We start from the raw sequence: 57,671 nt of genomic DNA on the forward strand, positions 1-57,671 counted from the left end.
TGGATCTGCGTCGCTTACTCTGCACCAGTTGCAGCAGCCACCGCAGTATTCTTGATCTACCCAATTGGACAAGGTTCGTTCTCTGACGGTATGCCCTTGGGTATCTCCGGTACATTCAACTTCATGATCGTGTTCCAAGCCGAGCACAACATCCTGATGCACCCGTTCCACATGTTGGGAGTTGCTGGTGTCTTCGGTGGTTCTTTGTTCTCCGCCATGCACGGTTCCTTGGTAACATCTTCCTTGGTTCGTGAAACAACCGAAACCGAATCGCAAAACTACGGTTACAAATTCGGTCAAGAAGAAGAAACCTACAACATCGTTGCAGCCCACGGCTACTTCGGTCGTTTGATTTTCCAATACGCTTCTTTCAACAACAGCCGTTCTTTGCACTTCTTGTTAGGTGCATGGCCAGTAGTCGGCATCTGGTTTACCGCTTTGGGTATCTCCACGATGGCTTTCAACTTGAACGGTTTCAACTTCAACCAATCGATTATCGACTCTCAAGGTCGTGTCATCAATACTTGGGCTGATGTCATCAACCGCGCTAACTTGGGTATGGAAGTAATGCACGAGCGCAACGCTCACAACTTCCCGCTTGATTTGGCTGCTAGTGAAGTCACTCCCGTAGCTTTGGTTGCTCCTTCTATCAATGGCTAAGTTTTAGTTTTTGATTAACAAAAAGCGCTCCTAGAAATAGGGGCGCTTTTTGTTTGGGGAAAAATATTTTTACTGCGTTATATCGAGTCCCTCGCTTCTGGTAATTCCTGTTAGGCTGGATTGAGATCGGCTTCTGCTTGGAGACTCACTCATGATAAATTCAAGTTTCTTTAAACATCACAATACATTCATAATTTTCTAAATCGAGAAATCGGTCAACTTGCAAAGTTCCTATTTGTTCAAATCCCTGTTTTTGGTGAAACATTAGGGAACGAGTATTAGCTATTGGCTGGGAAACAATAAACAGCGAAATAAATGAATTTGGAAAAACTTGATAAATTTCTTTATACATAAATTGAGCAACACCTCTACCCATCCAATTTAACTTGGTTGCTACTCTTTCGAGATAAAAATGCCGATCGCTGGTGACTCTTTTCTTAAAAAAATCATCTTTCCAGATAATTTTATCCAAGATTTCATCAGATATTTTGGGTTGTGATATAGCCACAAATCCCAGAGTTTCCCCATCGGTTTTAGCGGCAACAAAATATCTGCATGAATTATTTAAGCTTTGGACAATCTCATCTTCAGTAATTTGTGTTAGCAAAAAGCCGCGATCGATCGACGTATTTTGACCGCGCGCATGAGAATTGTGAATATTGACGATCGCCTGTATGTCCTCTCGATCGGTTTCTCTAAAAGTTAGATATTCCATTGCATAGTGTGTAGGAACGCTGTCATACATTTGCGATTTTAACGCTCAGGTTTATCTATTCTAACAGCTAGATATAGATCGCATACCAGATTTAGTTTTGTAAATATTTTAGGGGCGATCGCCTTCGGACAATATCATGACTGTAGGTATCTCTGCACTTGTGGGCGATCGCAAATAACTTCCAGGTAGCGTGGCAACTGCTACAATGTTTCTCAACAAATCGAAGAACTCAAGGCCATAACCTGTTTCTAGTCCCTCGACGAGTGCTATTGATTTACCAGTCCTCGCAGTTCCTTAATGTCGATGTGGATTCCTTGACGTTTCAGATATTGGCTCAAGTTAATCTGGATGAATAAATCTTTGAGTTCTTCAGCAATCTCTGCCGGGGGATTGCCAGATAACGCAGTTGCAATTAGACGTTCTGCCATTCGTAATTCGCCACATTCAATCGCTAAAGATGCTGCGCTGCGGTGAAGCACAGAACGAGTGGGTTCAGCATCAAGGGCGCTAGCGATTAAGGCTGCGGCCTGAGTTTCTTGTTCAAAGGCTTGGCGCGTCAATTGTGCAGCCAACTCCAACGCACCTCTTAAGCGGGCGACTGCCGCTGCTTCGGCTAAATCCATTGCTTGTTTGTGGAGCGATTGAATCTGGCTCATTGGAGTACGGTTCCTTCAGGATTTTGCTTGGCACTAATAATAGAAATCGGTCGGCCCAAGTCTACTACAATGATATACGCTGGCAAGCCTTGTGCGTCTGAGGCGCGGGTTTGTTCAGTTTTCAGCTTGACTCTAGTATTGATTTGACTTTGATTGCCTTTGCGAATTCCAGAAACCTCTAGCCGATCCATTCGCTCAAATGGTAGTGTGGTAGCTGAATTTTGACTTCCTAACCAATAGTCAAATCCAGTTCCTTTGCGAGAGCGTTCAATGACTGTGAGATTTGTTAATTGCAGAATTAACAATAGTCCGGACACTTTTTATATGGCCCAATGGCTTATTCCATAGGACTTTGAGGCGAGCGTGGATAATTAAATCAATGTCACCTCTACCCCAGACGCGGCATTTAATTCGACTTTTTTATGATGCTTGCCCTGTAAGACTTGTAGTATCGTTCCAAAAACTGTCCGGAGTATTGAATTAACAGGAATGCAATTCCATAAGCAGCCTGCTCGGTAGTATATTCTTCGTCATTCCAACATCGTCGGGTTTGATCGGTGACTGGCTGCCAATCTAACTTGAATGTGGCAGAAAATTCTCCCTCAACTTTAAGTGTTACTCCTGGTTGGTGAGCTTCATCGGTTAGACAAATCGCACCTGCTTCTGCGATCGCGGCTCCAAAGGCAGGTGTAATCGCAGGGAGTCCCTGGCTAAGGCTTTGTAAGTTTAAGATTTGAATCTGGCTCAAAGCGACGTTGCTCTATGGAAAGTAGATGTTCAATTTTACTCTCAGTTGGGACAATTTGAGTCGATCGCCACTATTTTTAGACGATCGCCTTCCTCGACTTGGGGTCATCATCGCGATTGTACTATTTCCTCTACTTACGCAGCAAAACTATTAACCAGTCTAACTGTAGGTCTGTCTGCACTTGTGGGCGATCGCAAATAACTTCCAGGTAGTGTCGCAACCGCTACAGTGTTTCCCAACAGATCGAAAAACTCAATGCTATAACCTGTTTCTAGTCCTTCAACGTGATGCTGTTCTACAACTGTACCGATATCGCCGGCATAAAGTCCTTCTTCTGGAAGGTTGCACAGCAAGATGACATCTGAATAAAGTTGATAGTTCATAATTCTTCTGATTCGGGAAACTGTTGCTCGTATTGGGCTAGAATTTCTCGAACTGTTTCGGCCGCGATGTCTGATAGGTCTGATTTAGAATAGATAGTCACCAAAACGATCGAATCGCTAGTTTTGAGGTAATAAATAGCACGGTAGCCCGCGCTTTTGCCTTTTTGAATGTCGCTGTTCTTAATTCTAACTTTGAAAATTTCGTACTCCATTCCCGGAATGCGATCGCCCGGAAGTTCCCCCGCTTGAAGTTGTTCGATTACAGGCTGAATGTCGTTGCGAATGTTGCGATAGCGTTTGCCTAAAGTTCGCAAGTCTCTTTGAAATCGGGGGGTGAGTTCAATTTGGATCACTTGTGGATCAATTGTCATCGATGCCATCCCACAGTTGAGACAAGGGGAGAGTTTGTCCGGTAATTGCCTCATGGAAGCCTTGCTGAATCCCTTCGATGACAGTTTCAGTGGGGTCATCATCGGGATCGATATCAGTGTCTTCGGGTACTAAAACAATAATCCGAACGTGGCTGTGGCTGGCAAGAGCAAGGGGTCGATCGATACAAAGCATCCCTCGATCGTCAATTTTTCCGGTGGTTTCAATCGCTTTCATAGTGTGCCTTCTTTCTGTAGTTCATGTGGTTAATTTAATCTAATGCTTGCGGTAATAATGATTGTAGCCGCTCGACCTTATTTCAAAGGGCAATCACTGATTCACTAATGTTATGTTGCAGTAGGTTGAGCTATCCGAATAGCTGCTGTTTTTTGTGCTTGATTGTAAGGATTGTCTACGTAATAAACCTCTACTTTCTGTTGTGCTTCTAGTTCTTTAACTAGCCTATAGGTGGATGGTACGCTGTAACTCTTACCAGAAAGATGTATTGTTACGAATCTGGAGAGACTGACAAATGCGTTAGGTCGATTCGAGTAATATCCCTCTTGCTCTCTTAACTCTGTGAGAAGTTCACCTTCTGTGATCTCTGTAAAACTTTCTTGAGTAGGGAAACTTTCTTGTATAGCTTCCACCTCTTCTGGACGCAACGTTACCTCATCAACGCTCTTGATTGCCGTATCGATAATCTCAAGTAGTTCCTTAGCTAACTGTTTACCTTTCTCAAGATCGCTATTTGTAAATAAGTTATTGTGTGCTACTTTATGTCTAATTTTTTCAAGTTCCTCCCACTTCTGTTGAAAATTTTTATTCTTGAAAGAGTCTTTAAAAAATCTTTGATAATTGGTTTGGATTTCCTGCTTTAGTTTTCTAATTGCTTCGGGGGTTTCTTCAATCTCAGAGATTTTGGAAATTATGTCTTCTTTACTTGTGAACCCTGTTGAATGAAAGTATATAAGTTTTCCTACATCACTAAAATCAATCAGATAAATCTTGTTATCAATATACTCTGCAAATTCTTTTTCGTTGTTTTTTCTGTCTTTAACCTTCTGTTTGAGATCGTTGGTAGCTGTGTCATCCCACCACTTAGGACTCATTCGTGTCGTCATGAATTTAACAATGTACGCTCGAAGAAGATTTTCAACTTTATATATCAGTGGATAAATTTCACAGGCAATCTGTTCGGAAACTTGATCTATTAAGACATATAGGTGGTTAAATTTTTGTTGCTGTAGAAACTCTACAATTAGCTTCCGTTTTGGCTCCAACCAATCAGAGTTTCCAGTTACCGTCACTAAAAATGCCTGACTGGGTTCTGCATACTTACTGAATTCTTCATCAATTCCTGTGTTAGCTTTGACTCCCTTGACTTCAAGAGTATTAGTGTTCTCAGTTATTCGCAAGTTTGTCTCGTCAAATGACGGCGTTTTCCATAATAAACTCTTCGAGCGAAGTGAATAGAGAAGCTCACACTCTGATAAAATGCTAGATTGTTCAGGTCTATTGAGCGCTAGAATCTCGAACTTTAGGTTGTTATCCATAAGATATATTATGTGGGATATGCTTGAGTTAAGTTACTGAAATCTATCTGCAACTAGCTTACTGATAATGGTCTAGTATCTACTGATTGCCCTTCCTTTTCTCTGCGGGCGAACAAGAGGCTTGCGCCCCTTGTTTTATTAGTAGCATTCTACCACAGAACCCTAAGTGCCACCAATCAGAGCGACATCGCGAGTAATCAGTAAGGTACATCAGGCAAAAACCTGAAAATACCCCCTAAAATCTTGATGTCTAACGCACCCTACATAGCCTTTAAGCATTGTCAGCGATCGCGTGGATTCGTTGAGTCGCATAGTCTCTGTGACCATTGAGGTGGGTGATCGCCTCCCCGCGATTGTACAACGTACCAAATAGGTCGAAAATTCCAAAACCTTGATGTTTGATTTGATATGAAATCGGTTGCCCGGTCGTTACTAAACGCGCCCAATGCTCGCAATTCCAGCCTTGAACACCATAGTTCCATTGCTCGTGAAACGCCGGGACAGAAGCAATTAAATTGGTCAGAATTGCCGATCGATCGAGATAGGGAACTTTCAGGGCATCATGAAAATTATCCCCTAGCTTCTCGATCGCCAAGCGTCCTCGATCTGATGGACTGCCCGATCGCTCCGGCCCCCAACCGATCGCAGACGCATCCGATAGAGCAACGCTGTAATGCCAATGCAAAACGCTATCAAACCGTTGCACTAGGCGACCACATCGACTCGATCGCGGTTGCCAACTTTTAAGAATTTCTTCAATGAGCGCATTATCAGTATTACTGATATTTTGTAACATTGGTAGTTTGTAGTTAATAATTGGTAATCTATCGCTCGTGAGGAATAGGTAATTGCTGATTGATAACAGCCATTACCCATTCCTCATGCTAAACCCTAGCTGCCGCCAATCCGGGCGACATCGCGAGCGTTTTCTTCAAACGCAGCCGTCAGCGCATCATCACCGCTCAAACCCGATGCGATCGCCCTTTCAATAGCCTGCAACACCCGCTTATAATCCCTTGGCATCACCTTCACAAACACCGGCACCATCTCATCCCACGCAGCCAGAACCTTCGATGCCTTCGCACTTCCAGTCAAATCAAAGTGAGTCTGAATTAACTGCCGCAAATCGCTAATTTCCTCAACATCCTCCAGTTTTTCCAAATCCACCATCGACATATTGCAGCGAGTAGCAAAATCCCCCGCCTCATCCAAAATGTAAGCAACACCGCCACTCATACCCGCTGCAAAATTGCGCCCGGTTTCACCCAAAACTACAACTTTGCCGCCAGTCATGTACTCGCAACCGTGATCGCCCACACCTTCAACTACCGCATTCACGCCGGAGTTACGCACCCCAAAACGTTCGCCCGCCATCCCTCGGATGAAAACCTCGCCGGCTGTCGCGCCGTAAAGCACTACGTTACCGACAATCACGTTTTCTTCCGCGACAAAGGTAGAAGCTGGCGACGGATACAAGATAATCTTGCCGCCGCTGAGCCCCTTGCCCAAATAGTCGTTAGCTTCGCCTTCGAGTTCCAGGGTGACTCCCTTGGGTACGAATGCGCCAAAGCTTTGCCCAGCGCTGCCTTGGAAGTGCAGGTGCACCGTGTCATCGGGCAAACCTTCCCAGTGGCGTTTGGTGATTTCGTTGCCTAGAATTGTGCCGACAACGCGGTTGACATTGGTAATCGGCAGTTTGGCGTGGACTTTTTCGCCATTTTCGATCGCACCTTTGCACAAATCCAGCAGTACACTCATGTCGATCGACTTTTCCAAACCGTGATCCTGCGCCATCTGACAATAGCGCCCGACATCCGCGCCAACTTCCGGCTGATAAAGGATTTTCGAGAAATCCAAACCCTTAGCCTTCCAGTGTTCCACCGCTTGCTGAGGTTCCAAAACATCAGTGCGGCCAACCATTTCATTCAGCGTGCGGAAGCCCAACTGCGCCATAATTTCCCGGACTTCCTGCGCGACGAAAGTCATAAAGTTTACCGTGTGATCGGGGTCGCCGGTAAAGTTTTTCCGCAGCAGCGGGTCTTGGGTCGCCACGCCCACCGGGCAAGTGTTCTGGTGGCAAACGCGCATCATGATGCAGCCCAATGTCACCAGCGGCGCGGTCGCAAAACCGAATTCCTCAGCGCCAAGGAGTGCAGCAATTACTACATCGCGACCGGTTTTCATTTGACCGTCAGTTTCCACGACAATCCGGCTGCGGAGATTGTTGAGTACCAAAGTTTGGTGAGTTTCCGCCAGTCCCAATTCCCAAGGTAATCCCGCGTGTTTGATCGAAGTTTGTGGCGAAGCGCCGGTTCCGCCGTCGTAGCCGGAAATCAAGACGACATCGGCGTGGGCTTTCGCAACCCCGGCCGCGATCGTCCCGACTCCAACTTCCGACACGAGTTTCACGCTAATCCGCGCTTCCCGGTTGGAATTTTTCAAGTCGTGAATCAATTCGGCCAAATCTTCGATCGAATAAATGTCGTGGTGAGGAGGAGGCGAAATCAAACCCACACCCGGAGTCGAGTTCCGTACTTTCGCAATCCACGGGTATACTTTTTTACCGGGCAACTGTCCGCCTTCACCGGGTTTCGCGCCTTGCGCCATCTTGATTTGCAGTTCCCGCGCTTGGGAAAGGTACAAGCTGGTAACGCCGAAACGCCCGGAAGCAACTTGTTTGATCGCGCTGTTTTTCGAGTCGCCGCGATCGTTCGTCCAAGTGTAGCGATCGGGATCTTCGCCACCTTCACCAGTGTTCGATTTGCCACCCATGCGGTTCATCGCTACTGCTAGCGATTCGTGGGCTTCTTTAGAAATCGAACCGTAACTCATCGCCCCAGTTTTAAAGCGTTTGAGAATAGATTCGATCGGCTCAACTTCCTCAATGGGTATCGATTCCCGCTGCTTGAATTGCAACAAACCGCGCAAGGTAAAATGCTGCTGGTTTTGTTCATTAACCAGCCCAGAATACTGTTTGAAAAGCGTATAACTGCCCTCGCGCACTGACTTTTGCAGCGCGTGAATTGTCTGCGGGCTAAACAAATGCGCTTCGCCTTCTTTCCGCCACTGATATTCGCCGCCGACATCGAGAGTATGTCCGCTGGCTGGGCGATCGGGGAAAGCGTGGGTATGGCGCAAAATTGCTTCTTGGGCGATGACTTCGAGGTCTACGCCTTCAATCCGCGAGGCTGTCCAAGCAAAGTATTTATCGACTACGGATTTGTTTAAGCCGATCGCCTCAAAAATCTGCGCGCCGCGATAACTTTGAATTGTCGAAATCCCAATTTTCGAGGCAACTTTCGTCACCCCTTTAGTTGCGGCTTTGATGTAGTTTTTGCAAGCTGTTTTGTACTCGACATTTAGCAGCAATCCTTCGCGGATCGAATCGGCGATCGTCTCAAAGGCCAAATACGGATTAATCGCGCCGCAACCATATCCAATAAGTGTCGCAAAGTGATGCACTTCGCGCGGTTCGCCGGATTCGAGCACGAGTCCCGCCCGCGTGCGCGTACCTTTACGGATCAAGTGGTGGTGCAGGCCCGCAACTGCCAGCAGCGCTGGAATTGGGGCTTTGTCTGGACTGATACCCCGATCGCTCAAAATGAGGATATTCACCCCGGAGGCGATCGCGCTGTCTGCTGCTGCAAAAACCTCTTCTAAGGCTTGTTCTAGACCTTTCACCCCGCTTTTGGGGTCAAACAAAATCGGCACGGTCAGCGACTTGAAATTGCCCTCATTTACGTGTTTGAGCTTAGCTAATTCTTCATTGCTGAGAATTGGCGTTTTCAGTTCGATTAAATGGCAGCTTTCCGGTTCCGGTTTGAGCAAATTGCGTTCAGCGCCGATCGTAGTTTCGGCAGAAGTTACAATTTCTTCGCGGATAGAATCGATCGGCGGATTGGTAACTTGAGCAAACAACTGCTGGAAGTATTCGTAAAGCAGTTTTGGGCGGTTGGAAAGCACGGCCAGGGGCGTATCCGCACCCATTGCGCCGACAGCTTCCACGCCATCTTTCGCCATCGGCGCTAACAGCAACCGCAGTTCTTCAAAGGTGTAGCCAAAGGCCATTTGCCGCTGCAATAATGTTTCGGGGTCGGATTCTGCCACTTCCGGCGCATCTTTGAGTTTGGCGATTTCGACCATGTGCTGGTCGATCCACTGGCGGTACGGGTGTTCTGTGGCGATTTTGGTCTTAATTTCCTCGTCAGACACGATGCGGCCTTCCTCGGTATTTACCAGGAACATCCGCCCCGGTTGCAAGCGACCTTTTGATACAATTCGTTCTGGGGCGATCGGCAAAACTCCCGCTTCCGATGCCATAATTACCAAGTCGTCTTTGGTAACGCAGTAGCGGGAAGGGCGCAAACCGTTGCGATCGAGCACGGCCCCGATCGAAGTACCATCAGTAAAGGCGATCGAAGCTGGGCCGTCCCAAGGTTCCATCAAGCAAGAATGGTATTCGTAGAAAGCCTTTTTCTCGTCACTCATGGACTCGTGGGCTGTCCAAGGTTCGGGAATCATCATCATTACAGCGTGCGGCAAAGAACGCCCCGCCAAAGTCAGCAATTCCAAAGCATTGTCAAAAATCGTCGAGTCGCTGCCTTCGATATTGATTAAATTGGGGATTTTCTTTAAGTCATCGCCAAATAGTTCTGACTCGAACAGCGATTGCCGCGCGTGCATCCAGTTAATGTTGCCGCGCATCGTGTTAATTTCGCCGTTGTGAGCGATGTAGCGGTAAGGGTGCGATCGTTCCCAACTTGGAAAAGTATTCGTGCTGAAGCGCGAGTGAACCAGGGCTAGAGCGCTTTCCATGTCGGGGTCGTGCAGGTCGGGATAGTAATCGCCGACTTGCACGGGCATTAACATACCCTTGTAGACGATCGTCCGACACGAGAGAGTGGAATTGTACCAGTAGGGGTCTGTGTTAGTCCTGCGGATGGCATTGTGAGCCCGTTTGCGGATGACGTACAGTTTCCGCTCGAAAGCCGCCTCGTCAATACCTGCAGCCCGCCGGAGGAACACTTGCTGCATGAAGGGTTCGCTAGATTTGGCGGTGTCGCCGAGGGACGAGTTGTTCGTGGGAACATCGCGCCAACCCAGCACTTCCTGGCCTTCTTCTGCGGCGATTTCCTCAAAAATGCGTTTGCCGTTTTCCCGTTCAGTTCGATTTGGCGACGAGTAAATCGCGCCAACGCCGTACTCGCCGGCTTCGGGAAGTTCGATGTTTAGGGCCGCGGTTACTTTCTTGAGAAACTTGTGGGGCACCTGCATCAAAATCCCCGCCCCGTCTCCGGTGTTGGGTTCGCAGCCGCACGCGCCTCGGTGGTCGAGGTTCAAGAGGATTGTCAGTGCCTGCTCGACAATTTCGTGGGATTTGTTACCCTTCATGTGTACGATGAATCCGACTCCGCAAGCGTCGTGCTCGAACTGCGGATCGTACAGACCTTGCTTTTGTGGCAGTCCGTTGCTGTTCATTTGGATGCTCCTGTCAAAGTGGCGAAAAGATGTTGATCTAGAGTAGATGGTGGGATGCCGATCGCTCTAGTATCATGTATTATATGTGGATCTACTCAATTGGGTAGATGCACCAAAAAATCGAAGCTTATTCGATCGAGCGTAAAAAAATAGTTAAAGCCGATAAATTAACTATGGAACCCGGAGGTTAAAGATTTATGCTTAAAGACTCTTCAATTATATGAATTATTAAACCGCAGAGGCCGCAGAGAGCGCAGAGGAAGAGAAGAGAGATGAGTAATTCCGATACCAACTCACATCTTGCACCCTTGTTAATAAGCTTTTCAAGGGCGGGCAAGATGCCCAGCCGACAAAATTTACTCTCTGTGGAACAGGCATCTTGCCTGTTATTGAGAAAGGAGTTTATAACATTTTTAATGCGACTGTACCCTCAGCGTCTGGGTGACATTCTCCACCAACATTTTGCCTTCTCATCCGCGATGAACCTTTCTGAAAAATTGCAAAAAGTCGAGCAACTCAAAGCCTGGTTGGATAGCTTTCGTCCGCTTTCTCCCACGCTGGTTGCAGAATTGAAAAAACTCTACGATGTTCGGTTTACCTATCATTCTAATGCGATCGAGGGAAACACCTTAACGCAGCGCGAAACCGCATTAGTCTTAGAAACTGGCATCACTGTCGGTGGCAAAACTTTGCGCGAACATCTAGAAGTGATCGGACATCGAGATGCGATCGACTACATTGAAATGCTAACGCGATCGGACACCGCGATCGGGGAATGGGAAATTAAACAAATTCACAACTTAATTATAAGGGCGATCCTCTTCGAGGGCTTCGCTAACGCCCCGGAGGAAGCTGGACGCTATCGGCAGTTAGATGTCAAAGCCGCCGGTACTGAATATCTCTATCCGCCTCATTATTTACTTTCGGGTTTGATGCCGGAATTTATCGAATGGCTCAACAGTGATAAAATCAAATCGTTACATCCGCTAGAGTATGCAGCCGAAGCACATCTTCGCTTTGTGTCGATTCATCCATTTCGGGATGGTAACGGACGGACGGGACGGCTATTGATGAATCTCCTGCTGTTGCGGGCGGGATATCCCATTGTGATTATCTCTAACCAGGTGCGTGCTGCCTACATCGATGCGATCGCAGAAGCACAGCAGCATGGTTCTGGGATTCATCCCCTCCTCGATCTTATTGTAGATGCAGCCCGATACTCGCTGATCGAAACCTTGCAAATCATCGCAACCGCCAGCGATAGCCAAAGTCAAGGGCTGCCTTTCTATCAAGAGATGCTAGGAGTTTTGCAGCAGCAGTCTCAAGAGCTGGATTAGGATTCACCTTTAATCAATATTCAAGAACCAGCGCCCTTTCTATGAAGATTTGATGTAGATTGGGGCGATCGATCTAATAACAGGTGACAACAGCTATGTTGGTTTTGCTATGGTTGTTAAGGCAGGTCGATCGGGCTGAGCACAACTCTTGCAAAACTCTACAGTCGGCTAACCATTCCCCGCAGGTGGGCTTAGATTTTAACTATAGATTAGTTAATCTCAAAAAACAACGTCGTTTACCAAAGGATTCAGCAAGCAATCCTTAAGGAGTGAAAATCATGGTTCAGATTCAAGAAATTTCTCAAGTATCTACCCTGCACACACCTGCAGCACCCAACGGAATAGCCGCTACAGAATTGCGGCCTTGGGGCTCATTTACGACTCTAGAAGAAGGCCCAGGATATAAAATTAAGCGGATCGAAGTTAAGTCTGGACACCGCCTCAGCCTGCAAATGCACCACCACCGCAGCGAACACTGGATTGTGGTTTCAGGTACTGCAAAAGTTACTTGTGGCGAAACTGAACAAGTTCTGTTTACAAATCAGTCTACCTACGTTCCTCAGTGCATTTCTCACCGCCTGGAAAATCCGGGAGTTATCCCTCTGGTTTTAATTGAGGTGCAGAATGGCGAATATCTCGGAGAAGATGATATTATCCGCTTTCAAGACGATTATGCCCGTACAGAAAAGGCTAAGTAACTCAAGTTGCTAAAGATATAGGGGTAAGGTGCGCGGCGCGGCGCACCCTACATTCTCCGGGTAAAGTGCACGCCTAGGCGCACTCTAAATTCTCAAAATTCAACATTACTCCCAAATTACCAATTACCAATTACCAATTACTCATAATGATTCATCTGAGCAAAACAGCAGCAACAGAAGTCACGCGCCTCAAGTCGAAGCATCCAAACCCCAATGCTTTATTTCGTCTGGGCGTGGAATCGAGCGGCTGCTCCGGTTTGTCTTATACAATGGCATTTGACGACGCGCCAGCCCCAGAAGACGCTGTATGCGAGTCGGAGGGAATTTCCGTTGCGATCGACCCCCAGCACTTAAAATATCTCAATGAGCTCACCTTGGATTATTCAGAAGACTTGATGGGCGGAGGTTTCCGATTTCACAATCCCAATGCCGCCCAAAGCTGTAGCTGCGGCAACTCCTTTTCTGCTAAGGAATAACCAACCTGTAGGGTGCGTCAGTTGCAGATAATTCTTCAATTCTAAAATCTAAAATAGATTGACGCACCTGACAAAATAAGCAATAACCAATATTATTTAGAGTGCGTCAGTTGCAGATAATTATAAAATCTAAAATCTAAAATCTAAAATCTAAAATCTAAAATCGTATGATGACACTCAAAGACTTAGAAAAAGTCCAAAAAACCTTCAAAGAAGCCGGTCAAGACTACCAAGTTGAACTAGAAAGCGGGAGAATTATCATTGTGGGCCCGTCAGATATTGTATCTAGCGAAATAGGTGTAATTTTCAGTTGGCTGCTCGCCAATTGGGTTTATCCCCGCCGTTTGGGTCGAGTTTTTGACTCCGCAGGCGGCTTTATTTTACCTGATGCTAACCTTACAGCACCTGATGTTTCTTTTGTCCGCGCCGCACGTCTCAGGCAAAGTCCCCGTTATTTCGGAGAATTAGTCCCAGACTTGGTAGTAGAAATTAAATCACAGAGCGATCGCATTAAACCGCTAGAAAAAAAGATTCAGAATTTCCTAGAACTCGGAGCGCAAGTAGGAATTTTGATCGATCCAGATGAAGAAACTGTAACAGTTTATCGTCAGGAAGGTGAACCGATTGTGTTGGGAAATGAAGATATTTTGACTGTCCCCGAACTTTTCCCTGGTTGGGAATTGCCAATTGCTGAACTGTGGCCGCCAATTTTTACTGAAGCAGAAACTCAAACTGAAGCCTAATAAAGTTTATGCAGATTTTACATAGCCAGAAATGCGAAAAACCTCTCTTCTCTTCCTCTGTGTCCTCTGCGCTCTCTGCGGTTAAATAATTCCTATGCAACCGTAAACGAGATCAGTGCAATGGAAAAGCTTTCAATCAAGCTGGCGTACCGAGAATAATCCACTGCATTAACTGCTCCCACTCTGGAGATTGAGCTAACAAATCTGCATCGAATTCATTTCCCGCATCCTGCGAAAACTCGGCGAAAGCTTCCGCCCAATTAATTACCGTTTCCACAGGCAAATAAGGCGTATAATTCCAAGAACGCTGCAAAAACTCTACCATCTCAACAGAATGACCGGTGCGGTACAAATACCAAGCAATCCAAACTAAGGTACTGTACTTGATTTGCTTTTCCAACAAACGTATTTTATCCGGCAACTCGGGGCGGACAAAAAAATTGTCCATGACTGCCGCGAGGGATCTAGCCTGCGGTAAACCTTTGTACATGGCGCTTTGTTCGTGCTGGCGGTAGCAAACAGTTACTTGCTGCAACCACTCTGTTTCGCATCCCATTAAGGCTAAACGCAGCACTAAATCTGTATCTTCCGCTGGGGGAAATCGAGGATCAAATCCGCCGGCGCGCTCTAACCACTGACGGCGAAATACCATGGCGCTGGGTAATACTGGTTTCCACCGCAGCCACATTTCTAAGTCTAATTTAGGGACATTTTGCCAGGGTTTGACATCTTTTAGCGGTTCGCCTATACTATTAACTAGACGCCAGCCGCTGTGAACTATTCCTAGATTTGGTCGCGCTGCAAATACAGCCATTTGTGCTGCTAATTTGTCGGGGAAAAAGTAGTCGTCAGCATCGAGAAAGGCGATAAATTCTCCTCGCGCTAGCTCGATGCCGTGATTTCTGGCAATCGAAACTCCTCGATTTTGTTGGTAAATGTAGCGAATTTGATGGCCATATTTCTCTAAAACTAATCTAGTGTCATCTTTGGAACCGTCGTCTACGACAATAATTTCCCAGTTAGCATAGGTTTGGTGCAGAACGCTATCTACGGCTTGGCCGACGTAAGCAGCACAGTTGTAAGCCGGAATTACTACGCTCACCTGCGGGGTGCGATCGCTGGTAACATTACTCATAATTAATTATCTTAAATTCGATTGCGTCTTTATTTTACAATAATCGTAGGGTGCGTCAGTTCCTGACGCACCCAGCAAGGGGTTATTGTGTTCATTAATTTTGGTTCAAGAATTTGCCAGGGTAAGTTGTCGTGGATTAAGTATATCTTGGGGGCGAATTGCTGAAGGGTAGCGATCGCCTTTTACCTTCAAATACTTGTCAACTATTTGCAAAACCTGTTCGGGATTGGCTGGCTTCCTCAAAAAATCGGAAGCACCTGTCAATTTCGCTCGCGTGCGGTCAATTATACTGTCTTGACCGGTCAAAAACACGATCGGAGTTTCCCGAAAAGCAGGTGTCTTTCGCAAAAAATTGCACAAAGCAAAGCCACTTGTCTTCGGCATCACCACGTCCATAAAAATTAAAGCAGGCTTTTGTTTGGCGAGGAGGCCCACTCCCTGCATGGGGTCTTGAATTTTTAGGACTCGATACCCCTGGGGCAATAAAATTTGCTCTAAAAATTCGCATACTGCCGGACTGTCATCGATACAGGCAATCAAAGGGCGACCCGGCCCTGCGATCGCCGCGGCAAGACGCCACTGTTCTATAGGCGACGGCAAGTCTGGTACGGTTCGGAAATTTACTAAACCCTGCTTGATGTAATTAACTAAAGCGCGAGTTGCCACTGTCACGCACTGCTTTTTCTTAAATGCAATATCCCAAAGAGTATTCTCGCCGTTGAATACGTTACCCAAAGCGATCAAAGAATTAGAACTAAATCGATTTTGCTGCAACTGGGCCGATGCTTTTAAAAGTGGTGCTTGTTCTGGATCTACCAGCCACAAACCCATTGCTTTCCACTTCTGCCAAATTTCTTCTGTACAACACAGAATTTTCTCTACTTCTGTTAAAGACAGCAGCAAAGAAGAGGTAATGGTAGAAAAATATTTCTGGGACGGACGCCACTCCCGGCGCAAACCCGATTGACCGATCAGAGCAAATAACACTTCCGAAAGGCTGGTGTGGACGATCGCCCTAGCTTGTTCCAGACTCATTTCGCTGGCTGCTATCCCTCGCTGAAGCAGTTGATATTCCCACAGTTCTCCAGCATTGAGGTCTCTGAGATCCACTTGAAAGTTTCGACAGTGTTGCCCGATCGCCCTGTACCAGCGCCTCGATCTGTGCGATCCTCCCGTGGCATAAACCAAACTACCCTGAAAAAAGTAAAGTTGCCACTGTTGTTCCCCTTGCTCTAACACCAGTTTCCCCGTTGCTTGTTTCTGGCTGAGTACAGCCAGAGTATGGGACAACATTTTGTATCCGATTGCGGTAGCAGACATATCAACTCGCATCCCCTGTACTCTGTTTGTACCATTATATAGCTGCTGAGTTTTGAAAGATAACAGTAATATTACTGAATTTGGGTTAAAAAACACCACTAATTGTGCGAATTTCACCCTCTTAGGGAGTGATTCCCCTCGGTAGTTTTAGCCATGAGGATGTAACGCCTATTTGCACTATTAACTAATAACTAAAATACTATTTTTGACTAATAACTAATCGCCCTCGCTATCTGCAGGAGGTACTGGATCGTAACCCCCTGGATGAAAAGGATGACAGCGCAAAATCCGCTTAACTGCCATTGAGCTGCCGCGGGCCGGCCCAAATCTTTCTATTGCTTCGATCGCGTATTGCGAACAAGTTGGCTGAAATCTACAGGCGTTAGGCAGGTAAGGAGAAATGCCCATTTTGTAGCCTCGGATTAATCCGATCAGCAATATTTTCACAATTTTTACCTCAGCGATTGATTAGATTAATAGGTCAATCTCGTCCCGTACCGCTGTAAGCTAGGTGCATAGAGAGCATTCCCAGCGGTTAGAGTTCCGCCAACTTTTCCTGTACCAATTATACCTTTTTTCATTTTTATTTTAGATACTTAAAGCACAATTTGAGGAGATAATATGGTACTTGTCTCTGAGTTCGCTACTTGACCGATACCTAAAAAATTACCGTCTCGATCGTAAACCTGCAAGGGATAGGGAGGTTGGGGTATTGGGTTGTGGGGGGGATGGTTGCTACTTTCTTCCTGTGGCCCGATCGGCGTTTCTGGAATCGGGAGGCGCTGTCCTTGAAACCAGCGTTTGGTATATTCAGGGGAAAGGACGATCGCCCCTAAATGTCCCAAAACCGCCGATGGCAAAATCGGGCAGAATTTATTTTCCTGCAATTGCAGTTCCAATTGTTCAAAAGTTAGACTTTGGTCGATCGAAAAACCGCTACTTTCGGTGCGAGTCAAACAAGCCAAAGTACCGCCTGTATTCAAGACAGCCCCCAAATCCCGCGCAATCGCCCGAATGTAAGTACCCGCCCCGCAGGCGATCGACAAATCCAATTCAGGAAAATCCCCCGATCGCCAATCCAATATTTCCAGCCGAAAAACCTCGACCTTTCTAGCAGCAACTTCCACAGTTTCGCCTTTTCTCGCTAACTCATAAAGGCGTTTTCCTCCCACCTGAACCGCACTAAAACTCGGCGGAAATTGCTCGATTTTTCCTAGGAACTTTGGGAGTGCAGCTTGGACTTGTTCCCAACTCAACTCTGGCACCGGTCGAGAATGGATAATTTCTCCTTCTAAATCGTCAGTAGCAGTAGTTAAGCCAAACCGAATCGTGCCTCGGTAAGCTTTATTGTGTTGGAGATATTGCAGCAGTCTGGTTGCTTTGCCCAGGGCGATCGGCAAAACGCCAGTCACAGCAGGATCGAGGGTTCCTCCGTGTCCGACTCGCTTGAGTTTCAATAGCCGGCGCACTCGCCCCACGCAGTCGTGAGAAGTCATGCCCGCAGGTTTGTTGAGATTGAGAAAACCGTCAATAGTCATTAGTCAGTAGTCAGTAGTCAGTAGTGATGAGTCAGTAGTCAGTAGTCATTAGTCAGTTGTTATTTGTTATTTATTATTGGTTATTTGTCATACCAAATCCTGCTTAAATAAATTTCTCTATCTTAGTCTGCGAAGGCAGACTTCGTTTGTGTAGTTTGAGGTCAAAAGCGGTTGCAAGCACCGAGTCTCATAAAATGGTTAGCCAACCCGGATTTTGTATCAGTCAACAGTCAACAGTCAACAGTCAACAGTCAACCGCCAACAGTCAACCGTCAACAATTCCCAATTAAATAATAAAGTCTGCCTGACTGATAGAAGTGCGGGCAACTCCGAATAAAGTAGCCAGAGTTTCCTTGGTGCTTGTAAGCTGAATAATTGTAGTGGGCGAAGTTCCGGCCCCAGCGGAAATGGTGAGTTCGCCAAAAGTAAGGCCGGCAGCCAAGCGAATTCGATCCGTACCATCAGTAAAATCTGTAATCACATCCCCGTCTGCGAAACGCCCGATCGCAAAAGTATCGTTTCCGGCGCCACCAGTTAAAGTATCTCGGCCGCGATCGCCCGATAAACAGTCATCGCCGATGCCACCAAACAGCGAGTCATCGCCGGCACCCCCAAAAAACGTGTCATTACCCGCGCCGCCCAACAAAGTATCGGTGTCTTGGTTGCCAAATAGCAAATCATTACCCTCGTCGCCCAGCATTGAGTCAGAACCTTTGCCGCCGTAGAAAGTATCGCCGCCGGCGCCACCCAAAACGCTGTCACGGCCGGCACCGCCGAACAGTCGGTCATTGCCAACGTCGCCCAGCAGTGAGTCATCGCCGTCGCCGCCGTAGAGGGAATCGTCTGCGCCTAAGCCCAAAATGCTGTCAGGCCCACCCAAACCAAATATCAAGTTAGCGCCCGCAGTACCCCTGAGAGAGTCGGGGCCGCTGGTGCCGCGAGTGCCGCCAGCGGCCCCTCCGGGACTGGTACCGCTACCGCCGGTGGGGGTTGGGGTTGTGATGGGAGTTCGTACAAGTGGCACTGCTGGTGGCATGATTCTGAAGATGGGTAGAAATTTGCAATTCTAACTTAACTTAAAAGCGGAAGTTATATGCTCGCCAACCGCCGAGATGAGAAATATCGATCGCATCCGCCACAGCATAAGGTTCGCACAAAAAGCCCTGCACCGTCGAGCCGTCCTCCAACACCAGCGTACCAATTCCCAGCGGCGAGGGAATTTTAGCGACAAATCGGCCGAAAGCGGAGATCGACAACTCCCAAACTTCCACCTCGATCGCGCTACCGCCCTCTACCTGACGCACCAATCCCGGCTTGCCCACAGCAGTACCCGTCAAAGCATACAGCTTGTAAATCGGGCTGGTACGACAGGCGCGAACCAAAACGCCTCCCCCCTCAATTAGTTGATAATTCAGGGGCTCACCGCTCAAATGAGCGCCAACCACGGCTATTTTGACTCGTTCTTCTGAGGAAGATTTGGCTGCGCTGGCGGGTTCCGGGACGGTTGGCAGCGGCAGACCGGTTGCGCCCAAAGTTCCCCCCAAGCGATCGTGGAAAGCAGATCCCAGGCGGCAGAGCGATAAATCGTGCCACGCAGGAGCCATCAGTGTCAATCCTGCGGGCAATCCGCTGCTTTGAAACCCGCTGGGAACTGCGATCGCACACAAATCGAGCAAATTCGCAAAGTTCGTGTAGCGTCCAAGATTGGTGTTGAGCGCGATCGGCTCGGCTGCAACTTCTGCGACAGTATAAATCGTGCCTGTCGTGGGTACCGCCAACACATCCATTGACTGCCACTGAATTTCTGCAAGCTTGCGGAGCTCGGCCAACCGGTACGACGCGCGGTAGGCAGAGACGGCATCGTAGCGTTTGCCGCCGCTGATAATTTCGTAGACGATCGGATCGATATCCTCTGGGTGCGCGTCGAGGAAATCACCGATCGCGGCCAACCTTTCTGCTACCCAAGGCCCGCCGTAGAGCAGTTCGGCAGCATCCGCAAAGGGTTTGAAGTCAATAGGTGCGATCGTGCAGCCCAAAGATTGCAAGCGCGCGAGATCCTCCCGATAGCGCTGTTCGGCTTCTGCATTCCCGAAAAATTCGAGTTCGCCCTCTCCGGGAACTCCCACCCGCAAGCGGGATAAATCCGGCAAAACTTTCGTTTCAGGGCGACGAGAAAACGCATCCTCAGCGTCAAAACCGCTGGCTACTTGCAGCACGGAGGCCGCATCCGCACAGGTGAGAGCGAACACAGAAACGCAATCGAGCGATCGCACCGCTGGTAGCAGGCCGCGAGTGCCGATCGAGCCGCAACTTGGCTTCAGCCCGACAATGTTGGTAAAAGCAGCGGGAACCCGCCCTGAGCCTGCGGTATCGGTACCCAGAGCAAAACTCACCAATCCGGCGGAGACTGCTGCTGCGGAACCGGAACTCGATCCGCCCGGAATGTAGCGCCGATCGAACGGATTGCGACAAACTCCATAGGGCGTGCGGGTTCCCACTAATCCTGTGGCAAATTGATCCATGTTTGTTTTGCCGATCGCGATCGCACCTGCAGCGCACAGGCGCTCTACGACTGCGGACGATCGCGCTGGAGTGCGAGCAAACGCAGGACATCCCGCCGTAGTCGGAACGCCCGCCCAATCGAGATTATCTTTGATCGCAAAAGGTATCCCGTAGAGCGGCAATTTTTGCGGGTCTAGGTTTTCCAAGGCTTTGGCGCGTTCGAGGGTTTCCGCCAGCGGTGCTAAATAAATCCATACTGCCGGATCTGCATAGCGTTCGATCCGATCGTACACGCTGGCGATCGTATCTGCAGGCGCGATCGAGCCGGTGCGGTAGCGATCGAGCAGCGAATGAATGTCTAGACTGTTGCTGTGGTTAAATTTTTCCATAGTGCACCGTCAGTCGATTTTAGATTTTAGATTTTAGATTTTAGATTGAAGAAATGACTTCATATCATTTCTGGTTATATGAGGATGATTTAACCGCAGAGAACGCAGAGAACGCAGAGGGAGATCCCAGAGAGATGAATAATTCCAATGCTAACGGATTTGACTTCACAGGCTGTGTTAGGCGATCGTTATTACAACAAATAGAATTTTAGTTTACCGCATTGTCGATCGCCTCCGCATCTAGTCTGGGGCGATCGAAGTATTTCTTGAAAAATCTTCAATTCTTGCCTTGCGGGCTTCGTCTTTGTGTGTGTAAACTTCGCGATTTCCCATCGCCCCCTCTCATCGCCCGCTTTAATCTTCCAAAAAGTTTAATTAACAACTCCCAAAAAAACTGTTTTTTGTAACATCTTACACATTTTCGCATCAAGTTTGCTGTTACCGTTTGAAACGTAGCAATCTAGTAAAATTGCACGCTACATTGTGCTGACTTTTAAAAAAGCTAAGTGCATTGCTGTTACTAACAGTCTCGAATAACTCCTTGGGTTGCAAACAGGACTTATACAGACAAAAACCGAAAAAATTTAACCGCTTCTAGGGTTCCGATTTGAATTAGTTTCTAACTCAGCTTAGAAAGTTCAAGTGCTGGTCCGAGAGAAGCAGACTGGTTCTCCCAAGATTTTAATTTTAGGGAAACACTAGCCAGTTACACGGCGGGATAAAAGCCCGGGAGAAACGCGATCGGTCAGCAAGACTCGGTTCGTTAGCTCTCGGGCTTTATCCTTGTATATCAGGGGGGTTTGCGGAAGCTAAGGAAGCCAAAGAAGGTGCAAAAGCTCGATCGACATATTCACCCCTAACCAGCAACCAGAATCTGCTATGAATATCCGATATTGCTCCCCAAAAATAACGCGATCGCTCTTCTCCTACTGCGCCCTATTTTTTATCACCTGGTTTTTCGCTGTCGGCTGCGTCAACCCGGCAATTTATATCAAAACCACGACTGAAACCGAAGCAGCTTCTTCAGTAAATGCTAACGCAGTTCGCCTCGGATTCAGCGCGTGGCCCGGCTGGTTTCCGTGGCAAATTGCCAAAGAACAAAAGATATTTGAAGCCAACAATGTTGCTGTAGACTTAAAATGGTTTGACGGCTACTTAGAATCGATTAGCACCCTCACAGCAGGACAGATAGATGCTAACAGCCAAACCCTCGGCGATACCGTAAACTCTATATCAGGCGGCGCCGACCAAGTAATTGTTTTAGTCAACGACAACTCGACGGGAAATGACAAAGTGATTGTCGCCGAAGGCATCAATTCGGTTGCCGATTTGAAAGGCAAAAAAGTTGCAGCCGAGGAAGGTACAGTCGATCACTTTCTCTTGCTGTTAGGGCTGAGAAAAGCAGGTTTATCAGTGCAGGATATTCAATTTGTACCGCTGGAAACCGGCAAAGCTGCGGCGGCTTTCGTCGGAGGGCAAGTCGATGCGGTGGCAGTATTTGCGCCGTTTACCACGCAGGCATTAAAACGCTCGAACAGCAAGGAACTGTTTAGTTCCAAAGATTTTCCGGGGGCGATTTCCGACCATTTGGTATTCACCCGAAAGTTTATCGGCGAACACCCCGATCGAGTGCAAGCCCTGGTCAATTCATGGTTTGCCACATTAGAATACATGAAAGCAAATAAAGACAAATCTTACCAAATTCTAGCAAACCGCGCCGGAGTCAGCGTCGAGGAATACAAAGAATATGAAAACGGCACTAAGATATTTACGGTTGAGGAAAACTTGAAAGCCTTTCAACCGGGAAATGACATGACATCATTGCAGTTTGCGGCGGCAGAAATGACTAAATTCCTCGTCGATGTAAATTTAGCAAAAACCCAACCCGATATCAGCACATTATTTGACGATCGCTTTATAAAAGCTTATGCCGAAGGTAAAAGCTAAAAGGCATAATTTACGATTGTGCAGACACAAAAAACCTTAAAAAAAAATACTTTTTATAATCCCCAAAATCTACTGCAATTACTCGACCAACCGTTCCGCAATTAAATCATGCTACCAAATCCCGAACCCCGATCGATCCAATCCCACCTCAAGCAAAAAAGCCTAAATCCCACCGTTTTCTGGCGGATTGCGGAAGAGATACCACAGCCCCTCAATATTGGGTTAACGGTGACATCGATCGCACTGCCACTGCTGCTGTGGTGGCTAGTAACAACCTTCGCCAACGTAGACCCCAAATTTTTGCCTTCCCCCGGCAAAGTTTTAGAGGCATTTGGTCGGCTGTGGAACACTCGCGAACTTTTGAAAGACACAGTAGCGAGTTTGTGGCGGGTGGGAGTGGGCTTTCTGTTCGCCTTGGTTTTTTCCATACCAATTGGCGTGCTGATGGGCAGCTTTCCCAGTATTCGCGCCTTGCTGGAACCCATGTTCGGCTTGATGCGATATATGCCCGCACCAGCATTCATTCCCTTGCTAATTCTCTACTTGGGAATCGGCGAAGAACCCAAAATAATGCTGATATTTATCGGCGTCTTTTTCTTCAATTCGCTGATGGTGATGGATACAGTCAAGTTTGTTCCAAAAGACTTGATCGAATCTACTTATATGTTGGGTGGGAATCGCTGGGAAATCCTAACTCAAGTTATTTTTCCCCACGTTTTGCCGGGAATTCTTGATGCTAGCCGCATCAACTTAGCTGCGGCTTGGCAATTGGTAATCGTCTCGGAATTGATTGCCGCCACCGAAGGCTTAGGCCGCCGGATCAGCGTCGCCGGTCGATTTCTGCGAACCGATGAAATTTTTGTGGGGCTGATTGTCATTGGGGCGATCGGACTGACTTTTGACTTGCTTTTTCAATATCTGCTGCGGGTTTCTTGTAAATGGTCAAGTCAGAAACAGTAAGCAGATGTTATACCAGTTTTTTATGAGGCTGCATAGAATTCCGATCCCCCCTAGCCCCCCTTAATAAGGGGGGGACAAGAATCCGATCAAAGTCAACCCCTACTCCCCTTATTAAGGGGGATTTAGGGGGATCGAGATATATGCAACTTCACATTAAATTGGTATTAAAAGACAGAATGGTGTCATTTTTTACTGACAATACAGAGGATAAACTCATGTTTCTGCAAATCAACAATCTGCACAAAAACTTTGAAACAAAAAAAGGTCAATTAGTTGTCCTCAAGGACATCAATATGAGCATCAAGCAAGGCGAATTTATCTGCGCGGTAGGCGCATCCGGTTCGGGCAAATCTACTCTGTTGAGGCAGATTGCGGGATTGGACAAGCCAACAACAGGGGAAGTGAAAATTGACGGCAAGGAAGTTGTTTCGCCTGGGCCGGATCGAGGTATGGTATTTCAGCATTACACTCTTTATCCTTGGATGAACGTGCAGGAAAATGCTGAGTTTGGCCTCAAACTTCAAGGCGTTTCCAAGAAAAAGCGGCGCGAACAAGCTAGCTATTATTTGAGTGTGGTAGGATTGACGCAGTTTGCTTCGTCGCTGCCGAAGGAATTGTCGGGCGGGATGAAACAGCGGGTGGCGATCGCCCGCGCCCTCGCTTCTGAACCTAAAGTGTTATTAATGGATGAACCTTTCGGCGCATTGGATATCCACACTAAAGAATCGATGCACGAATTCATGCTCGATTTGTGGCGCCGCACTCAGATTACAATCTTTATGATTACCCACGATGTCGAAGAAGCGGTGTTTCTTTCCAATCGGATTTATGCTTTGGGCGCTCGTCCCGGTACAGTGAGAAAGGAAATGTCGATTAATTTGCCCGATCGCACTCCCAGCGTTAAACGCCACGCCAAATTCCACGATTACCGCGACGAACTCATGGATTTGATGCGGAAACACGGACAGGAAGCAGTTGCAATGGCTGCTTAAATAGAAATAGGTTTGTAGTTGCACTTTTTGCACCCGCGCCAAGAGTTTAACTGCAAACCTAAGTAAGTGGAAACTTAACATCTTGCACCATTGTCAATTACCTATTTAGGAACAGGCAAGATGCCCGTTCCACAAAACTCAATTTTATTGTGGAACGGGCATCTTGCCCGTTCTTAAGAAAGGTGTAAGATATCAGTGGAAATAAATATTACTTTGGGAGAAAGTGAGTTTTGCCACTACAAAATACTATTATTTTGTTTCGCTGACCTACCCAAATACATCAAGAGGAACTTATGGTGCAACTATCATCGATCGACCCAAACTCACAAATCGATTCAAGCCTCGTATTAATCGAAGAAACCGTACCGGGCGGCGCGTACTGGTCGGGAGTCATCAAGCGGGGAAACACCCTGCGAATCACCGATTTAGAAGGCTCTCGCGGCGTTTCCATGCTGTGCTACAACGCCGATAATGCGATCGAACGTTTCAACGCAGCAGACACCGCCAAAATTCAATTCAACGCCTTTCTCAAACAAGGCATGGTGATCTACACAGACATGGGACGCATCCTATTTTCCATCACCCAAGACACCTCCGGCTGTCACGATTTGCTAGGAGGATGCAGCAACGCCATTAGCAACAGTAAAAAATACGGCCAAGGAGATTGGAAAAACTCCCGCGACAACTTCCTCAAAGCTTTAACTCGGTGGGGATTGAGCAAAAAAGACATCATGCCAAACCTCAACTTATTTACTCGAATTGCCGTCAAACCAGACGGCACGATGGAGTTTCGCGAAGGCTGCGAAAAACCGGGTAGTTTTATCGATTTGCGAGCCGAAATGAACGCACTAACAATTATTTCTAACACCCCCCACATCCTGCATCCGGGTTCAATTTACGATCCCAAACCCATCCAAATTCAGATTGTGAAAACCCCCGCACCCGCACCAGACGACTTGTGCCGCACCGCCAACCCGGAAGTTGTGCGCGGCTTCATTAACACCGATGCTTTGTTCCTGCAATAAACCCGATTCCACAACTCAATCTTATCCGCATCAATCGGCGGTGAAATATTCTGCTATTCCATCACAAAAAGTGAACCATGACTGCAACTACCCAACAACTTCTCGATCCAAAAACTGCAATTTATAACGAAGTTTTACCAGCCAGGCATCCCTGGTCTCGCGTCATCAAAAAAGGACAGATTCTCCGTATTGTAGATTTAGGCGGAAATCAAGCAGTAGATTTTTTAGTTTACAATGCCGATGACCCTTGCGAACGCTACAGCGCCCCCGATACGATCGTCAATCAAGGCAACATATTTGTCACTACAAACAGCAAACTCATTTCCAACGAAGGGCGAGCCATTATGACCATAATTGCTGACTCCTGCGGCCGGCACGATACCTCCGGCGGCGCCTGTAGCTGCGAGAGCAATTCGGTGCGGTTTGGGCTAGATAAAAAATACCAGCACGCCTGTGTTGAAAATTTCCTCGCCGCAATTCTTCCCTACGGTTTGGGTAAACGAGATTTAGTCAGCAATATCAACTTTTTTATGAATGTTCCGGTTAGCGAAGATGGCACGCTTGAAATTGTTGACGGCATCTCCGATCCGGGAAGTACAGTTGATTTGCGAGCCGAAATGAACGCGCTGGTTGCTATTTCTAATTGCCCGCAAATGAACAATCCTTGCAATGCTTACAATCCTACGCCGATTCAGTTGATTGTTTGGGATGCGGTGTAAATGTAGGGTTGGCACTGTCTCCGCAATCTTTTTAGGGGCGGGCTAGAAGCCCACCCCACAAGAAAATTCACTGTTTGTGGAACAGGCATCCTGCCTGTTCTTCAGGATAGTTTTAGGGGCGGGCTAGAAGCCCACCCCACAAGAAAATTCACTCTTTGTGGAACAGGCATCTTGCCTGTTCTTCAGGATAGTTTTAGGGGCGGGCTAGAAGCCCACCCCACAAGAAAATTTAATGTTTGTGGAACAGGCATCTTGCCTGTTCTTCAAGATAGTACAAAATGTAAGCAGACACCAATTCCCAATTCCCAATTCCCAATTCCCAATTCCCAATTACCTAAATGTTTAACAAAGTTTTGATTGCAAATCGCGGTGAAATTGCCTGCCGAATTATCCGCACACTCGATCGCCTCGGAATTGCTTCGGTAGCAGTATATTCTGAAGCCGACGCCCGCGCCAAGCACGTTTTCGCCGCCAGCGAAGCCGTTTGTATCGGTGCTGCAGCCTCCGCCGAGAGTTATTTGCGGTTCGATCGCATTCTCGAAGTTGCGCGCCAAACAAAAGCTCAAGCTATCCATCCGGGTTACGGCTTTTTGAGCGAAAATGCTGAATTTGCCGAAGCTTGTGCAAGCGAAAATATTGCATTTATCGGCCCGACTCCGACTCAGTTGCGCTGCTTTGGATTGAAGCACACCGCGCGGGAAATAGCCGCTGCAAATCAAGTGCCGCTAACTCCCGGAAGCGAACTTTTAGCAAGTTTAGAGGATGCCCAAAAAGCGGCTGGGGCGATCGGCTATCCGGTGATGCTCAAAAGTACCGCAGGCGGCGGCGGCATTGGTTTGCAGGCTTGTTTTGGCGATCGAGATTTGGCAGAAGCATTTGAAAAAGTACAGCGTTTGAGTCAAAGCAATTTTAAACAAAGCGCAGTTTTTTTAGAGAAATACATTCAAACAGCCAGACACATAGAAGTCCAAATCTTTGGAGATGGCAAAGGAAATGTCATAGCCTTGGGCGAGCGAGATTGTTCAGTGCAGCGGCGCAATCAAAAAGTAATTGAAGAAACCCCCGCCCCTGCTATTAGCGACGAACAGCGAAATCAGTTGTACGGTGCAGCAGTGCGGTTGGGAAAAGCGGTAAATTACCAGTCAGCCGGTACTGTTGAATTTGTATTTGATGTCGATGCGAAACAGTTTTATTTTTTGGAAGTCAACACGCGCTTGCAAGTTGAACACGGCGTTACTGAAGCTGTCAACAACATCGACCTCGTTGAGTGGATGATAAAACAGGCTTCGGGAGATTTGTTCCCCCTGGAAGAGTACCGCTATCGGCCGCAGGGACACTCAATTGAGGTGCGAATTTATGCAGAAGATGCCGGCAAGAATTTTCAGCCGAGTTCCGGGTTGCTGAATCAAGTGGCGTTTCCCGAAAACGTCCGCTGCGACAGTTGGATAGAAACCGGAACCGAGGTTACTCCTTTTTACGATCCGCTGCTAGCCAAAGTAATCGTTTGCGGCGATAATCGAACCCAGGCGATCGTAAAACTAAAAGCTGCTTTAGATGCCAGTGAAATAGCGGGAATTGAAACTAATTTAGATTACCTCCGCCAGATTTTGGACGATTCCCGATTCAGCCGCGGCGAACTGATCACGCGCTTTTTAAACTCATTTGAATACGCACCTTTAACAATCGATGTATTGGATGGGGGAACCTACAGCAGCATTCAGGATTATCCGGGGCGAATTGGCTATTGGGATGTGGGCGTGCCGCCTTCTGGACCGATGGATCATCTGGCATTTCGATCGGCAAATCGTTTAGTAGGAAATCCCGAATCGACAGCAGGATTGGAATTCACAGCGACAGGCCCAACTCTGCGCTTTAATGCCGATACAGTTATTAGTTTGACTGGTGCAACTATGAGGGGAACGCTAAACGGCGAATCGGTGCCGTTTTGGACGGCAATTCCCGTAAAAGCTGGCAGCATTCTCAAGTTAAAAGGCATTCAAGGCGGCGGCTACCGCACTTATTTAGCAGTCAAACACGGCTTTAATGTCCCCGATTATTTGGGCAGCAAATCAACGTTTGTACTGGGCAAATTTGGCGGACACGCGGGCCGCACACTGCGTCCGGGAGATGTGTTAAAACTCAACCAAACTGCAACTCTGGAAGCGGAATTATCTTTGCCTCCGGAACTAATTCCCACCTACAGCAATAATTGGGAAATCGGCGTTTTGTACGGGCCTCACGGCGCGCCGGATTTCTTTACTGAGTCAGACATCGCCATGTTTTTCTCAACAGAATGGCAGGTACATTACAACTCGACGCGGACGGGAATTCGGCTGATCGGCCCGAAGCCCACCTGGGCGCGTCAAGACGGCGGGGAAGCGGGTTTGCACCCGTCTAACATTCACGATAATGCTTACGCGATCGGCACGATCGATTTTACGGGCGATATGCCTGTAATTCTCGGTCTGGACGGCCCGAGTTTGGGAGGTTTTGTCTGTCCTGCTACTATTGTGCAGTCGGAATTGTGGAAAATCGGGCAACTGAAACCGGGGGACAGCATTCGCTTTCACTGTTTGAGTTTTGCTGAAGCTTTGCAGCGGGAATTAGCACAAGATAGGCAAATTGCTACTTTTTGCTTGCCTGTTTTTGAGGAAAATGCGGAGGAATTGCCCGCAGTTCCCGCCTCTCCTATTTTGCACGAAATTCCCGAATCTCCGGGACAGGTTGCTGTTACTTACCGTCAAGCTGGGGATAAATATATTCTAGTTGAATACGGCCCGTTGGTGCTGGATTTGAATTTGCGTTTTCGGGCGCACGCATTGATGGAACATTTGAAAGCAAATCCGTTACCGGGTGTTATCGAATTAGTGCCGGGAATGCGATCGCTCCAAATTCACTTTGAGGGCAGCCAGATTTCGCAACAGCAGCTAATGCAGGCGCTGATTGCGGCGGAGGCGGAACTTCCGGCGATCGAGGATTTGGAAGTGCCGGCGCGAATTGTGCACTTGCCTTTATCTTGGGAAGATGAATCGACGCTGTTGGCCATTGAAAAATATATGCAGTCTGTGCGATCGGATGCACCTTGGTGTCCCAGCAATATTGAGTTTATTCGCCGCATAAACGGGCTTGAGGGCATCGAACAAGTCAGAGAAATTGTATTTAATGCTAGCTATTTAGTGATGGGTTTGGGAGACGTTTATTTAGGCGCGCCCGTCGCAACTCCCCTCGATCCGCGCCACCGTTTGGTTACTACTAAATACAATCCCGCCCGCACTTGGACTCCTGAAAATGCAGTTGGTATTGGCGGCGCGTATTTGTGCGTTTACGGGATGGAAGGGCCCGGAGGTTATCAATTTGTTGGCCGCACCGTGCAAATGTGGAATCGGTTCAAACAAACGGCGGATTTCCAGTCTGGTAAACCTTGGCTTTTGCGCTTTTTTGACCAAATCCGATTTTATCCGGTTTCTCATGAGGAATTGCACCGCTGTCGGGAAGCATTTATCGAAGGGAAGTTTAAATTAAAGGTTGAGGAAATCACTTTTAATTTGAGAGAATACAATGAGTTTTTGCATTCTATTGCTAGCAGTGCGGCTGAGTTTAAAGCGCAGCAGCAGGCAGCATTTAATGCAGAGCGCGATCGCTGGGCCGCATCCGGGGAATTTGACGCTGAAGCTGCCGCAGAATCCTCGGCGGATGTGGTTTCTGACACGGCGGCGGAGGTTACTTTGCCGATCGGTTGTGAGGCAGTTGTCGCTCACGTTTCGGCCAATGTTTGGCAGGTGCTGGTTAATGTTGGAGATGCGGTTGCAGAGGGCGATCGGCTGTTAATTTTGGAAGCGATGAAAATGGAAATTGCTATTACTGCTGATGTTGCGGGCACTGTTGCCGAGTTGTTTTGTGAAAAGGGGCAAACGGTGACAGCCGGACAAATTCTAGCGGCTGTTCAACCGAATTAATCCCTCTGTTGTCAGTTCGGGGACAGTAGAAGCCGTTGCATAATTGCGGGATGATTTTGATTGTTTGGTGGGATGGGATATCGTAGCCAGTCCAATGTATTTTCACTGAAGGCGGGACACGCCACAAGAATCATCCTCTAATTGTGCAATGCCCCCTCATTTAATCAAGGTTTAGCAGCAGTTACCCCTCCAAAAGGGTGCGGATACATCAATCAAGCAGGCTAGTGGGCGATCGCCCCCCACTTTTCGGCGGCCGACAGTTTTTCGGAAGGCTTAGCCGCTGTCAAGCGCGATGGCAAATCTGGCTTCCTCAATCAAACTGGAAAGCTGGTCATTTAGGAGGTTAGGACTTTGTTTAGGCTTTAAATTTGTTTAAGTCTCGTTAACTTAACTCCAGCCGCCCAGAATTGAGCGGCAAACCATCCTGAAATACCAGCAATTCTCCCGGCTGGATTTGCGTCCAAACTTCGTTATCTGTCAGCGGAAAAGTAGCAATAACAGCCACGCGATCGTCCTCGTTGGTCAATTCCCGAAAATCGACTGTTACATCTTCGTCGATCGAGTGAGCGCTAGCAAAAGGTGCTTGTCGCACAATATAATGCAGATTAGTAGAACAGTGGCTGAACAAGTGTTCTCCATCGGAAAGTAAATAATTAAAAATTCCGTGTTCTGCCAAAGTTTTAGTAATTTCCTCCAGAACAGGGTAAATTTCCGCTAAAGCAGGCTTACTTTGAGGAAAATTAGAGCGTAGCTTTTCTAATATCAAACAGAATGCTTTTTCGCTGTCTGTTTTGCCAACGGGTTTGTAAACTCCGGCACATTCTGGATAAAAATTTTCGAGATTTCCGTTGTGAGCAAACACCCAATAACGTCCCCAAAGTTCCCGAATAAAAGGGTGGCAGTTTTCCAGAGCAATTTCGCCTTGCGTAGCTTTGCGGATGTGAGCAATCACGTTAGTTGAATGAATGGGATAGCGACGCACTACTTCAGCAACCGGAGAAGCAATCGCAGGTTTAGAGTCTATAAAAAGGCGACATCCCAAACCTTCAAAGAAAGCAATTCCCCAACCGTCTTGATGAACGTCTGTTCTGCCACCTCTTGCAGAAAAACCCTCAAAAGAAAAGCAAATATCTGTTGGAACATTGCAGTTCATTCCCAGTAATTGGCACATAGCTTTTAAATTTCTGGAGTTTGGATGGATGTCGCAGCTATTGGCAGCTACAGATTTGCGATGATAGTATTATAGTATGAATTGATTTAGCCTAATAAAAAAAACCGAATAATTTTGGATTGTCAACCGTAATGCTATTTAAATTTTAAAAAATGCGTGAAGCCAAGCTATCCCGAACGCGCGTGCGAGCCCGTTGCGGTAGGGAATCGCCCAAAATTCAATAGCCTTCCCCGCAGAACAGTCTTCATCGTTCCATTTGTCCTGCAATTTTGTTAATTAAATTTATGTAAAATTCACTTTTGTGGGGGAAAGTCTGAAAGTTGTTTGATATCCTTCAAAACTATTTGAGGCTTCCCTTTGTAATGTTCTACCTTCCCACTGACATACACATATCCCCGTCCCAGACCCGCATAACGCTTCTCGATTAGCCGCTTCAAGGGAGCTCTTTCATCAGTTTCAGAATCCGGTATCCACAAATCTAATTTATGATACACCGAACCAGCATAAATTACAGCGCTGCCGCCTATCCTTTTAGTAATTCCCGCCTGCAAATCGCAGAAAATAGTAATAGATTTAGATCTCTCAGAAGCCGCTAATATTTTCGGGTAGTCCAACCTCAAAGAAAGCGCTCCTGCGGTTGCTTCTGACAACCGAAACTCTTCAACAATCGAGCCTCGCATCGACCACCAAGGCAGTAAATTAGCATAGTTGCGAGAGGGGATTTTGGCATTGACAATCGGATTCCAAATCATCAGATTGTAAGCTTTTGCTGCCGATTCTGCCTCAGTCATTTGGCGGTGATACAATCTGGAGCGCCCGTATTTGACGAAGTAGGGACTCCAGCCTTCTTCAATCAGTTTAAGATTGTAATTTTCTCCGTCTTTATGTACGTAACAGAGGAGACGCCCGTAGTTGTCGCGGTGTTTTTGTAGAGCCACTTCAACCGAATCGTCTGTATCAAATTCTATGTCAATTTGAGCAAGTCCGCCATCTGCTGTCGTAAAGTATTTTGTAGCCATTTCCGAAGCTGCTTTCCCCGCCGCAGTTACAGGTTTGGAGCCTCCCGGATGACTTTCTTCTGTATCGACGCAAATCAGCCGCAGAGACTCGGTTTTGCCGTTAAGAGAAATTTTGATGCTGTCGCCATCAACTACTTTAGTTATTTGCAGGTTCGGAATTCTGGTTGCCATATTTTGAAACCTGTTGCATTTGAGATTTCATGCAGGTATCGCTTGGATTATACACGAGTTCGTTATCACTAGCAACTGTAATTTTTGTTGTTTGTATTAATATTTGTCAAGTGTGGCGTATTTTATCAAGTCGGGGAAAAAATCCCGAAAATCCGATTCTAAGCGCTGATAGTTAGCTGTCAAATCTTCTATGCCGCTTGCCAAGTTATTTGTCCGCTTGATTCGGGCCGACATTCTTGTAAGAGTGATGCCGATTTCGGCGATGTCCTGATAAGATGAAAGCAAGTCGCGGGCAATTATTGTGGGCAGTACCCGCTGGAGAGAGTCAGGTAATATATCGCGGTTGTCTTGCAGGATTTTATAGACATCCTGAGAAAAATCCCGGAGCGGAATTTCTGAATATTCCAGCCAATTTTTAGCCAAGAAGTGGTCGTAAAACACGTCAATCAAAACTCCAGCAAACCTGCGTCTGTGGGAGCAAACAAGGCTTTTACTCGATCGCACTATTGCGTGAGAGTCCGTGTAGCTATCTACTTTGCGGTGCAAATCGATGCCCTTTCTAATTTCATCGGGATAAAGGTTGATTGCCGAACCTTTGACAAAATCTCCTAAGAGGTTGCCAATCAGGGATTCGGGCGTGCCTTTTGATAAGAATAGATGAGCCAAATAATTCATTGCTACAGTAAAAATATCTAAGATAGCATAAGGAGAAAGAATAATGGCTATTCTAGAATGTGTAAAACCCGGTGCTAAACTCGGTCAAATTATTCTTGCCGTCGATCTGACTGTTGTCGGTGCTGTCGATCGCGTTCTGGCAAAAATTCAAGACTTGGGATATGACCCAGAAATTCGTCATGTCAACTATCCGTCTGGAGTTCACGTCTTGGCAATTCTCAAAGACGAACAGCACAAGCAAGCAGTTGATGATGACTACTTGTTAGACGAGTGGCTGCAAGTAAGATCGGAAATTAACCCCGATGCGGTTCATTTGTGGCGCGGTAAATAAACCAATTAACAATTAAACCGCAGATAAACGCAGATGAGCTGATGGGAATTTCATCTGCGTTCATCCGCGTTAATCAGCTAAAATCTGCGGTTGCATACCCCTACGAACCTCCCCGCAATTTATCTAAAACCGTCCGATCTTCCAAAGTCGAAGTATCCCCAGAAACCTCTTGTCCCGCAGCCAAAGAACGCAGCAAACGCCGCATAATTTTACCGCTGCGAGTCTTCGGCAAAGCATCAGTAAATCGAATTTCTCCCGGACGGGCGATCGCCCCAATTTCCTTAACAACGTGCTGCTTCAATTCCTTAGCCAATTCATCGCTAGGTTGCTGCGAGTTGTCCAGCGTCACGAAAGCCACAATTTCCTCACCTTTAATCTCATCCGGTTTGCCAACAACCGCAGCTTCCGCCACCGCTGGATGCGATACCAAAGCTGACTCGACTTCCATTGTGCCGAGTCGGTGTCCAGCCACATTAATTACATCGTCAACGCGGCCCATTACCCAGAAATAACCGTCTTTGTCCTTGTGCGCGCCGTCTCCAGCAAAGTACACAAATTCGCCATCTTTCGGGTGCAAATATTCCCAATAAGTGCGACGGAAACGATCGGGATCGTTGTAAAGTGTACGCATCATTCCCGGCCAAGGATGTTTCACCACTAAATAACCGCCGCTTTCGTTAGTGACTGGTTCGCCATCTTGGTCAACAACATCGACCACAATTCCAGGGAACGGTAGGGTTGCAGAACCGGGTTTTGTAGGAATTGCACCGGGCAAAGCGGTAATCATAATTCCCCCGGTTTCTGTTTGCCACCAAGTATCGACGATCGGACAATTCGACTTGCCAATTACTCGTTGATACCACATCCAAGCTTCAGGGTTAATCGGTTCGCCGACGGTTCCTAACAATCGTAAAGATGACAAATCTCTGGCATTCGGCAAGTGTTCGCCCATTTTCATGAATGTTCTGATCGCAGTGGGTGCAGTATAGAAAACGGTGACGCCGTATTTTTCAATTACATCCCAAAAACAGCCAGGATTTGAAGGGCGAGGAGCACCTTCATACATTAAAGTTGTCGCACCGTTGGACAGCGGCCCGTAGACAATATAACTGTGTCCAGTAATCCAGCCGACATCAGCAGTACACCAGTAAACATCGGTATCTTGGAGGTCGAATATCCACTTGGTTGTCATGTGGGTATAAAGGTTATAACCACCGGTTGTATGGACGACTCCTTTCGGTTTGCCGGTACTGCCACTGGTGTAGAGTACGAACAGCATATCTTCGCTGTCCATCGGTTCGGCGGGACAATTTGCCGAGGCACCTTTTTGTAAATCGTGCCACCAATGATCGCGCCCTGGTTCCATGTCAATTTTCTGTTTGGTGCGCTGAACTACGAGAACGTTGGTAACGCTTGGTGTGGCATTATTTGCTAATGCTTTGTCTACTTGTGTTTTGAGGCCGACTGCAGCATCTTTGCGGAAGCCACCGTCAGCGGTGATGACGAGTTTTGCTTGGCCGTCGTTAAGTCGATCGCGCAAAGCTTCTGCACTAAAACCGCCAAAAACAACGCTGTGTACTGCACCGATTCTGGCGCAGGCTAGCATGGCGATCGCAGCTTCGGGAATCATGGGCATATAAATGCCGACGCGATCGCCCTTTTGGACTCCCAATTGTTTGATGACGTTCGCCATTTGGCAGACTTCGCGGTGGAGTTGCGCGTAGGTGAGGGTGCGCGAGTCTCCGGGTTCGCCTTCCCAAATCAGGGCGGCTTTATTTTTGCGCCAAGTGGTTAAGTGGCGATCGAGACAATTGTAAGAAATGTTAATTTTGCCGTTGACAAACCATTTAGCAAAAGGCGGTTGCCAGTCGAGCACGGCATCCCAGTTTTGGAACCAGTCTAATTCTTGGGCGGCGAGTTCTGCCCAGAAGGCTTGGGGGTCAGCTTTGGCTTTGTCGTAGAGGGCTTGGTACTCTTCTAGGCTTTTGATGTGAGCTTTTTGGGAGAATTCAGCGGGCGGCTGAAATAGCCGTCTTTCATGCAGAATTGATTCGATGGTATCTTGTGACATTGTTTTTTCTGTAACTGCATCTACTTCTTTAAACTATTTTGTACGCAATTGAGTGCAAAAATATCTTGAGTTTCGTTAAGAATTTTGGGAATTGTGTAAATGTTGGGGCTGTGGCTGTTTATTTGAAAATTATAATTGCCTCGACTTTTGAGACCAAATAAAGTTCGATCGAGCTTCGTTTTGGCAAAACTTTTATATAAAATATTGTATAAATTTTAGTTTGATAGTACAATGATGTGAAGCTGCTTGAAAAGGATTATTCAATCTGAATGATAGGGAAAAGCATGACACAAAATTTAGAAGCAAGCCAACTTTCGCTAAATGACGTTCGCCACCTTCTCAAATTGGAAGAGCGAGAAGGAGACGCCTTCACCGATTTTTTCTCTTTGGAACCGCTGTCTGAATTAGAACAGCAGGAAATATTAAAAATTAGAACGGACTTTCGACGCTACTTATCCGCAGGAAAAGTTTCAGAAGAACTTGTTAAGTTTTTAGTGCTTTCACCGTTAATGAGATTAGCAGGATTTTTTGATATTCCGATCGTGCTGACAATGGAAGATAGCATCCCGATCGAGGTTGAGGATGGGGATACTTTAATTAAAGGGCGCTTGGATGTTTTAGCCGTAAATCAGCCGGATGCAGAGCTCGCGGCTGCACAGTTTTGGATTTTGGTAGTCGAGGCGAAAAATAGTGCGATCGATCCTTGGGCCGGTTTGCCGCAATTGCTGACTTATGCTTATAAAAGTTTGCAGCAGCAATCGTCTATTTGGGGATTGACGACGAATGGACGTAACTATCAGTTTGTGTATCTGATGCGGGGAAATCCTTGTACTTATCAGATTTTACCGGAATTGAATTTGATTGACAAAGAGCGATCGCTCTTGTTGGCGCAAGTCTTGAAAGCGATTTGCAAGTTGCAGAATGTGCAGTTGCAGTTGGCTTAATCTCTGCGGTTAAAATCTGTGCTTACCCGTAGTGCTTAGACAGATATTCTGTACCACTTTAGTCCTAATTGCCCTCTCACCTCGATGCCAACTGTTGTTAACTTCTGTTGGGAAACGCCTGGGAAAATTATAAATCAAGATTTGTTAAAAAATTGCAATAGCGAATGACAAAATACAAATTGTTCTCTACAATAATAAACGGTTAAGCCCTACAACTGAAGGTAAAAAAGTGTCTGAACTTAGACAAAATTTAATTACCAGAGATTGGGTAATCATCGCCACCGAACGGGCGACAAGACCGGATCAATTCGCTAACAAAAAAAAGTGGACAGCAGTAGTGCCACCGCACCGCGCCGATTGCCCGTTTTGTGTGGGAAATGAGGAAGATGGAACCTTAGAAACTTGCCGTTTGGGCGATCGCGCTGGGTGGAAAGTCCGGGCAATTCGCAACAAATATCCCGCCCTCTCCCCGACAGCAGAATGGATGAGGATATCATCGGGAATTCACCGAACGATGGCAGGAATCGGCGTGCACGAAGTAATTGTCGAACATCCGCGACACGATTTGACGACAGCTTTGTTGAGCGTTGAAGAAGTTGAAAACATACTTTTAGTATACCGCCAGCGCTATGTAGAAATTAGAAAAAATCCCTACATTGAAACAATTATTATCTTCAAGAATCATGGGGAAACTGCCGGAACTTCTCTCGAACACCCCCACTCGCAGATAGCAGCGACGCCCGTTGTACCTAGCCAATTTCGCAGCCGCATCGACGAAGCTATTAGATATTTTGACGACACGGGAGAATGTCTGTTTTGCCGAACTTTGGAAGATGAATTAGCGGCGAGAGAAAGAGTGATTTGTGAGAGTGAACATTTTGTGGCTTTTATCCCTTACGCTGCACTTTCACCGTTTCACACTTGGATTTTTCCGCGCCGACATTCCTCTTCATTTGATGACCTTACTGATGGGGAAATTACGGATCTTGCTGATACTTTGAGAACTGTACTGGCTAAGCTTTATTACGGATTAAACAATCCCGATTACAACTATACTATTCGATCGGTGCCGATCGCCGAAGGGGGAACCAAATACTTTCACTGGTATATCGCCATTATTCCCAGAGTCACCAAGCAAGCTGGGTTTGAGTTGGGCAGCGGGATGTTTATCAATACTGCTTTGCCCGAAGAAAGTGCGGCGTTTTTGCGATCGATCGAAATTCCTAGCGACAGTAATTTCCCCCCCATCTAAAGTATCCTACATCACAATAGGTCAAGTTTACTTAAACTGGGGGTGGAAATGCACCCAGCTATTCTGAGTTGCGAGTCTGCGTTGAGGGAGGAAATTGATATTATTTGAGATTTGAGATTAAAGAATTGGGCATAACGCATGATCTAATGGTTTAGATCACCGGCATAAAGTTGGATTCTTTTTTAAACTGCTATAACTTACGCTCTCAAGTTAGGAACGTACAAATACTTATGGATTTTACCAAACTCACAATAAACTTTCGACATATTGCCAGCCGTCGTCGCTAAAAGTAGCTCTCAACATATCTCTAATTTTGGCATCGATCGATAATATTCCCTCACCCGATTCAACATTCTCGCCGATTTCGCAACTGTCTTCAGACATATGTTCTTGGATGAGGGCCAGAGTATCGGCGAAATTAGCCAGAAAATAATGTTCGTGCACCCACGCTGTCGGATCTGGTATTGCTGCACTCCCAAAAGCTCGATCGACTAAATCTTTTTTGGCAACATCGTCAGTCTGATTTTTCATGTTGAGCTCGATTTAGGTAGAACTGGTAACTTATCTATTTTAAGCTTAATTGTCAACAGGAAGGCGATCCCGATCGACCACAGCAGTGACAAATTTGTGTAGTTTGTGCGATCGCGATCCTAATTTTTTGGTCGATCGCGTGTTATTATGCTCGCTCACACTCCGTGACCAATAATTTTCACCTCGGGTAAAATACACTTGGGCATCATTCCGTGAACTCCTTTTTGAGGATTGTTGACAGCCTGCGTAATCCGAAAATTTACCGCAAGCGAACACAAAACATAAGCATCTTCCTCTTGGAAACCTGCAAACTTTTGCAGCCAATAAACCGTCTGTTTTACCGCCATCTCAAACGCTTCATCTAATGTTCTACCAAATCCCATAATCACAATATGAGTGGGCGTTTCCGCAAACGGAAATATCAGAAACAAATCCTTGCGTAAGATGATTTGAATACTCCCATTCATCGAAGTTTCAATGGCAGTACCGTCAACTTCACCATCTCCTTGTGCCGAATGTCCGTCGCCAATGGACAGTAAACCGCCGCGCAGAAAAACAGGTAAAAATAACCGCGTTCCTGGTTGCAGTTCCTGATTGTCCATATTGCCGCCGTAGCGCTCTGGAGGAATAGAAGAACGGTTGATTTGTGCATTAGCCACGCCGATAATTCCAAAAAAAGGATGCAGGGGAATCCGAATGCCACTACCTGCGGGAAATTCAGCAGTTTTTTGCTCTAAATCTAGCGGAATAAACCGCAATTTAGGTTCGGGGAAATACTCCGGCAAAGCTCCCCATCCGGCGCGAATTGCATTAAATCCTACTGGCAAACTTGGGTAAACATCCTCAATGTGAATTTCTAAAACGTCTCCCGGTTCGGCATTGTTAACGTAAATCGGGCCTGTTAGCAAGTGCGGGCCTGGGCCTACTTTGCGGTTGGGAGGCAAATTCTGACAAATATCTAAAAATTCGGGGGTGAGAAATTCGGGCGGCGCTTTGTCAGCAACATAATATCCTGAATAGGTTTCGATATCGATGCGATCGCCCGAATCCACCCTTAAAGCAGGTTCGAGCTTTGGAGAAAAACCGCCCAAGTGTACGGTTTTGCAGTTAGCTTTGAGAAGGTGGCGAGTCATGGGATTTTAGATTTTAGATTTTAGATTTTAGATTGAAGGAAGGGTGTTAAGAATGTTATATCGCAAGTCTTAATCATTTTTGATAATTTTTTTTAAATGAACCGCAGAGGGCGCAGAGGGCGCAGAGAAAGAGAATTCAGAGATAAGAAGAGGTCAAAAAATGGTTGAGGTTTGTTTGATGTGAGATATTTTACTAATTTCTTAACTTTTTGATAACGTTGGTAGTTTAAAATTTAAAGTTGGTGGCGCGGGTTTATATGTATTTGGGGGGAGTTCTGTTTGGCTGGTAAAACCCACCCCTACAACTAATGACTAATGATTTATGTTAACGCCTTTGCCTAATAAACTAGAAACTTCTCAAGGTTCTTCTCGCAATCCCTGGTTTTTTGCTGTTTTGATTTTGATTGTCCTCTTGCTAGGTTTCCTTATGCAATCTTATCTTAACAAACCTCAGCTTTTAACCGATCCGTTTTTGCAATTCCCAACAGCAAACTCGGTGCTAGTTGTCTGGTTTACCGAGTTTCATGGTACTCGCAATACTGTTGCTTACGGCGAAAATTTGAATCAAGTTGTGACGGCAAATACTACTAAGCTAAGCCGCACTCGCGAAGACAAAGACTCGCGCATTTCCGATGAAATCAAACAAAGCATCATTGACAGCAATCCAATTGTCCGCGACATCTGGCGCCACGAAGCAGAAGTCCCCAATTTAATGCCCGGTGTTCGCATTCCTTATCGAGTCACAAGCGAAAGGAAAGACGGCGCATCTGTCAGCAGCAAAGTTTTCACTCTTTCTCCCACACCAGCAGCAGGAATGCCGCTCAAAATTCTCCTCACTTCCGACCATCAGTTGATGCCTATGACAGCGGCAAATCTCCAGAAAGTAGCCGAAACAATTGGGAGAGTTGACGCGGTTTTTATGGCAGGGGATTTAATTAATATACCCGATCGCGCTTCAGAATGGTTTGACGATTACCGAGGCCGCGCCTTCTTTCCCTCTCTGCAAGGTCGCGCATTTTCCGAACTCGACAAAAACGGCATCAAAACCGTTTACAGCGGCGGCGAACTGATTCAACACGCGCCTTTATTTCCCGCCCTTGGCAATCACGAAATCATGGGTCGCTTTGCAACTAACAGCACACTCGGTGAGCAATTTAATGATCCTTTTCCCCGCGCGGCTGCCGATAAAATATACGCTCAACGTGCTGCCTCTTTGAATCCTAGTAATGACCCTTCTGTGCGGGAAATCTGGCTGAAAAACAATACTTTTAATAGCGATACCTATGACGAAATTTTCAATTTACCGGGACGGAAAAATTACTATGCTGTGACTTTTGGGGACGTGCGGTTAGTTACTTTGTATGTTACGAATATCTGGCGGACTCCGAATTTAGATCCGGGTGCGAGAGGCCGGTATCGCGAACGGGACGAAGATTTTAATAATCCCGAAAAATGGGGATACGGACAGCATATTTTTGAGCCGATTGTCAAGGGCAGCGCTCAATATACTTGGCTGCAACAAGAGTTAAAGAGTGTGGAATTCCAGCAGGCAAAATATAAAATTGTGATGTTTCACCACCCGCCGCATTCTCTGGGTGACAATATTGTACCTGCTTATACTGATCCACTGCAAATAGTCGATAGCGCTCTCGATGGCGAGATTAAAATGGTGCGTTACGAGTATCCGAAACAGCAAGATTATCTGATTCGGGATGTAGTGCCGCTACTAGAAACAGCGGGGGTGCAGTTGGTATTTTACGGACATTCGCACTTGTGGAATCGATTTGTAAGTTCCAGCGGAATGCACTTTTTGGAGACTTCTAATGTGGGCAACAGTTACGGTGCTTTTGCGGGGGAAAAGCGCCGATTTGTGCCGCCGGGATATCGGGAAGATTACAGCGCTATTGGAGACCCGAACGGATTGGAACCTGTGGTGCCGACTGTTGCGCCTTTGTTGGGGAAAGATGGGCGGCCACTGCCGTATATTGATAGCAACGATATTACGGCTTTTACTATTTTTGATACGGGGGAGGGTACGGTTAGCAGCTACTATTTTGATACGCGGAAACCGGAGTCGGAAGTGGTGAAGTTTGATGAGTTTAAGTTGAAAAATTATCCCTCTAGCTTAAAAATAAGTAAAAATTAAAAGCGCTCGTTTTCATAATCGATAAATTAGTTACTGCTATGATAACTTAAGGCTTCTGACTTCTGCTATACTTAGGTATCTGTATCCAAATTAAACTTACCCAGTAGAGCGCGGTCATGCCTGAACTAAACCTCTTAGAAAAACAAGAAGAAGTAAGCTTCGATGAGGAAGATGAAGCTCTAGATTATGAGCTTGAATCTAATGGTAATCCCAAATCAGTCTTAGACGAAATTTCCGAAATAATTGTAGCTGGAAATGACTGGACGACAGCCACCATACTCGATCAACTTGTTCGTGACAATATTCAACTTAATCCAAGATTTCAAAGACGAGATGCTTGGGATATAACTCGCAAAAGCAGGTTTATTGAATCTATTTTTCTAGGATTTCCCATTCCAGATATAGTTTTGGCTTCTCAAGATAAAAAGCGCGGAAAATTTGTAGTTCTTGACGGCAAGCAACGCTTGCTTACGATTCTGCAATTTTATGGAAGGAGCGAAACTCCCAACGATAGTTTTGCTTTGAAAAACTTAGAATTTAGACCGGAACTCAATGGTTGTACGCATGAGGCTCTAAAAAACGATCTTCTCCATAGTTCTGTACTTGATGCACTGGATAATCAAACTCTTCGTACTACATTGATTCGGAATTGGCATACAGAAAGTTTACTCTACAAAATTTTTCTCCGTCTGAATGTAGAAAATACTCCGCTATCTCCCCAAGAACTCAGGCAAGCATTGCATCCAGGTGATTTCATCAATTTTTTAGATGACGAATCAATTAAAAATCAGGCTTTAAGAAAAATACTTAAATCCCAAAATCCCGATCCTCGGATGCGCGATGTCGAATTATTACTGCGATATGTAGGATTCCATCATTTTTTATCCGATTATCGCGGTAATCTTAAAGTGTTCCTGGATATGACTTGCAAAAAGCTCAACAAGGATTGGAAAGAGAAAGAAACTGAGGTCAGATATACAGTTAGCCAATTTGAAAAGGCAGTGCAAACAACCACTACAATATTTGGAGATGAAAATATATTTCGCGTGTGGTTGAGTAGTTATAATACTTACCGAGGCAAGTTTAATCGAGCTATTTTAGATGTAATGGTTTTTTATTTTTCAGATCCAGTTATTAGTGAAGCTGCTGAGAAGAATCCGGCGGGTGTGGAAAAAGCTTTTAAAGAGTTATGTTCATCATCTAATAGCGAATTCAGAGAAGCTGTTGAGAAAAGCACAACTAGCATTCGCGAAACTCATACTCGTCTCTCACTGTGGGGCAAAGCTTTGTTAAAGGTTTTGGATGTAGAGTTTAATGTCCCTGAACTCGTAGATAACCATATTATCTTTAACGGTTTGAGGTAAGTTATTGAGAGGTATGCCAAAATTAGTTAGATTTCGTACTCTAACCCAGCAGTTAAATAGGTTAAAAAAACAATTTATTCCTAAGATTCATCCTCTAGGTTTATATTCCGAGCTGCAGCTAGCCTTAACTCTTGCCTACAGAGTTTTAGTTCATGCCGAAATTGAGGCTTATTTTGAGGACAGAGTTTGGGAAGTAGCCCTTAATGCTAAAAAGAATTGGGATAGTCAGGGTAAGACTTGCCGTACTTTAATCTGCTTGCTTGGCTTTTCTGGTCAAATGATGGAAGCACCACCAGATACACTGAGTCCAACTAAGGGAAGTAAAGCTTTGCCACCGGAAAAAATAAAAGTCAACAAAAAAATAGATTTAGCTATTAATAGTTTTAAGCGAAGCATTGACCAGAATCATGGAATCAAAGAAGCTAATCTTCTGGCGTTGCTTTTGCCAATAGGAATAGATACCGATGATTTAGATCCTGCTTGGCTGGCTACCATGAATACGTTTGGGGAAGAAAGAGGTGTTGCGGCACATACTTCAGCTACATCCCCGAAAACTATTAGAAGCCTAAATCCTATAAATGAACTGCGGAGGGTAGAGCAAATTATTCAAGAACTTTTGAGGGTGGATGAGCTGATTGATAATTTAATGAGATAAATGAATAAACCGACACCAATTGTCAAGAGTTTAATCTTTTTGGTAGGCTTCTAGCTGGAACGGGCAAGATGCCCGTTCCACAATACTTTATTTTTTTGTGGCACAGGCATCTTGCCTGTGCTCAAACGGGCAAGATGCCCGTTCCACAATACTTTATTTTTTTGTGGCACAGGCATCTTGCCTGTGCTCAAACAGCTTATTCAGAATGGTGCAAAATTTCAGATTAAACTTTCTCTTTCGCAGGTGGAACCAAACCGGTTTTATTCAAACCCGCATCAATCTGCCTGAGCAATTTAAAATCGTCTTCAGGTAAGGAATTAACAGGCGAGTGTTTTTCCAGAAACGAGAATGCTTGGCGAAATTCACGCGGCCGGGAGTCGATCGCACTATCGAAGTGACAAGGTACAATCCTTTGAAAGTCCCAACTCGCCACTTGATCCACCCAATCGAGAGTTTCCCTCGGCGCGCGGTTGAGAATCAAAGTCTGCAAAATCGGCGCGACAAACAACCGCCCTCCTCCCCGCAAAGCCTCAAACGAGCGCACCCAATCTCTTTTCCACTTGAACGGATACAACCCGAAATAAGCTTTTCTAGAGCGTTCTGGCGCTTTGCGCGCGCTGGCAAATACCTCCGACCACGGCGGCACTTCCAGCACGCTGGGGCTAAAATACATGGCAAATAAGGCGATTCTCTGCCAGCCTTTGCGCCGATTTTCCTGGGTGTCTGCCACCGTGTCCGAGGCGCTGTCTTTGGCGTGAAATAGCAGCGGGTACGAGTCGAGTTGGACGATCGCGGGCGGATTTTCGGGAATCGAAACCACGGAATCTGTTAACATCAGCGTGCGCGATCGTCTGTGAAATAACGCAACTTCTGCAAATTTGCCCAAACCAAGGTCGAGGGGGCCGAGAATTGCCCAGTCAAATTGATCGGCTAACGGTGTGTTGCTGCTGTCAAAGGGCAGTACAGAGGTGCGTTTCGCCGGCAAACCCAGCCAACTCAGCGGCAAATTCACCGGGAAACTCCACTGCTGCGGGGCGACAAACACCTGCGCTTCGGGAAAACTCCTCGCAAACGGGCCGACAAAAACTTTGTGCTCGATGCCGGAAACCGTTGTCAGCAGGATGTACTTCACCTCGCCGTGCTCTGCTACTAACTCTTTTACCAAGCGGATGCACTCAGGAGTCGGTGCAACGGGGGCGTAGACGAGAAGGCCTTTGGGTTCTAGTTTAATTACTGTCATCCGAATCGGGACGACAACGTAGAAAATGCCTTGTAGCTGGTCAAAGGTCCAGATTGTGTCCTTGACTATTTCCTTGCGGATGGTGCGCCGCTTGCTGTAGGGATAGAGGGGGACAACTGGCCAAAAGGCCCAAGAATAGTCCCTCGAATCAATCTGTGCTGATGTTGGTATGCCTTCGCCCTCTGCCACTGCGCGACTCCTTGCCGATTTTTTTGTACGTGCGTGCGATCGAACTGTTTTTATCTTATTTCACTCCTGTTGCGCGGATTCGAGGAGTTGAAAAGGGGTTATGGACGATCAGGCTTTTGGAATACTCAAGCAAGAATTACGGATGGGGGCTAGAAACCCGGTTTCTACGAGTCACGAGAAATAGAAGGAAGAAACCGGGTTTCACCAGGCCTGGGTGCGAGAACTATTAAACCAACTGTTCAGGATCGATGCCTAACTCCCGCAACCGCGCCGCTAGTCTTTCCTCTCGCTGTTGAGATTCTGTCAGTTGCTGTTGAGATTCTGTCAGTTGCTGTTGAGATTCTAGAACTTGCTGTTGAGATTCTAGAACTTGCTGTTGAGCTTCTATCAGTTGCCGTTCCGCCGCCGTTGCTCTTTCACCCGGACTTAAAATCAACCCTCCTTGGGCCGTAAACCATCGCAACCACAACCGATTCATACTCTTATAAGTGCCTTGCCACCAACCTAAACTCAACTGCAACTCAGGAATAAATAACCGCCCATCAATTAATTCTGCAGGTTCATAGTGGCCTCCTACAAGATGAAAAGCTCGCAATTCATCCGTGTAGCGACTGAACACAAAGTAGTAAGGAATCCGCAAAATTTGTTCATAAACTTGCCACTTAGTCGGCGGTTCCCCAGCTTGCTGAACAGTCCGCCCTAAATCTTCATCTTCAGTTCCCGGCGATAGCAATTCCACCACCACAAACGGATTTACCCGTTCTTGCCACACTACATAACTCAAACGCATATCGCGCCCTTGATAAAGCCTTGGCACACCCACCGCAGCAAACCAATCCGGGCGTTTATGCCAGCGCGGTTGTGTTGCATCGTAATACAAATTTAGGTCACTGGCTGTAAAGACTTGTTCCGCATCCCATCCCGGCGGCAAAAACGTGAATTCCAAAAGTTGCGGCTGATCTAAATGAAATGTATCTGGCAAACCGGGCTCCTTTGGATCTTCGCTAGGTAAATCATACATTGTTGGCAAACTCTGCCGGGGGTCTAGAGGCGGTTCAGCTTGAGCAGGCGGGTAAGTCGGGAATGTCATAATCAATTCTGAGGTTGCTTATCCTGATATGATTATAACCTTGTGAGAATGTCTGGCATTTCCAAAGAATTCCCATTAACTCTCAATCTCAAATCTCAAATCAAAACTCCTAAATCGATATGACTCAAAACTACCGCATCACTCTTTTACCAGGAGACGGCATCGGCCCTGAAATTATCGCTGTGGCGGTAGATGTCCTGAAACTTGTCGGCCAACAATTGGACATCGGCTTTGAATTTCAAGAAGCTTTAATGGGCGGGGCTGCTATTGATGCCACAGGCAATCCGCTACCCGAAGAAACACTGGAAAAATGCCGCAACTGCGATGCAGTATTGTTAGCAGCTATTGGCGGTTACAAGTGGGATAATTTGCCCCGCGAACAGCGCCCGGAAACTGGATTATTAGGACTGCGCGCCGGATTGGGATTGTTCGCCAATTTGCGTCCGGCGACTATTTTACCGCAATTGGTTGATGCTTCTAGTTTGAAACGAGAAGTTGTCGAAGGCGTGGATATTATGGTCATCCGCGAACTCACAGGCGGCATTTATTTCGGCAAACCGAAAGGTATTTTTGAGACGGAAACAGGCGAAAAACGCGGTGTTAATACGATGGCTTACACCGAGTCAGAAATTGATAGAATCGGGCGAGTCGCTTTTGAGACGGCCAGGAAGCGGGGGAAAAGGCTGTGTTCCGTTGATAAAGCGAATGTTTTGGACGTTTCGCAACTGTGGCGCGATCGTATTATTGCCCTTTCTTCAGAATACCCTGATGTCGAACTTTCTCACCTCTACGTTGACAACGCAGCCATGCAGTTAATTCGCTGGCCCAAACAGTTCGATACGATTGTCACCGGCAATTTATTCGGCGACATTCTTTCCGATGCGGCGGCGATGCTAACTGGTAGTATTGGGATGCTGCCTTCTGCTAGTTTGGGAGCAAGCGGGCCGGGAGTTTTTGAACCCGTGCACGGTTCCGCGCCGGACATCGCCGGACAAGATAAAGCCAATCCCATCGCCCAAGTTTTAAGCGCGGCAATGATGCTGCGCTACGGCTTAAATCAGCCGGAAGCTGCTAATAAAATTGAGCAAGCAGTTGTCGAAGTTTTGGATCGAGGTTATCGCACTGGTGATATCATGTCGGAAGGCATGAAACTCGTCGGCTGTCGGGCGATGGGCGATGCTTTAATTGAAGTTTTGCAAGGTTGATCTATTTACCTGGTAGGGGCGAATTCTTACTCCATTAGTGTCAACTTAAAGTTAAACGTAGTATCAGTCTTCTGTCTGAGTCACAATCCTCTCGATCCCCCCTAACCCCCCTTAACAAGGGGGGAACTGGAAGCACTCAAAGTCAACCCCTACTCCCCTTTTTAAGGGGGATTTAGGGGGATCGAGACTTGGATACAAACGAAAGAGATACAGGGTTTTAGTCTTAAGTTGACACCCATAGTTCTTACTCGTTCCCAGCCAGAGCCTGGTAAGGAGAAAACCGCCCCTACAGAAATTGGGGTTTAATGTTCCGCAGTCAAAAGATTGAATTGCTCGGTATCAATGCGATTTGCTCGATACAAAACTTCAGCTATTTCCGAAAGCGCTAATACAGAATGTGCGCGATAACCGTTAGCTTGCATCTTATCTTTGACTCCCTGTTCGTGGTCGATTAATACCACGATATCTTCCACCTTCAACCCAGCCGATTTTAACTTAGCCGCGCCTTCCATCACGCTTTTGCCACTAATCAAAATATCATCGACTACGACAATCGTTTCTCCTGCCTGAAAATGCCCCTCAATTAATTTGCCTGCACCGTAAGTTTTCACCTCCTTGCGCGGGAAAATCATCGGCCGTTCCATCCGCAATGCTAAACCCGTTGCTGTGGGTAAAGAACCGTAGGGAATTCCTGCAATGCGATCGAATTTTAAATCCTTGAGAATGTCTGCATAAGCGCTGACAATTTGGTGGAAAATCTGCGGAATAGAAATTATTTTCCGCAAGTCGATGTAATATGGAAATACGGCTCCCGATGCTTGTACGTGGTCGCCAAAAACTACGCAGCCGATGTCATAAAGTTGCAAGATTAAATCGCGGTGAGGTTCCGGTTGCAAAAAGCAAACATCGGGCAGCCATAGTTCGCAAGTGGGACTACCTTCGATCGCCCGCAGCCTCTGTTTATTAATACTATCCCGCAATTTCTCAATTTCTGGGCGTGGCTCTTTTCCCGCTAATAAAGTTGGGGGGACTGGCAGCAGCAAACCGTCACCATTTGTGCTTAAACCGGCCGCCAGCAGTTGTGCGAGGTCGTTTTCTTCTGTGAGGTCATTTTCTTCGGCGATGTCTCCTTCGACTAAAATTAGGCGTTCAGGAGCTTCTTTGCGGATGCGGGCTAACATATCCGGCATTACTCCTACTTCTAAACCGAGTTTTTCGGGAGTTCCCCAAGTTTGAGAGAGTCGGACTAATTGCAAGTAAAAAGGGTTGTTTGGCGTCGGATATTCTTGCAAAGCAGCCCCTGACGGGTTGGCGGTGGCACAGAGGACAAAAACAGTTTTTCCGGCGTATAACAAAAAAGGCGCTACTTGGTCGAATCCGGCATAGGGACTTAAAGTAATAGCGTCAACTCGCCAGTCTTGAAATACAATTTTGGCAAAGACTGTGCTGGTGTTTAAATCGCAGTGTTTGGCATCTAAAATTACTGGCAGATGAGGGGGAATAATTGTTAAAAGTTCTTGCAGCAATGCCCAACCGGGAATACCGAGAGATTGGTAAAAACCGAGGGTGATTTTGCAGGCACAGATTAAATCGGCTGTTTGGTCGATCGCACTTTTTAGCTTTGACAACAAATCAGTTACAAAAGTTTGAGTCTCTTCCCCAGTCATCGAAACCAGCGCGGGCAAGGTTTCCGGGTCGGGGTCGAGGGCTAGATAGAGCAAACTTTGATTGGTTTCAACAGCAGCTAACAGTTTATCGAAAAAGTTGGTTCGATCGCTCATAGTGTGTTATGGAGGTAAGGGGAAATTAAAAAATTGCAGATCAAAGTGGGAGGGGTGTTGTGCCGGAAGAAACCGATACCCGTTGAAATTGAAATTAAGAATCTTTTAAGATTGTAGAATGTAAAGAGCAGGAAATCTGTAACTTTGGGAGCAGTTTCATGGGGAATGATTTTCGGGTTGGCTACACCAGTGATTGCACCTTACCCGCAGCAAATCAATTAGTTGTGGTAAACTAACCAGTGTCCGGGCGGCGATTTGATCGGCATTCGCCTGCGGTACGCGAGTTTAGCAAATGCGAATTTGCAAGGGGCAGATTTGAGAGAAGCAAATTTTAGGGAAGCTAATTTATCGGGGGCAAATTTGAGCGGGGCTTCTTACCGACAAGCTAATTTACAAGGTACTAATTTTACTCAAGCTAATTTAATCCAGATCCCGTTTGAGGGGGTTAATCTAAAAAATGCTACCGTTGCAGGTGTTATTTGGGTTGACCAAGAATTTCTTGATGGTACAAGCCCCCGCATTTATCCGTGGAATCAATCGAAAATCGAAAATCCAAAATCCTCAAGCCCCCGCATTTATCCGTGGGGTCAATCTAAAATCTAAAATCTAAAATCTAAAATCGATTGACGGTAGTATTAAATAGAAGCAGAAGCTAAAGCAATGCCCGCCTTATATTATGGATAGTAATAAATGATCGGTACGATCGACTTTACGACTTGGGACGAGTTGCTGCAACGCTACGTTGACGATTTCGGCCGCGTCAATTATCGGGGCTGGAAAGCTGAGGGGGCGGATGTTTTGAGGGTGTGGCTGGAAAGTTTGGCGGATGTGGATTTGGCGGATGGTACTGATGCGGATGCGCGGCTGGCGTTGTGGCTGAATGCGTATAATGCGATCGCCATTTCTCAAGTTCTCGAAGTATATCCGATCGCGTCCATCCGTCCCAAAGTTTTGGGAATTCCCAACTGGCTGAGTTTTTTGGATTTTTTCACTCGTTCAAATTCGATTATTGGCGGCAAAAAGCACAGTCTCAATCAAATCGAACACGCAATTTTGCGGCCGGAATTTGCGGAACCGCGCATCCATTTTGCATTAGTTTGCGCTTCTGTCGGGTGCCCGCTGCTGCGCCGGGGGGCTTATTTCCCGGAGTCGGTACGGACTCAACTAGAAGCTGATGCGAGCCGTTTTATTCACAATCCTGATAAGGTGCGATATGATGCCGAGAAAAAGACGCTTTTTTTGAGCAAGATTTTTAAGTGGTACGGCGAGGATTTTGTAAAGGCGGCGGGTTCGGTGGCTGAGTATGTGGGCGGTTATTTGGGGCCGGAGGCGACTGTGGGTGATGGATGGGCGATCGTTTTTTTGCCTTACGACTGGAATTTGAATCGGGTTGATGGATAAAATTTGCGGAAGTGGATAGGTGTTTTTTTGAGGGGTAATTTTTTTAGTCTGTCGTTACCCCTTCAAATTGCCAGATTCAACAGGGCGATCGGATGACTCCGAGGCAACGCGGCGATCGGATGGCTGGCAAGGTTGGCAGAGTTTGGAGCGGTCGCACCCTAACCACGGCTGCACGGCTGGCAAGGGTTGAAAATGCACCATTTAGGGCGGTGTGAGTGAGTTTGGGGTGATTGGATGGCTGGCACGGCTGGCACTGCCTAAATCGCACCACAGGCACGGCTGCACGTCTGCACGGTCGCACTCGCACGTCTGGCACGGCTGGTACTTGCAGCGCTGGCAAGGTCGGATAGGTTGGCACGGTCGCACGGTTGGAGCGGTTGCAGCGGTCGGAGCGGTCTAGCAGGAAAGCGTCACATCTGCGAGTGCAAACCAGTCTGATTTTTAAAAAGTGAATCCGCCACAACTTAGCTGTAGCGGGTTCACTTGATTTGATGTTTAAGGTCTGAAAATATTAAAACTCTGTGGCTTTTACAGCGGCTGTCAGCGTTGTTTTTACACACCATACCTCAGCCTCGTCAAACTCGGTAAGGTATGGTGTGTGTAGTACAAGTACAACTTTGTACCAGTTGACGCTATTGGATATGGCGATGTACTCTCCAACCATAGGGATACGTCCAAATTGGAGTTTTTTGGTATTTTCTTCTTCGTACTCACCTGAGTCGCGGATTTTTAAAGATACTCTCATTAGAAAAAATTAACTGATTTAGTGACACAATTTTAAATTATATCAAATATTAAAGTCTGAATTTTATAACTTCACATTTATCAGTTAATAACGCAAATATAGCATTTGTGGGCTCTAGGCTGGGAAATGTGATTTTCCCCGCCTAGATTTATTTAGCAAAGTAAGGTTGGTGATATTCTCACGTCACTATCTAAAAATGGTGTGACTGTTAGCGAAACTTACAGGTTGCAATCAACCTAAATCCCTATCAGGGATGAAAACATAGCCTTAATCAGGTTGAGGGTGGAGATTTTCACTAATCGGTAGGTGGTTAGATGAATGCTAACCAATTAGCTATCGATCCGCCCTTAAACCTCTCCACTCAAAATCTGTTGAACCGTCAAACTTAGCTGTGGAAACATCGGAGATACGATCGCCTCTCCATCCCGAAACACCCCAACCTCAACATATTGCCCCTCCTCAAGCCGCAAAACCGTCACCACTTCTTCTATTGGATCGATCGCCCAATACTCTGCGATGCCCCGCGCTGCGTACTGAGCTCGTTTGCGTTGGCGAAGCCCTCGAAGAGGATCGTAATCCCGATCGCTACCCACCCTACCCGGACTAACTACCTCCACAACCAACCGAGGAGGTAACATATCAAAGGTAATAGTTAACCTGTTTGCTGTCAGCGGAATGTGTTCGGGTTCCAAAATAATCAAATCGGGGTAACGATTGGCGGCATCTCCCGATCGCAAAACGGCAACTTGAACCTCGCAATTATGCGTTTTAATCAGCCTGAGTGGCACTAGCCCGCTGCTAGCAAGATAGAAAAATAGATAGTTAGCAATGAAATTATTAGGTTCAAATTCTGGTGGCAAAGCTATTAACTCCCCATCAATTAACTCATACCGTTGACCCGTATCATTTGAGTAATTAAGGTACTCGTCAAAAGTTAATTTTTTAGATTGAGCTTGTACCATAATATTACATTCCTTGATTTATTCGTTCCTTGCTGCTGGGAGTTTGTTTATGTAGAAACGGTTTCAACAGCCGAAGCATATCAATCAAAACTGCTGTGCTAGTTCAGCAGGTGTCCCAGCCTCCATCGACCATCGCCCCACAAGTGACATAGTGAAAACTATCACAGTTCAAATCCTCTGGAATATTAAAAATGATTTCAGATAAATTTCGACGCGAGTTGCGGGAACAAGCCAAACTCTGGCAAGCAGAAGGACTCATCGATACTTCATTCTACCAACAACTTTCGGAACGCTACCAATTCAACACACTCGAAACCGCCTCCCGCAACCGTTTCCTCAGCATTCTGATGAGTCTCGGCGGCATTCTCCTCGGTATAGGAGTCATCACCTTTGTAGCCGCAAACTGGCAAGTTTGGTCGCGCGAAGTGAGAGTTGCACTGCTGCTAAGTCTTTTCGTAGCAGTCAATGCAGCAGGTTTCTATCTGTGGCGAATTCCCCCATCCCGAAGCAACAACTCCCCTCCCAATCGGCCCGCAACAAAAGGGCGAAACAAACTCTTAGGTGAAGGATTGTTGCTGTTAGGAGCTCTGATTTTAGGAGCAAATATGGCTTTGATGGCGCAAATGTTCCACATTGGCGGTTCTTCCTACGGACTTTTCCTTGCTTGGGGAATCGGCGTGCTCGGAATGGCTTACAGTTTGCGGTTGACTTCCTTGGGCGTTTTGTCCGCACTTTTAATCGGTTTGGGCTATTGGCTTGCCGTGTTAGATTGGTCTTCCAAAGTCGAGTTTTCTTGGCTGGAAGTTTTGGTGCGGCAAATGCCGATCGCAGCCAGTATAATGTTTGTGCCGCTGGCTTATTGGTGTCGATCGCGTGCTATTTTTGCCATAGGTGCGATCGCGATAATTTTTTCCCTACAAGTTTCTATCGTCCAAGGATTAAATCTAACCTGGGGTACAGCAATTTTTTGCGCCCTACCGCCCGCTTTGCTGTGGGGATACGACGATGCAATCTGGCCGAAGGTACGCAGCAAGCTGTTTCAACCTACCGCCCGCAGTTTAGCACTGCTGTTTCTCGCCAGTTTATTTTATTTTCTTTCTTTCCACTGGTTGTGGCAAGATTCGCCGAATCCTGCGCCAACGGAGTCGGATTGGGTTTTGCTGGCAAATGTGGCTGTTTTGGGCGGTTTCACGGTGTTTGAGTGGCTGCGCTTGGGACGTTTGGAACTGCGGCGGCCCCAACAAAAAGGAGTGAATTTAACCACAGGTGCGATCGCACTTTTGATAGTCATCACCGCCTTTATACCGCTTTTTCACCTCAATTTTACTCCCATTCCTCAATTAGCGACTTTTCTGTTCAATGTTTTATCATTTTTGCTTGCTGTCGGCTTAATCCGAGAAGGTTTAGCATTAGGAAACCGCCAGAGCTTTTGGGGAGGCATGGTATTAATTACCCTGCAAATTATCAGCCGAGTGTTTGAATATAACACAGAATTGCTGCTCAAATCTTTTGTCTTTGTTTTGTGCGGAATTGGCGTAATTGCTGCTGGTTTGTGGTTCGAGCGCCACTTCGCAAAAATCCCCGATGAATAGAAATTATTCATCTCTCTCTTCTGGCGACTCAGCGCCCTCTGCGGTCTCTGTGGTTTAATCATTCCGAAACCACCGTAAACAATATAACCCATACCTAACATGAACACAAACAACATTGACTTATTAGTTAAAAATCCAGATCCAACAAATCTGTTTCAGCTTCCCCCCGCTGCGAAACGCCTTCCCGCGTGGCGGCTGTGGGTTCCTTTACTCTTGCAAATCGGACTAATTGCCGCCGTACCAGCGACCGCAGTTTACACTTTTATTACTGGCAAAACAGTTGTCCTGCAAACAGCACCAGTAGATCCTTACGACTTTTTGCGGGGATATTACCAAGTTTTGAGCTATGATATTTCTGCTAGCACAAATCTCCAAAAACTCCCCGGCTGGAAAGACTTAGCGACGGAAAAAATATATTGTCCGCCCGCAATTGTTTGTCCACAAAATACGCACAATGTCAAGCCAAAAACCAGTTTTTATGTAATTTTAGAAGCGCCAAAAACCGCGACTAATCCCGGTCGCCCCCAAGCTTGGAAACCCGTCCGCGTCAGTCTAGAAAATCCCGCCAATTTGCCCGCCAATCAAATCGCTATTAAGGGCAAATATAACGGTTGGCAGATGGAATACGGTTTAGAAACTTATTATATGCCAGAGGATGAAAGGGAAAAAGTCAATCAGGAGATTAGCGAAGCTCAAAGGAACCAGCGACAATCATTTTTGGTAGAAGTAAAGGTTGACAAAACAGGCCATGCTGTGCCTGTGAGTTTGTGGGTGCGCGATCGCAATTATCGATTTTAGCCAATTTAGCCAAAAGGTCGATCGGTCTTTTGCCCTTGTTTTGAGTATTATTGCTTAGGGATGGGGTCGAGGTTGCGCGATTCCCTCCGGGATAGCCTCGCTCGCGCCCACATTTCAATTGCCGACAACCCAGGAGAATCTATTAAGATATATAAGACTTGTGCAAATCTTGCCAGTTCAAGGGCGCAAGTCATGACTCTACTGGAGCTTCTCATGTTAGCCGAGCTAATCTCAGCCAGACGAATACTCAAGACCAAACTCCTCGACTTCTTAGGACTTCCCGAAAATTGCCCAGACCAAACAGATCATCTCGTCAACCAAATTGTATCCCTGCTGGAAGCAAATCCAGCCGAACAAGAAAGATTTTGGGAGACATTCAAAAGTGAATTAGCCGTCGATCCCGTTGAATTAGAAACAATGCTCAAGTGTTCGCCAGCAGAACGCCAGCAGTGGATTGAACAAGACAAACTCCCTATTTTAGAATACCGCTCTTTCCGCAAATCAGGCATCCATCTAGAATATCCCGTTCACGACAGAAGATTCATCTTAAGTCTAACGCCAACCGATATTAATAATTGGCGCAAAGAACCCAAAGGGCTGATTAAAAATAATCGCGAAATACCCCCGCCAATCAATACAGCTCAGCCTGAAGAAAACGAACAATCACGAGTAGCTTTTAGTTCAGCTTGGGAAAAAATCATAGCCGACTGGAAAGAACAAGGTTCGGAAGAAATTTCAGCAACCTTCCAGCTAGCTTACTGGACAGTTTGGGCGTCGCGCTGGGCTAAAGAAAATCAGCTCAACAGCTTTAAAGCAATTAATAAATATAAGGAAGTCTACGAAACTCACCAGCAGGAATGGTACCAGCGAAAAAATCAAGCAGTCAAGTTACTGATTGAAATGCCCTACGCCATGCTTTACTTCTACCGTCCGGCGGATTCTGACAAATTATATCTCGAACTGTGCGACGACCACCAGGAAATGATGAAAGATGCCTACTATTGGGACAAGTGGGACTTTTTCTATCAGAACCGCAAACTTGTAAATAAGTGCCGCGAATGTGTGTACTGCGAAACCAAAGATTATTACTCGCTTTACTATCTCGAAATCAAGAGCGACAAGTTTCCAGATTTTAGCTTTTCTTTCCACACGCCGTACACCATCGGCAGAAAATTTTTGCCACATCCAGAAACGCTGCCTTATGTAGACCACGTAGAACAGGACGGCATTTTTCGCTTTGGCCGTCCCCTGCTGGAACAAGAGAAAGCTATTCACACAGAAAAGGATGTATTGCTAAAGTTTGAGGCGGCTTTGGCAGAAGCGAAAAAGTTTGTTTAGTTATGAGTCATGAGTCATTAGTAGACTTATTGCAATTTTTTTTGATTGATAGGGAAACCGCAGATAAACGCAGGTAAACGTAGATGCTTTTCCAGATAGTTGGCGAGTTTTGCCATTCAAGTCTACTAATGACTTTTGATATCGTTTCCGGCTGCACCGGAATAATAAATTAGAGGGCAATTAATGAAGGATTTTTACAAGTTGCAACCTATCTCGGCGCAATTTTTAGTTGTTCGATTCACAGTCAACAGCCAACAGTCAACAGTCAACAGTCAACATCATTCCGGTGAACCGGAATTTATATGACTAATGACTTTTGAACTTGGATTACTTGAATGCTGCCGCCAGCATAAAGTTTTGGTTGCTGAGCTTCTTCGGAATTGTACGATCACAATCCCACCTCTGCCAACAAACTCCCCAAGTCAGTTTCAGTCTCAAACAACCACAAAAATACAGCCAACCCTGACCTAAATACCGGATTTGTATGCCGATGAATATCTACCAAAATGAATAGACCACCGGGCTTAAGCACGCGGTATACTTCCTGAAAGATTTGTCGCAATTGCGCCCGTTGCATTTCGTGCATCGCAACGCTGCTGCGTACTCCTGTCAAACTGACAGTCGGCAAAATCTTCTAAATAATAATTGGCTGATGGTACATTTTTCGTTGGCTGTTGTGACCCAAACGAGCATTGCCGCCTACGCTCAAAGCAGCCAGACGCGCGATCGCAATCCTAGAGAGGCTGATACCGATAACTTAAATCTCTAAAAATTGTTGCCATAGTCAAAATTATGTATACCTTGCTATCGACTTAAGATATTATTAAGTTATATGATAAAGATAAGTAACAGAACTGAGACGATGGGAGAGCTGTAACCGCTATGGGTCGTGTGGGAGTATTGCTATTAAACTTGGGCGGGCCAGATCAAATCGAGGATGTCCGTCCTTTCCTGTTCAACTTGTTTGCTGACCCGGAAATCATTCGCATTCCGTTTCCGTGGATGCAAAAACCGCTCGCCTGGTTGATTTCGACCCTGCGCTTTCAAAAATCCCAGGAAAACTACCGCCAAATCGGTGGCGGCTCTCCTTTGCGGCGAATTACCGAGGAACAAGCCGCTTCCCTGCAAGAACTCTTGCAAGAAAAGGGACAGGATGCTCGAGTATACGTGGGGATGCGCTACTGGCATCCTTTTACCGAAGAGGCGATCGCCAAAATTAAGCGCGATCGCATCGAACATTTGACAATCTTGCCGCTGTATCCTCAATTTTCCATCAGCACCAGCGGTTCTAGCTTCCGGCAGCTAGAAGAAATGTGGGGCAAAGATCCAGCCCTCAAGGATATACAATATACCGCGATTCCTTCTTGGTATCAGCGGCCTGGTTACATTCAGGCAATGTCGGAATTGATAGCCCAACAACTAGACCACAATCCGAATCCCGATCGCGTTCACATCTTTTTCAGCGCCCACGGCGTCCCCCTCAGCTACGTAGAAGAGGCTGGAGACCCCTATCAGCGCGAGATTGAAGATTGCACTCGTCTGATTATGGAACATTTGAATCGAAC

The 57,671-nt window shown here is 46.5% G+C and carries 54 protein-coding genes, 1 pseudogene and 1 riboswitch (1 of these 56 running past the window's edge); of the genes and pseudogenes, 25 read left to right on the plus strand and 30 right to left on the minus strand.

What is annotated here, in order from left to right:
• Positions 1-660, plus strand: a pseudogene (locus tag QUB24_RS17735) (photosystem II q(b) protein); the annotation flags it as partial.
• A 160-nt stretch (positions 661-820) separates the two neighbouring features.
• Here QUB24_RS17735 and QUB24_RS17740 read toward each other — a convergent pair.
• The 10 genes from QUB24_RS17740 to gltB form a co-directional block, all read right to left on the minus strand.
• The gene (locus QUB24_RS17740) at positions 821-1,405 is read right to left on the minus strand and encodes a GNAT family N-acetyltransferase (RefSeq protein WP_333154502.1); all 585 of its coding nucleotides are present in this window, start codon (positions 1,403-1,405) and stop codon (positions 821-823) included.
• A 236-nt stretch (positions 1,406-1,641) separates the two neighbouring features.
• The gene (locus tag QUB24_RS17745; RefSeq protein WP_333154503.1) at positions 1,642-2,031 is read right to left on the minus strand and encodes a hypothetical protein; all 390 of its coding nucleotides are present in this window, start codon (positions 2,029-2,031) and stop codon (positions 1,642-1,644) included.
• Positions 2,028-2,348: a hypothetical protein gene (locus QUB24_RS17750; RefSeq protein ID WP_333154504.1), complete on the minus strand. Its 321-nt coding sequence runs from the start codon at positions 2,346-2,348 to the stop codon at positions 2,028-2,030. Before QUB24_RS17750 ends, QUB24_RS17745 begins: the two co-directional genes overlap by 4 nt.
• 89 nt (positions 2,349-2,437) lie before the next feature.
• Positions 2,438-2,779 carry a hypothetical protein gene (locus tag QUB24_RS17755; RefSeq protein ID WP_333154505.1) on the minus strand — a complete coding sequence of 114 codons (342 nt, stop codon included), beginning with the start codon at positions 2,777-2,779 and terminating at the stop codon, positions 2,438-2,440.
• A gap of 134 nt (positions 2,780-2,913) precedes the next feature.
• Positions 2,914-3,162 carry a DUF4926 domain-containing protein gene (locus QUB24_RS17760; protein ID WP_333146878.1) on the minus strand — a complete coding sequence of 83 codons (249 nt, stop codon included), beginning with the start codon at positions 3,160-3,162 and terminating at the stop codon, positions 2,914-2,916.
• A complete protein-coding gene (locus QUB24_RS17765; protein WP_333154506.1) occupies positions 3,159-3,533 on the minus strand; it encodes a type II toxin-antitoxin system RelE/ParE family toxin in 375 nt (124 codons plus the stop codon). The genes QUB24_RS17760 and QUB24_RS17765 overlap by 4 nt, the downstream gene beginning before the upstream one ends.
• Positions 3,523-3,768 (minus strand): type II toxin-antitoxin system RelN family antitoxin, encoded by a 246-nt coding sequence (locus QUB24_RS17770; RefSeq protein WP_333154507.1) that lies wholly within the window; start codon positions 3,766-3,768, stop codon positions 3,523-3,525. Before QUB24_RS17770 ends, QUB24_RS17765 begins: the two co-directional genes overlap by 11 nt.
• 110 nt (positions 3,769-3,878) lie before the next feature.
• The gene (locus QUB24_RS17775; RefSeq protein ID WP_333154508.1) at positions 3,879-5,087 is read right to left on the minus strand and encodes a Swt1 family HEPN domain-containing protein; all 1,209 of its coding nucleotides are present in this window, start codon (positions 5,085-5,087) and stop codon (positions 3,879-3,881) included.
• 271 nt (positions 5,088-5,358) lie between these two features.
• Positions 5,359-5,883: a hypothetical protein gene (locus tag QUB24_RS17780; protein ID WP_333154509.1), complete on the minus strand. Its 525-nt coding sequence runs from the start codon at positions 5,881-5,883 to the stop codon at positions 5,359-5,361.
• Between the two features lie 95 nt (positions 5,884-5,978).
• Entirely contained in the window at positions 5,979-10,565 is a 4,587-nt protein-coding gene (gltB, locus tag QUB24_RS17785) for a glutamate synthase large subunit (RefSeq protein WP_333154510.1), read from the minus strand.
• A gap of 338 nt (positions 10,566-10,903) precedes the next feature.
• Here gltB and QUB24_RS17790 point away from each other — a divergent pair, with 338 nt between their 5' ends.
• The 4 genes from QUB24_RS17790 to QUB24_RS17805 all read left to right on the plus strand — a co-directional run bounded on the left by QUB24_RS17790 (position 10,904) and on the right by QUB24_RS17805 (position 13,819).
• The gene (locus QUB24_RS17790) at positions 10,904-11,902 is read left to right on the plus strand and encodes a Fic family protein (protein ID WP_333154511.1); all 999 of its coding nucleotides are present in this window, start codon (positions 10,904-10,906) and stop codon (positions 11,900-11,902) included.
• A 278-nt stretch (positions 11,903-12,180) separates the two neighbouring features.
• Positions 12,181-12,600, plus strand: coding sequence for a cupin domain-containing protein (locus QUB24_RS17795; protein ID WP_333154512.1), 420 nt, complete (start codon positions 12,181-12,183; stop codon positions 12,598-12,600).
• 146 nt (positions 12,601-12,746) lie between these two features.
• Positions 12,747-13,076: an iron-sulfur cluster assembly accessory protein gene (locus tag QUB24_RS17800; RefSeq protein WP_333070615.1), complete on the plus strand. Its 330-nt coding sequence runs from the start codon at positions 12,747-12,749 to the stop codon at positions 13,074-13,076.
• Positions 13,077-13,246: 170 nt separating this feature from the next.
• Positions 13,247-13,819 carry a Uma2 family endonuclease gene (locus QUB24_RS17805; protein WP_333154570.1) on the plus strand — a complete coding sequence of 191 codons (573 nt, stop codon included), beginning with the start codon at positions 13,247-13,249 and terminating at the stop codon, positions 13,817-13,819.
• 136 nt (positions 13,820-13,955) lie between these two features.
• On the opposite strand, the gene QUB24_RS17810 is transcribed toward QUB24_RS17805, so the two are convergent.
• From QUB24_RS17810 to atzF, 6 genes are all read right to left on the minus strand, one after another.
• Positions 13,956-14,954, minus strand: coding sequence for a glycosyltransferase (locus tag QUB24_RS17810; RefSeq protein ID WP_333154513.1), 999 nt, complete (start codon positions 14,952-14,954; stop codon positions 13,956-13,958).
• Positions 14,955-15,059: 105 nt separating this feature from the next.
• Positions 15,060-16,274, minus strand: coding sequence for a response regulator (locus QUB24_RS17815; RefSeq protein WP_333154514.1), 1,215 nt, complete (start codon positions 16,272-16,274; stop codon positions 15,060-15,062).
• A gap of 216 nt (positions 16,275-16,490) precedes the next feature.
• Entirely contained in the window at positions 16,491-16,721 is a 231-nt protein-coding gene (gene yidD / locus QUB24_RS17820; protein WP_333154515.1) for a membrane protein insertion efficiency factor YidD, read from the minus strand.
• 149 nt (positions 16,722-16,870) lie between these two features.
• A complete protein-coding gene (gene truB, locus QUB24_RS17825) occupies positions 16,871-17,812 on the minus strand; it encodes a tRNA pseudouridine(55) synthase TruB (RefSeq protein ID WP_333154516.1) in 942 nt (313 codons plus the stop codon).
• A gap of 286 nt (positions 17,813-18,098) precedes the next feature.
• Entirely contained in the window at positions 18,099-18,848 is a 750-nt protein-coding gene (locus QUB24_RS17830) for a calcium-binding protein (protein WP_333154517.1), read from the minus strand.
• A 40-nt stretch (positions 18,849-18,888) separates the two neighbouring features.
• Entirely contained in the window at positions 18,889-20,703 is a 1,815-nt protein-coding gene (gene atzF / locus QUB24_RS17835; RefSeq protein ID WP_333154518.1) for an allophanate hydrolase, read from the minus strand.
• Between the two features lie 583 nt (positions 20,704-21,286).
• Positions 21,287-21,438: riboswitch (guanidine-I (ykkC/yxkD leader) on the plus strand.
• A gap of 144 nt (positions 21,439-21,582) precedes the next feature.
• Between atzF and QUB24_RS17840 the strand changes: the two genes are divergently transcribed.
• The 7 genes from QUB24_RS17840 (at position 21,583) to QUB24_RS33640 (ending at position 30,641) form a co-directional block, all read left to right on the plus strand.
• Positions 21,583-22,650: an ABC transporter substrate-binding protein gene (locus tag QUB24_RS17840; RefSeq protein WP_333154519.1), complete on the plus strand. Its 1,068-nt coding sequence runs from the start codon at positions 21,583-21,585 to the stop codon at positions 22,648-22,650.
• A gap of 108 nt (positions 22,651-22,758) precedes the next feature.
• A complete protein-coding gene (locus tag QUB24_RS17845; protein ID WP_333154520.1) occupies positions 22,759-23,610 on the plus strand; it encodes an ABC transporter permease in 852 nt (283 codons plus the stop codon).
• A gap of 215 nt (positions 23,611-23,825) precedes the next feature.
• Positions 23,826-24,602, plus strand: coding sequence for an ABC transporter ATP-binding protein (locus QUB24_RS17850; protein WP_333154521.1), 777 nt, complete (start codon positions 23,826-23,828; stop codon positions 24,600-24,602).
• Between the two features lie 293 nt (positions 24,603-24,895).
• Complete coding sequence (locus QUB24_RS17855) at positions 24,896-25,627, plus strand: urea amidolyase associated protein UAAP1 (protein ID WP_333154522.1); 732 nt, start codon at positions 24,896-24,898, stop codon at positions 25,625-25,627.
• A 77-nt stretch (positions 25,628-25,704) separates the two neighbouring features.
• Positions 25,705-26,346 carry an urea amidolyase associated protein UAAP2 gene (locus QUB24_RS17860; protein WP_333154523.1) on the plus strand — a complete coding sequence of 214 codons (642 nt, stop codon included), beginning with the start codon at positions 25,705-25,707 and terminating at the stop codon, positions 26,344-26,346.
• Positions 26,347-26,684: 338 nt separating this feature from the next.
• The gene (uca, locus tag QUB24_RS17865) at positions 26,685-30,302 is read left to right on the plus strand and encodes an urea carboxylase (protein WP_333154524.1); all 3,618 of its coding nucleotides are present in this window, start codon (positions 26,685-26,687) and stop codon (positions 30,300-30,302) included.
• A gap of 231 nt (positions 30,303-30,533) precedes the next feature.
• The gene (locus QUB24_RS33640; protein ID WP_445300417.1) at positions 30,534-30,641 is read left to right on the plus strand and encodes a WG repeat-containing protein; all 108 of its coding nucleotides are present in this window, start codon (positions 30,534-30,536) and stop codon (positions 30,639-30,641) included.
• Positions 30,642-30,684: 43 nt separating this feature from the next.
• On the opposite strand, the gene QUB24_RS17870 is transcribed toward QUB24_RS33640, so the two are convergent.
• The 3 genes from QUB24_RS17870 to QUB24_RS17880 all read right to left on the minus strand — a co-directional run bounded on the left by QUB24_RS17870 (position 30,685) and on the right by QUB24_RS17880 (position 33,338).
• Positions 30,685-31,473: a class II glutamine amidotransferase gene (locus QUB24_RS17870; protein ID WP_333154525.1), complete on the minus strand. Its 789-nt coding sequence runs from the start codon at positions 31,471-31,473 to the stop codon at positions 30,685-30,687.
• Between the two features lie 293 nt (positions 31,474-31,766).
• Positions 31,767-32,663 (minus strand): thermonuclease family protein, encoded by an 897-nt coding sequence (locus QUB24_RS17875; RefSeq protein ID WP_333154526.1) that lies wholly within the window; start codon positions 32,661-32,663, stop codon positions 31,767-31,769.
• Positions 32,664-32,759: 96 nt separating this feature from the next.
• Positions 32,760-33,338 (minus strand): ACP phosphodiesterase, encoded by a 579-nt coding sequence (locus QUB24_RS17880; protein WP_333154527.1) that lies wholly within the window; start codon positions 33,336-33,338, stop codon positions 32,760-32,762.
• A gap of 43 nt (positions 33,339-33,381) precedes the next feature.
• Between QUB24_RS17880 and QUB24_RS17885 the strand changes: the two genes are divergently transcribed.
• A complete protein-coding gene (locus QUB24_RS17885) occupies positions 33,382-33,669 on the plus strand; it encodes a hypothetical protein (protein ID WP_333154528.1) in 288 nt (95 codons plus the stop codon).
• 100 nt (positions 33,670-33,769) lie between these two features.
• Here the strand turns inward: QUB24_RS17885 and acs are convergent, their stop codons facing one another.
• Positions 33,770-35,740 carry an acetate--CoA ligase gene (gene acs, locus QUB24_RS17890; protein ID WP_333154529.1) on the minus strand — a complete coding sequence of 657 codons (1,971 nt, stop codon included), beginning with the start codon at positions 35,738-35,740 and terminating at the stop codon, positions 33,770-33,772.
• A gap of 284 nt (positions 35,741-36,024) precedes the next feature.
• Here acs and QUB24_RS17895 point away from each other — a divergent pair, with 284 nt between their 5' ends.
• The gene (locus QUB24_RS17895; protein WP_333154530.1) at positions 36,025-36,684 is read left to right on the plus strand and encodes a restriction endonuclease subunit R; all 660 of its coding nucleotides are present in this window, start codon (positions 36,025-36,027) and stop codon (positions 36,682-36,684) included.
• 229 nt (positions 36,685-36,913) lie between these two features.
• The gene (galT, locus tag QUB24_RS17900; RefSeq protein WP_333154531.1) at positions 36,914-37,936 is read left to right on the plus strand and encodes a galactose-1-phosphate uridylyltransferase; all 1,023 of its coding nucleotides are present in this window, start codon (positions 36,914-36,916) and stop codon (positions 37,934-37,936) included.
• 246 nt (positions 37,937-38,182) lie between these two features.
• On the opposite strand, the gene QUB24_RS17905 is transcribed toward galT, so the two are convergent.
• Positions 38,183-38,467 carry a hypothetical protein gene (locus QUB24_RS17905; RefSeq protein WP_333154532.1) on the minus strand — a complete coding sequence of 95 codons (285 nt, stop codon included), beginning with the start codon at positions 38,465-38,467 and terminating at the stop codon, positions 38,183-38,185.
• A gap of 155 nt (positions 38,468-38,622) precedes the next feature.
• A complete protein-coding gene (locus QUB24_RS17910; protein WP_333154533.1) occupies positions 38,623-39,600 on the minus strand; it encodes an acetamidase/formamidase family protein in 978 nt (325 codons plus the stop codon).
• A 322-nt stretch (positions 39,601-39,922) separates the two neighbouring features.
• Here QUB24_RS17910 and QUB24_RS17915 point away from each other — a divergent pair, with 322 nt between their 5' ends.
• The 3 genes from QUB24_RS17915 (at position 39,923) to QUB24_RS17925 (ending at position 43,765) form a co-directional block, all read left to right on the plus strand.
• Positions 39,923-41,746 carry a metallophosphoesterase gene (locus QUB24_RS17915; protein WP_333154534.1) on the plus strand — a complete coding sequence of 608 codons (1,824 nt, stop codon included), beginning with the start codon at positions 39,923-39,925 and terminating at the stop codon, positions 41,744-41,746.
• A gap of 116 nt (positions 41,747-41,862) precedes the next feature.
• On the plus strand, positions 41,863-43,110 hold the full coding sequence (locus QUB24_RS17920) for a DUF262 domain-containing protein (RefSeq protein ID WP_333154535.1): 1,248 nt from the start codon (positions 41,863-41,865) through the stop codon (positions 43,108-43,110).
• Between the two features lie 13 nt (positions 43,111-43,123).
• The gene (locus tag QUB24_RS17925) at positions 43,124-43,765 is read left to right on the plus strand and encodes a HEPN domain-containing protein (protein ID WP_333154536.1); all 642 of its coding nucleotides are present in this window, start codon (positions 43,124-43,126) and stop codon (positions 43,763-43,765) included.
• 50 nt (positions 43,766-43,815) lie between these two features.
• Here QUB24_RS17925 and QUB24_RS17930 read toward each other — a convergent pair whose 3' ends face one another.
• The 3 genes from QUB24_RS17930 to QUB24_RS17940 form a co-directional block, all read right to left on the minus strand.
• A complete protein-coding gene (locus tag QUB24_RS17930; protein WP_333154537.1) occupies positions 43,816-43,941 on the minus strand; it encodes a hypothetical protein in 126 nt (41 codons plus the stop codon).
• A 47-nt stretch (positions 43,942-43,988) separates the two neighbouring features.
• A complete protein-coding gene (locus QUB24_RS17935; protein ID WP_333154538.1) occupies positions 43,989-45,194 on the minus strand; it encodes a DUF4336 domain-containing protein in 1,206 nt (401 codons plus the stop codon).
• A 226-nt stretch (positions 45,195-45,420) separates the two neighbouring features.
• A complete protein-coding gene (locus QUB24_RS17940; protein ID WP_333154539.1) occupies positions 45,421-46,284 on the minus strand; it encodes a Uma2 family endonuclease in 864 nt (287 codons plus the stop codon).
• Between the two features lie 119 nt (positions 46,285-46,403).
• On the opposite strand from QUB24_RS17940, the gene leuB reads away from it, so the two are divergent.
• Positions 46,404-47,489 (plus strand): 3-isopropylmalate dehydrogenase, encoded by a 1,086-nt coding sequence (gene leuB, locus QUB24_RS17945; RefSeq protein ID WP_333154540.1) that lies wholly within the window; start codon positions 46,404-46,406, stop codon positions 47,487-47,489.
• A gap of 302 nt (positions 47,490-47,791) precedes the next feature.
• On the opposite strand, the gene QUB24_RS17950 is transcribed toward leuB, so the two are convergent.
• Positions 47,792-49,270 carry a bifunctional orotidine-5'-phosphate decarboxylase/orotate phosphoribosyltransferase gene (locus tag QUB24_RS17950; RefSeq protein ID WP_333154541.1) on the minus strand — a complete coding sequence of 493 codons (1,479 nt, stop codon included), beginning with the start codon at positions 49,268-49,270 and terminating at the stop codon, positions 47,792-47,794.
• 255 nt (positions 49,271-49,525) lie between these two features.
• Between QUB24_RS17950 and QUB24_RS17955 the strand changes: the two genes are divergently transcribed.
• Positions 49,526-49,873 carry a pentapeptide repeat-containing protein gene (locus QUB24_RS17955; protein ID WP_333154542.1) on the plus strand — a complete coding sequence of 116 codons (348 nt, stop codon included), beginning with the start codon at positions 49,526-49,528 and terminating at the stop codon, positions 49,871-49,873.
• 87 nt (positions 49,874-49,960) lie between these two features.
• Positions 49,961-50,671, plus strand: coding sequence for a DUF547 domain-containing protein (locus QUB24_RS17960; protein WP_333154543.1), 711 nt, complete (start codon positions 49,961-49,963; stop codon positions 50,669-50,671).
• Positions 50,672-50,747: 76 nt separating this feature from the next.
• On the opposite strand, the gene QUB24_RS17965 is transcribed toward QUB24_RS17960, so the two are convergent.
• From QUB24_RS17965 to QUB24_RS17975, 3 genes are all read right to left on the minus strand, one after another.
• Complete coding sequence (locus tag QUB24_RS17965) at positions 50,748-51,029, minus strand: hypothetical protein (RefSeq protein ID WP_333154544.1); 282 nt, start codon at positions 51,027-51,029, stop codon at positions 50,748-50,750.
• A 153-nt stretch (positions 51,030-51,182) separates the two neighbouring features.
• Positions 51,183-51,335 (minus strand): hypothetical protein, encoded by a 153-nt coding sequence (locus tag QUB24_RS17970; RefSeq protein WP_333154545.1) that lies wholly within the window; start codon positions 51,333-51,335, stop codon positions 51,183-51,185.
• A 428-nt stretch (positions 51,336-51,763) separates the two neighbouring features.
• The gene (locus tag QUB24_RS17975) at positions 51,764-52,378 is read right to left on the minus strand and encodes a Uma2 family endonuclease (protein ID WP_333154546.1); all 615 of its coding nucleotides are present in this window, start codon (positions 52,376-52,378) and stop codon (positions 51,764-51,766) included.
• Positions 52,379-52,569: 191 nt separating this feature from the next.
• On the opposite strand from QUB24_RS17975, the gene QUB24_RS17980 reads away from it, so the two are divergent.
• The 3 genes from QUB24_RS17980 to QUB24_RS17990 all read left to right on the plus strand — a co-directional run bounded on the left by QUB24_RS17980 (position 52,570) and on the right by QUB24_RS17990 (position 56,106).
• Positions 52,570-53,970 carry a DUF2157 domain-containing protein gene (locus QUB24_RS17980; protein ID WP_333154547.1) on the plus strand — a complete coding sequence of 467 codons (1,401 nt, stop codon included), beginning with the start codon at positions 52,570-52,572 and terminating at the stop codon, positions 53,968-53,970.
• 99 nt (positions 53,971-54,069) lie between these two features.
• A complete protein-coding gene (locus QUB24_RS17985; protein WP_333154548.1) occupies positions 54,070-54,768 on the plus strand; it encodes a GDYXXLXY domain-containing protein in 699 nt (232 codons plus the stop codon).
• A gap of 192 nt (positions 54,769-54,960) precedes the next feature.
• Positions 54,961-56,106 carry a hypothetical protein gene (locus tag QUB24_RS17990; protein WP_333154549.1) on the plus strand — a complete coding sequence of 382 codons (1,146 nt, stop codon included), beginning with the start codon at positions 54,961-54,963 and terminating at the stop codon, positions 56,104-56,106.
• Positions 56,107-56,494: 388 nt separating this feature from the next.
• Here QUB24_RS17990 and QUB24_RS17995 read toward each other — a convergent pair whose 3' ends face one another.
• Positions 56,495-56,734, minus strand: a complete 240-nt coding sequence (locus QUB24_RS17995) for a class I SAM-dependent methyltransferase (protein WP_333154550.1) — start codon at positions 56,732-56,734, stop codon at positions 56,495-56,497.
• Between the two features lie 254 nt (positions 56,735-56,988).
• Between QUB24_RS17995 and hemH the strand changes: the two genes are divergently transcribed.
• Positions 56,989-57,671, plus strand: partial view of a ferrochelatase gene (gene hemH, locus QUB24_RS18000; RefSeq protein WP_333154551.1) — the 5' portion only. It continues 481 nt past the right edge of the window; 683 of the gene's 1,164 nt are visible here — the first part of the coding sequence; its start codon is at positions 56,989-56,991; its stop codon lies beyond the right edge, outside the window.

Origin of the sequence: Microcoleus sp. B9-D4 (assembly GCF_036705105.1) — a bacterium.
Taxonomy (GTDB): domain Bacteria; phylum Cyanobacteriota; class Cyanobacteriia; order Cyanobacteriales; family Microcoleaceae; genus Microcoleus.

Bases quoted from the DNA above. Each gene is read 5' to 3' on its own strand.
- QUB24_RS17740 (WP_333154502.1), bottom strand. From the start codon at position 1,405: ATGTATGACAGCGTTCCTACACACTATGCAATGGAATATCTAACTTTT.
- QUB24_RS17745 (WP_333154503.1), bottom strand. From the start codon at position 2,031: ATGAGCCAGATTCAATCGCTCCACAAACAAGCAATGGATTTAGCCGAA.
- QUB24_RS17760 (WP_333146878.1), bottom strand. From the start codon at position 3,162: ATGAACTATCAACTTTATTCAGATGTCATCTTGCTGTGCAACCTTCCA.
- QUB24_RS17765 (WP_333154506.1), bottom strand. From the start codon at position 3,533: ATGACAATTGATCCACAAGTGATCCAAATTGAACTCACCCCCCGATTT.
- QUB24_RS17770 (WP_333154507.1), bottom strand. From the start codon at position 3,768: ATGAAAGCGATTGAAACCACCGGAAAAATTGACGATCGAGGGATGCTT.
- QUB24_RS17775 (WP_333154508.1), bottom strand. From the start codon at position 5,087: ATGGATAACAACCTAAAGTTCGAGATTCTAGCGCTCAATAGACCTGAA.
- QUB24_RS17780 (WP_333154509.1), bottom strand. From the start codon at position 5,883: ATGTTACAAAATATCAGTAATACTGATAATGCGCTCATTGAAGAAATT.
- gltB (WP_333154510.1), bottom strand. From the start codon at position 10,565: ATGAACAGCAACGGACTGCCACAAAAGCAAGGTCTGTACGATCCGCAG.
- QUB24_RS17790 (WP_333154511.1), top strand. From the start codon at position 10,904: ATGCCCAGCCGACAAAATTTACTCTCTGTGGAACAGGCATCTTGCCTG.
- QUB24_RS17795 (WP_333154512.1), top strand. From the start codon at position 12,181: ATGGTTCAGATTCAAGAAATTTCTCAAGTATCTACCCTGCACACACCT.
- QUB24_RS17800 (WP_333070615.1), top strand. From the start codon at position 12,747: ATGATTCATCTGAGCAAAACAGCAGCAACAGAAGTCACGCGCCTCAAG.
- QUB24_RS17805 (WP_333154570.1), top strand. From the start codon at position 13,247: ATGACACTCAAAGACTTAGAAAAAGTCCAAAAAACCTTCAAAGAAGCC.
- QUB24_RS17810 (WP_333154513.1), bottom strand. From the start codon at position 14,954: ATGAGTAATGTTACCAGCGATCGCACCCCGCAGGTGAGCGTAGTAATT.
- QUB24_RS17815 (WP_333154514.1), bottom strand. From the start codon at position 16,274: ATGTCTGCTACCGCAATCGGATACAAAATGTTGTCCCATACTCTGGCT.
- truB (WP_333154516.1), bottom strand. From the start codon at position 17,812: ATGACTATTGACGGTTTTCTCAATCTCAACAAACCTGCGGGCATGACT.
- QUB24_RS17830 (WP_333154517.1), bottom strand. From the start codon at position 18,848: ATGCCACCAGCAGTGCCACTTGTACGAACTCCCATCACAACCCCAACC.
- atzF (WP_333154518.1), bottom strand. From the start codon at position 20,703: ATGGAAAAATTTAACCACAGCAACAGTCTAGACATTCATTCGCTGCTC.
- QUB24_RS17840 (WP_333154519.1), top strand. From the start codon at position 21,583: ATGAATATCCGATATTGCTCCCCAAAAATAACGCGATCGCTCTTCTCC.
- QUB24_RS17845 (WP_333154520.1), top strand. From the start codon at position 22,759: ATGCTACCAAATCCCGAACCCCGATCGATCCAATCCCACCTCAAGCAA.
- QUB24_RS17850 (WP_333154521.1), top strand. From the start codon at position 23,826: ATGTTTCTGCAAATCAACAATCTGCACAAAAACTTTGAAACAAAAAAA.
- QUB24_RS17855 (WP_333154522.1), top strand. From the start codon at position 24,896: ATGGTGCAACTATCATCGATCGACCCAAACTCACAAATCGATTCAAGC.
- QUB24_RS17860 (WP_333154523.1), top strand. From the start codon at position 25,705: ATGACTGCAACTACCCAACAACTTCTCGATCCAAAAACTGCAATTTAT.
- uca (WP_333154524.1), top strand. From the start codon at position 26,685: ATGTTTAACAAAGTTTTGATTGCAAATCGCGGTGAAATTGCCTGCCGA.
- QUB24_RS17870 (WP_333154525.1), bottom strand. From the start codon at position 31,473: ATGTGCCAATTACTGGGAATGAACTGCAATGTTCCAACAGATATTTGC.
- QUB24_RS17875 (WP_333154526.1), bottom strand. From the start codon at position 32,663: ATGGCAACCAGAATTCCGAACCTGCAAATAACTAAAGTAGTTGATGGC.
- QUB24_RS17880 (WP_333154527.1), bottom strand. From the start codon at position 33,338: ATGAATTATTTGGCTCATCTATTCTTATCAAAAGGCACGCCCGAATCC.
- QUB24_RS17885 (WP_333154528.1), top strand. From the start codon at position 33,382: ATGGCTATTCTAGAATGTGTAAAACCCGGTGCTAAACTCGGTCAAATT.
- acs (WP_333154529.1), bottom strand. From the start codon at position 35,740: ATGTCACAAGATACCATCGAATCAATTCTGCATGAAAGACGGCTATTT.
- QUB24_RS17895 (WP_333154530.1), top strand. From the start codon at position 36,025: ATGACACAAAATTTAGAAGCAAGCCAACTTTCGCTAAATGACGTTCGC.
- QUB24_RS17905 (WP_333154532.1), bottom strand. From the start codon at position 38,467: ATGAAAAATCAGACTGACGATGTTGCCAAAAAAGATTTAGTCGATCGA.
- QUB24_RS17910 (WP_333154533.1), bottom strand. From the start codon at position 39,600: ATGACTCGCCACCTTCTCAAAGCTAACTGCAAAACCGTACACTTGGGC.
- QUB24_RS17915 (WP_333154534.1), top strand. From the start codon at position 39,923: ATGTTAACGCCTTTGCCTAATAAACTAGAAACTTCTCAAGGTTCTTCT.
- QUB24_RS17920 (WP_333154535.1), top strand. From the start codon at position 41,863: ATGCCTGAACTAAACCTCTTAGAAAAACAAGAAGAAGTAAGCTTCGAT.
- QUB24_RS17925 (WP_333154536.1), top strand. From the start codon at position 43,124: ATGCCAAAATTAGTTAGATTTCGTACTCTAACCCAGCAGTTAAATAGG.
- QUB24_RS17930 (WP_333154537.1), bottom strand. From the start codon at position 43,941: ATGCCTGTGCCACAAAAAAATAAAGTATTGTGGAACGGGCATCTTGCC.
- QUB24_RS17940 (WP_333154539.1), bottom strand. From the start codon at position 46,284: ATGACATTCCCGACTTACCCGCCTGCTCAAGCTGAACCGCCTCTAGAC.
- leuB (WP_333154540.1), top strand. From the start codon at position 46,404: ATGACTCAAAACTACCGCATCACTCTTTTACCAGGAGACGGCATCGGC.
- QUB24_RS17950 (WP_333154541.1), bottom strand. From the start codon at position 49,270: ATGAGCGATCGAACCAACTTTTTCGATAAACTGTTAGCTGCTGTTGAA.
- QUB24_RS17960 (WP_333154543.1), top strand. From the start codon at position 49,961: ATGATCGGTACGATCGACTTTACGACTTGGGACGAGTTGCTGCAACGC.
- QUB24_RS17970 (WP_333154545.1), bottom strand. From the start codon at position 51,335: ATGGTTGGAGAGTACATCGCCATATCCAATAGCGTCAACTGGTACAAA.
- QUB24_RS17975 (WP_333154546.1), bottom strand. From the start codon at position 52,378: ATGGTACAAGCTCAATCTAAAAAATTAACTTTTGACGAGTACCTTAAT.
- QUB24_RS17980 (WP_333154547.1), top strand. From the start codon at position 52,570: ATGATTTCAGATAAATTTCGACGCGAGTTGCGGGAACAAGCCAAACTC.
- QUB24_RS17985 (WP_333154548.1), top strand. From the start codon at position 54,070: ATGAACACAAACAACATTGACTTATTAGTTAAAAATCCAGATCCAACA.
- QUB24_RS17990 (WP_333154549.1), top strand. From the start codon at position 54,961: ATGACTCTACTGGAGCTTCTCATGTTAGCCGAGCTAATCTCAGCCAGA.